The sequence below is a fragment of the Alphaproteobacteria bacterium genome, assembly GCA_040905865.1.
Classification (GTDB): domain Bacteria; phylum Pseudomonadota; class Alphaproteobacteria; order UBA8366.
Genome location: JBBDQU010000028.1, coordinates 1 through 41550, shown reverse-complemented (window position 1 = coordinate 41550; position 41550 = coordinate 1). Strand labels below are relative to the sequence as shown.

Genomic DNA, 41550 nt, shown 5'->3' with positions numbered 1-41550 from the left:
CCGGCGGCAAGGAAAAATATTCCCTCTTGCAACTTAACGCCTAATGGGTGTCACCAAATTTTCCAGGACCGTCGGAAAGCGGCGCACGTGAACAGGAAAAATTCACGATGCCATTGTATCCCGGGGTTGTCCCTGCGTCTGCGGGGATGTGGAACGGGTCGAGCAGGCCATCCGTGCAAATACGGGCAAATACGGTAACGCTGCACTATTTTTCAGGCGAAAAGATGAAAGGCGGGCTGTTGCCGCCATTCGGATTCCTGATCGGAAGGCTCGTGCGGGATGTGGCCCGGCCGTTTCCGCGATGGCCGGGCTTCATTGACTTTTTGCATTAAATAGTATAATATTCCTGTTTTCTCCCTTTCACGGAGGTCAGGGATATGAACAGACCGAACGGGCGGCATGAATTGTTCTGCCGGGAATATGTCCGGCGGCCGGTGGGTAGTGCCGCCGCCATTGCGGCGGGGTACGGCGAGGATAATGCGGCGGGGCAGGCCTGCCGGCTGCTGGCGCGGCCGGATATCCAGGCGCGGATCGCGGCGCTGCGCGAGGAAGTCGCCGCCCGGCAGGTGGCGGATTCCAATGCGGTGCTGGCGCGGCTGCAATCGATCTACGAACTGGCGCTGGAGCAGAACCAGCTGAATACCGCGCTGCGCGCCGTGGCGATGCAGCTGAAGGTATCCGAGGCGATCCCCGCGTGGCGGAAGGCGGCCCGCCCGGCACCCGCCGCTGCAACACCGGATTTCGATGCGATGCTGGCGGCGCTGGAGGCGAGCCTGCCGCCGGAGGTCACGGCGCAAGGCGAAGCTCCGGCCATGCCCGACGCGCCATCCCCGGCCTTGCCCGACGCGCCATCCCCGGCCTTGCCCGACGAACCTTTCCCGTCCCGCCCGCCCGGGCCGGATGCCGCCCGCGCGCGGGAGATTCCGCCGGTTCCGCTCCCCGGCATGCCGATAAATGCCAATAAAAGCCAACCATCGGATACTTTTTTTGCGGCGCGGGCCGCTCAATCCGCGCCGCCCGGCGCTGCGGTATAATGCCGGTTGACAGGGAAGCTGCGGATGGATGATCAATCGCGCCGACAACCAGAGCAACCCATCCGATAACGAGACGGTACGATACCGCCGGTCCTGCCGGCTCCGTATTCATGCGCCGCAAAAGGTCCGCCGACAATGACCACAGCACCGGACGATCCGGGCGCGCCCCGCGCCGATGGGTCCGATATTCCCTACCGGGCCATATTCTGGCTGTCGACCGCGAGTTTCGCGGCGGCGGCGAATTTCCGGGTGGTGGATACGATGCTGCCGGCGATCGGCGACGGGTTCGGCGTGTCGGCGGCGCAGGCCTCGGTCGTCGTGGCGGCCTATGCGGTCACCTTCGGCGTGCTTCAGCTGCTCTACGGGCAGCTTGGCGACCGTTACGGGCGGCTCTGGGTCGTCACCATCGCCGCCGGCCTGGCGGGGTTCGCGGGCATCGCCTGCGCGTTCTCCACCTCGTTGACCATGCTGACGGTGCTGCGCGCGGTTTCCGGCGGGATGGCGGCGGGGATCGTGCCGTCCGCGCTGGCCTTCATCGGCGACACGGTGCATTTCGACCGGCGGCAGGCGATGCTGGCCCGCTTCGCGCTGGGCACCACGCTGGGGCAGGTCTTCGGCCAGTCGGTCGGCGGGGTGCTGACCGCGCATCTGGGCTGGCGCTATACCTTCGGCTGCCTGGCGGGGCTGTTCGCGGTGGCCGCCTTCGCGCTTTACTTCGAAGCCCGCAAGCGCAAGCGGGTGCGCCCGACCGGGCGGCTGCAACTGATCGCGGGCACGGTATCGACCCTGTCGCTGCTGAAGCGGCGCAATATCCGCATGGTGCTGGCGCTGCTGTTCTTCGAGGCGGCCTTCGGCATGGGGACCTTCACCTTCGTCGCCACCCATCTGCGGGAAAGTTTCGGCCTCGGCTACGACCATATCGGCTTGCTGATCACGCTGAACGCGCTGGGGGCGCTGTTCTATTTCACCTGCGCGCCCTACCTGCTGCGCAAGGTCGGGCAGATCGGCATCGTGCTCACGGGCGGCGCGCTGCTCGGCCTGTCCTATGCGGGGGTGGTGTTTTCCGGCTCCTGGTATCCGTTCATCGCCATCATCTTCGCCAACGGGATGGGGCTCTACATGCTGCACAACACGATGCAGACCTATGCGACCCAGATGGCGCCGGACAGGCGCGGCCCCGGCATGTCGCTGTTCGCCGCGACGCTGTTCCTGTCGCAGACGGTGGGTGTGCTGCTGACCGGCTTCCTCTACGCCCATTTCGGCCCGGTGCCGGCCTTCACGCTGGCCGCCGTGATCCTGCCGGTGCTGGGCATCGTGATGCGGATGCGGATAAAGGGGAATGCGCTGCGGGCGGCGGAATAGGGGCCTGTTTCAGGCGCTCAATTGCCGGGCAACGGCGCCGGGGCCTTTGGGCAGGGCGCTTATGCCGCCGGTCAGGCCGGCGGCAATGGCCGCGATGACGCCCAGCGCAAGCGGCAGCAGAAACGAAACGACCCCCGGTGCCCATGCGATGTGCAGGGCCTCGGCGACCAGCCAGTAGCCGCCGACCTGCCCCGCCATGCCGCCCAGCACCGCCGCGCCCGCGCCAATGGCGGCGGCTTCCGCCAGCCGCGCCAGCGCCACTTCCCGGCGCGATGCGCCGATCAGGACGAAGGCGAGCGCTTCCCGCCTGCGGGCATCCACGTCCGCGGCGAAAACCGCCGTGACCGAGAGCGCGCCCGAGACCAGCAGCGTTACCGCGACGGCAAGCGAGGCGAGCACCGCGCCCGCGATGACGTCGGTAACCTGGGCGACGATGCGCCGGATGTCGATGGCGGTGATATTGGGCGCCGTCGTTGCAAGTTCGCGGATCAGGTTGTCGACGGCTGTCCCGTCGCGGCCTTCAAGGCTCATGACCCATGAATGGGGCGCGTCCCGGAAGGGCTGCGGCGAAGCGACCATCAGGAATTCGGGGCGGAAGGTCCGGTGGTATTCCTTGCGGATATTGGCGACTTCCGAGGTGAAGGTCCGGCCCAGCACGCTGTAGGTGATCCGGTCGCCCGGTTTCAGGTCGAAGGCTTCCTGGACGTCCTCCTCGGCGGAAATGAGCGGCGGACCGTCATACGCCGCATCCCACCATTCGCCGGCCAGAAGCTCCGCCCCCGTCGGCTCGGCGGCCCAGGCGAAGCTGCGGTCGCCTTCGATGACCCAGGACTTGCCCGGCCGCTTCAGGGCATCCGCCGCGGGGATATCGTTCACCGACAGGATTATCGCGCGCATGAAGGGCGAGGATTGCAGGTCCGACAGGGCCGGATCGCCTTCGATCCGGGCGGCGATCCGATCCACCTGCGATGGCTGCACGTCCATCAGGATGATATCGGGAATCCGGTCAGGCAGTTCCGACTTCAGCGACTGCTCCAGGGAACTCTGCGCCGCGATGATGGCGGTGACGCCCGCGATGCCGATTCCGATGGCCACGGCCTTGGTCGCGACGGCGCCCGGCATGCTCAGCCCCTGCCGCGCGACCAGGGCGATGAATCCCGGGGCCCGGCCACGGGCCGCGATACGGGCGAGGGCCCAGCCGCAAAGCCCGAGTATTCCGGCGGCGGCGCCGAGGCCGAAACCCGCGGTGGCGGCGAGCGCCGGGAAGGGCAGGGTGAAGATGGCGAAAACGATTGCTGTCCCCATGACGGCGGCGCCGATCAGCAGATGATGCGGGGCGGGGCTGAGCGGCGCATCGCCGCTGCGCATGGCCGCCCCCGGCGACAGTCGCGCCGCGCCCGACAGCGTTGCGATGCTGGCGCCCGCGATGCCGACGGCCAGAATCGCCGTGACCTGCAAGGCGGGCATCACAAGCGCCGCGGGGGACCACAGCAGTTGCAGGCGGGTCGCCACCGTATCCATCATTATCGCCGCAACGATACCGGCCAGCCCCAGGCCGGCGGCGATGGCCAGACAGGCCGCGACCGCGATGATGACGGCATGCAGGACGACGACGACAACCGGGGTCGCGCCGGACAGCCGGTACAGGGCGATGGTCCGGGCGCGGCGCGCGACCCACACGCTCGCGGCGGCCCAGGCGCCGGCCAGTCCGACGGCCAGGGCGACCACGCCGGCGACGCCGAGGAACGTCGTCGTGCGGTCGACGGTGCGGCGGACCTGGTCGCCCGCGTCCTGCGGCGTCTCGATTTCCCAGCCGCCTTGCGGGTTCAGGTCGCGTATCGCCGCCAAGGCCCCCGAAACGCCGGTTCCGTCGTCAAGCCGGATGCGATACCGGTACTCGACCAGGGAGCCGAAGCGCAGCAGGCCGGTATCCTCCAGCCGCGGCAGCCCGATCAGTATCCGGGGACCCACCATGAACCGGCCGGCGGACAGCCGGTCCGGTTCGGTCAGCAGCGTGCCGTCTATGCGGAATTCCGTATCGCCGATGCGGATGATGTCGCCGGTCCCGGCGCTGAAGCGGGCAAGGAACGCGGGCTCGACCAGGGCGCCGGGCAGGCCGTTCCGGTCGGCAAAAAGCGTCTCCGGTAACACCCCGTCGGCAAGGCGCAGCGTACCATACAGGGGATAGGCATCGTCGACCGCTTTCAGTTCGACGGGCGCCCGCACCTCGCCCACGGTCGCGGAGGTCCGCAGTTCCACGGTGCGCGATACCTGCCCGAGATCCTGCACGCTGCGAAGACTGCCCTCGCCGAGCGGCGCGTTGACCGTCGTGATCGCGATGTCGCCGCCCAGAATCGCCGCGCCGCTGCCCGACAGGGCGCGCGACAGCCCGGCGCCCAGCATCCAGACGGAACCCAGTACGAACATCGCCATGACGACGCAGGCCATGAACAGGCGGAGGCCGACAATGCCTGACGCCAGTTCGGCCGCCAGCAATTCCCTGAGTACATGGAAACTGATGCTGCTGCGATTGCTCATGTCGGTCATGTCATCCGGCAATCCGGCCGGCGTCGATTGCGACCGTCCGGTCACAGCGCGCCGCCAGGTCCCGGTCATGGGTGACCAGAACCATTGCGGCGCCGCTGTCCCGCGTCAGCGAGAACATCGCCTCCGCGATGATATCGCCCGTTTTCTGATCCAGGTTGCCCGTGGGTTCGTCCGCCAGCACGAGCTTCGGTTCGGCGACAAAGGCGCGGGCGATTGCCACCCGCTGCTGTTCGCCCCCTGACAGGGCGGCCGGGCGGTGCGTCAGGCGATGGCTCAAGCCCATGCGGTCGAGCATCCTGCCGGCCCGTTCCTCCGCATCCCGGATTCCGGCCAGCACCAGCGGCAGCGAGACATTTTGCAAGGCCGTCATGGCCGGGACGAGGTGATACGACTGGAACACGACGCCGATATCGCGCCGGCGCAGATGCGTGCGGTCCCGCTCGCTTGCGTCGTTCATGTCCAGGCCGAGGATTTCGGTATTGCCGCCCGTCGGCGATTCCAGCCCCGCCATGACGGCGATCAACGAGGATTTGCCCGAACCCGAAGGGCCGGTAACCGCGACGGTTTCGCCGGCGGCGACGGTCAGGTCGATGCCTTTCAGGATCGCGATATCGCCCGCCGGCGTAGGGTAGCTGAGGCGCGTGCCGCGCAGCACGGCTACATTGTCGATTTCCGGGATTGTCCGCTCCGCTCGCCGATTCTGGTCCTGTAATCCCAGGATAGGGATCAATTACGGAAATAGAAACGTGGCGGCTGATTTTCACTTCACATTCCGGTGAGAATGGACCCGGGCCGCCCGTCGATACGCTTGCCTATGCCGGTCGCAACAGGTCGCGGAACACGCGCGCGTCATCCAGCGTCTCCAGGCCCATGACCGTGTCGCGGATCGTATCCGCGCGCCGCGCATCCACCGCGCGGGTGGCGTTGTCGGTGAACTTGGCGGTCACGGTTTCCTCGCCGAGCGGGCGTTCCGGCGCGCCGCGATGGATATCCTCGCGATGCTCCAGCCGGCGGCCATCCCTCGTGGTCACGATCACGGCGGCGGAATAGTATTTCGGGAAGGTGCTCCGCGGGTCGATTTCGTAATCGACCTTCTGCGCCAGCGCCTGTACCACGGGATCGCCCAGCGCGTCGTCGCCGTGGTCGGCGAGGGAAAAGCCGCGCCGCGCCAGCGCCGCCGCGACTGTGTAGTAGACGCTGAACTCGCCCGCATAGCCGTCATCCGGGTGCCGTTTCAGCGCCGCCGGTTCGCAGACCGTATTGACCGCCGCTTCCGGCAGCAGGACGGTCACGCGGGCGATGTCGCCGGGGGTCAGGTCGTGCCGCCGCGCCAGCGCGGCCGCCGCGTCGATCGGCGCGATGTTGAAATAACAGGCCGGCAGCGGCTTGAAGGATACGTCGTCGAGATGCCAGCGCGTGCCCAGCCCCTCGGTCGCGAGCGCGAGGTCGACCGCCTCCGCGCCGTCGCGGACATACTGGGCGTAGAGGCCGAAACGCCCCTCATAGGGCAGCGCGGGGCCGCGAAACCCGCCCTTCGCCAGCAGCGCCGCCGTGGCGCCGCCGACCCCGCCCCAGCCGGGATGCATGCGCTTGGTCCAGGCCATGGCGTCGATGAATTCGCGCGTGCCGCCGGCGGTGCTGAGCGCGAGGCCTTGGGCCAGGGTGAGTTCGGTTTCGGTCAGGCCCAGCAGCTTTCCCGCCACCAGGGACGTGGCGAAGGGGCTGACGATCCCGCCCGCGTCGAAACCGTTGCGGGGAAAGCCGCCCTTCGATGCGCCGCCGATTCGGATCGCGCATTCCAGCCCCGCGATATAGGCGGTCAGCAACTCCGCGCCGCTCAACCCCTTCTCGACGGCGAGGGTCAGCGCCGGCGGGACGCAGAAGGAACTGGGATGGACCCGGCCATGGATCGAGGTGTCGTCGAAATCAAGCCCGTGGATCAGGATGCCGTTGACCAGGATGGCGTCCCGCACCGCCAGGCGATGCGGCAGGCCGATGACCAGCGCGTCGCCCTCGCTGAGCAGTTGCAGCCCGTCGGCGGCGCGGCGCCCGAAGGCCTGCGTCGAACTGGCCAGCGCGATGCCGATGGCGTCGAGCAGTTGCAGCCGCGCGTGATGCCGGCTGTCGCCGGGAATGTCATCCAGCGACAGCCCGGCGACAAATCGCGCGAGCCGGCTGGCGATGCTGCCGACACTGGTCATGACCGTTTCCTCCCCTTACTCGATATCCATTTCGTTCTTTTCGCTGACCCAGATTTCCTGCATCGCGTCGTCGAAGAATTCGGCGGTTGCCGGATGCGCCAGCACGGCGTCCGCATAGGCCTGGCTCACATCGTCCAGTTTGACCCCGTAGGTCCGCAAGCGCGAGGCCACGGGGGCGTAGAAGGCTTCCGCCGCGGTGAAGGCGTCGCCGAACAGGTAGGGGCCGCCGTCGCCCCATCGTTCCTTCGCCCAGCGCCACAGCAGGGCGATCCGCGCGATATCGGCTTTCGCCTCCGCGTCCGGGGTAAAGGTCCTGTATTGCCGGCGCATGTTCATCGGCATGGTCGACCGCAGCGGCCGGTAGCCGGAATGCATTTCCGCGCAGAGGCTGCGCGCCGCCGCCCGCGCCGCCGGGTCTTTCGGCCAGATTCCGGCGTCCGGGTGGCGTTCATGCAGGAATTCCGCGATGGACAGGCTGTCCCAGACGGTCAGGGTTTCGCCGCCCTCGCGGGACAGCAGCGTCGGCACCGTCAGCGCCGGTGGCGTTTCTTCGCGGAACCGGGCGAAGTCAGCCGAGTGCAGTTCGATGACCTTCTGGTCGAAGGGAATGCCGAAAGGCCGCATCAGCAGCCAGCCGCGCAGCGACCAGCTGGAATAGACCTTGTTGCCGAGGATGAGGGTGTAGGCCATGGCGCGCCTGTCCGGTGTGGTTTGCGGGAGTGCCGGTCATACCATTCCCGGCGAAACCGAGTCATACGAAAACATGACGCTTGATCTTCCCGGTTGACGGGCATGTCCCGGCGCGGTAATCGTTTACCTGTTCGTGGTGATTTGTCCGACCGGATTGCGGCCACGTAAAAACAACGGCTAAAAGGTTGACTTGAATCGATTCAAGCTCCGGCCGTGCACGCCCGGGGCTATTTTTGTGCCCCGGTCATTCTTTGACGATAAGGGAGTGGCACGAGATGACCCAGAGAGAAAGCAACAACGAGCGCTGGCGCCCCGCAACCCGGATGGTGCGTGGCGGGCTGCAGCGCAGCCGGTTCGAGGAAACCAGCGAAGCGCTGTTCATGACGTCGGGCTATGTCTACCGCACGGCGGAAGACGCGGAGGCGGCGTTCAAGGGCGATGTGAAGCGCTTCATCTATTCGCGCTACGCCAATCCCACCACCGCCATGCTGGAGGAACGGCTCTGCCTGCTGGAAGGGGCGGAAGCCTGCCGCACGACCGCCAGCGGCATGGCCGCCGTCTTCGCCTCGATGGCGTGCTTCGTGAAGGCCGGCGACTATGTCGTGGCGTCGCGGGCGCTGTTCGGCTCCTGCCTGTATATCATCACCGATATCCTGCCGCGCCTGGGCGTGGAAACGAAGGTCGTGGACGGCTGCAACCTGGATGAATGGAAAGCGGCGCTGGACCGCCCGACAGCCTGCGTCTTCCTGGAGACGCCGACCAACCCGCTACTGGAAATCATCGACCTGCCGGCGGTGGCGAAGCTGGCCCACGCGCAGGGCGCGACCGTCATTGTCGACAACGTGTTTTCCACGCCGATGCTGCAGCGGCCGCTCGAACTGGGCGCCGATATCGTGGTCTATTCCGCCACCAAGCATATCGACGGGCAGGGTCGCGCGATGGGCGGCGCTATCCTGTGCCGGCAGCAGTTCATCGACGATCACCTGAACCAGTTCATGCGCCATACCGGCCCGTCGATCAGCCCGTTCAACGCGTGGATTTTCCTCAAGGGGCTGGAGACGCTGGATATCCGCGTGCGGCAGGCCTGCGAGAACGCGTTGCAGGTCGCGGAATTCCTGTCGGACCAGCCGGGCCTGACGCGGGTGCTGTATCCGGGGCTGAAATCGCATCCGCAATACGAACTGGCGCAGAAGCAGATGAGCGGCGGCGGCACTATGGTCACCTTCGAACTGACGGGCGGCAAGACCGCCGCGTTCAAATGTCTCAACGCGCTGGAAATCATCGATATATCCAACAATCTCGGCGATACGAAAAGCCTCGTCACCCATCCGGCGACGACGACCCATCAGCGGCTGAGCGAGGAGGAACGCGCGGCCCTGGGTCTCAGTGGCGGCGTGGTGCGCCTGTCCGTCGGGCTGGAAGACCCGCTTGATATCTGCGACGATCTCGCCCGGGCATTGGCGGCGGCAAGGAGCTAGGGCATGAAATTCGGCTACAGCATTCCCAACAACCAGGGGGTCGAGGATCCCCGCGATCTCGTCGATCTCGCCGTCGCGGCGGAGAAGATGGGGTTTTCCAGCGTCTGGGTGGCGGAGCACCTGTTCCATTCCAGCTATGTCCTCGAACGGCTGGGCGACCGGCCGTATCACGATGCGCTGACGATTCTGACCGCCGCCGCGATGGCGACCACGAATGTGCGGCTGGGGACCTCGGTGCTGGTGCTGCCGTGGCATGAGCCGGCGCGGCTCGGCAAGATGGTGGCGACGCTGGACCAACTGTCGCGGGGCCGGGTCGTGCTCGGCGTCGGGGTCGCGACGACGGAGGACGAGTTCAAAAATCTCGGCGTCGATTTCAAGTCGCGCGGCCGGCGCACCAACGAGGTGCTGGGCGCCTTGCAGGCGCTGTGGACGCAGGACGTGCCGGAATTCTCCGGCGAGTTCTATAACTACAGCGGTCTGAAGTTTTCGCCCAAGCCGTTCCGGAAGCCCTATCCGCCGCTGCTGATCGGCGGCGGCAGCGTCGCCGCCTTCCGGCGTATCGTGCAGTATGGCGACGGCTGGCACACGTTGCGCCAGTCGCCGAACATGGTTGCCGAAGGCCGCCGGAAAATCGCGGCGATGATGGCGGAGGCCGGGCGCGACGCCGCGACGCTTAAATATTCGATCAGCATCCAGACGCGCTTCGATGCCCCCGTATCGGAAAAACCGGTGGCGGACCGCACCACCCTGCAGGGTTCGGCGGCGGACATGATCGATCTGATCCGCGCCTATGAGGATGCGGGGCTGGACGAAATGGTGCTCGGTTTCCGCGTGCCTGAAAAGGCCGCCGACCTGCGCGCCATGACCCGTTTCGTCGACGAGGTCGCGTCGAAATTCTGAGTGGGTCGCCTCAGGGCCGCTGCAGATAGGGCAGTGAGCGCAGGAAGGTCCGGCGTCCCCGCTTGAACCCCGCGACCGGCTGGGCGATGGCGGCGATCACGTCGGCTGGCGTGTCCACATTCCACAGCGCCAGGTCGGCGGGGTTGCCCGGCGCGATGCCGTAGTCGTCGCGGCGCATGATCCGGGCCGGGCGGTCGGTGATCATGGCGAATATTTCCGCCATATCCTCTTTCGTGCCGCGCTGGACGGTATTGGCGTACATGTTGGCGATACGCACCAGCGAGCAGTCGCCGAAGGGCGTGAACGGGTTCAGCACGTTGTTGGTGGAAATCGAACAGTTCGCGCCGAGACCCACCAGCGTATTGGCGTCGGCGACGCCGCGCAGCACGTTGTGGTCCATGTGGCGGCCGTTGTTGAACAGGTCGGTGGCGGGCAGCACCGCGACCGCGACGCCGGCTTCGCCCAGCCGCCTGCCCAGCCTGTGCAGCGGTTCCGGCGGCAGGGAGGCGTATTTCGAACCGTGGCCTATGGCGACCCTTCCGCCCCAGCCAATCCGGTCCGCATGGTCGCAGACCCTGTAGACGTCGATCTCGCTGGTGTCGTGGCCGCCGTCCAGATGGATATCGACATGCACGTCGTATTCCCGCGCCAGCGCGAAGATGCGGTCGATCTGCCCGGCCCGGTCGGGGTCGTAGCGCGGCGCGCCGCCGACCACGGGCGCGCCCCGGCGCAGCCCTTCGACGATATTGTCCTCCGCGCCCGGCGTGGCGGTCCAGCCCTCCTGCAGGAAGACGCAGAGCTCCAGGTCGATGGCCCAGCGGTAATCCTGCGCCAGTTGCGCGATGGCGTCGAACCCCTTCATGCCGACATTGGGGTCGACCTCGACATGGGTGCGCATATGGGTGACGCCGTTCAGCACGCATTGTTCCAGCGTGCGCCGCGCCCGGTCGTAGATATCCTCCACCGTGAAGGTATGCTTGATCGCCGCCGTGCGCTGCATGTGGTCGCGGATCTGCCGGTCCGATGGCGGCGGCGCGCGGTCGACGATCAGCGCCTTGTCGAGATGGAAATGCGATTCCACCAGGCCGGGCGATACCAGGCGCCCGCCCGCATCCATTTCGTCGCCTTCCGCCGCAAGGTCCGGTTCGACCGCGCGGATCAATCCGCCTTCGATACCGATATCGACATTCGGCCCGTCCCGCCCGGCGAGGCGGGCATTGCGGATGATCAGGTCCATGGACGGTCAGCCTTCTTCCTCGTCCCCGTCGCCCATGCCGGCGAAGGCGATGGCGATTTCGGTCGGTTGCGGTTCGATGGCCTTGAGTTCCGTCTTTTCGTCGTCCGCCCATTCGGCGATGAAGACGAGGCGCGCGGTCTGTTGCCCGTCCGGGTTTTCGTCGGTCGGATGGAAGACCAGCAGGCCCGCTTCGGCCAGGTAGAATGTGTGCTCGCCGAAGTTCTCGGACAGTTGCACGGCCGCGGGATGGTCTTCGGGAATCGGGTCCGCCTTGACCGCCATCTTGGCGATCACGATCTGCATTTCGGTCAGTTTCATCACGTCTCCTGCGGGGAGAGGTTCGGGTGGCGGCCGCGCTGCCCAATCTGACCGGCCGGCCCATCTGCAATGCGATGGCAGCGCTTTCGGTCCAGTGGTAACGGGTTCGGGAAAACCGCGCAACCGGCGCGGCGCTATTTCGCCGCGGCCATCGCGTTCACGCGCGGCGCGACGTCGCTCATGATCAGCCGCATGGCCTGTTTCGATTCTTCCGCCGGCATGCCGCCGATATTGGTCCAGAGCACGAATTCGGTGACGCCCAGCCGCTCGCGCAATTCGTTCAGCTTCTCGGCGCAGGTGGCCGGATCGCCGGCGATGCAGGCGCCGTGTTCATACAGCTTGTCGAAATTCAGGTAGCCGCCCGCCGCCGTCTTGCGGCTTTCCGCCATGGTCAGCTCGTATCCCCTGATCGTCTCCGCCTGGCCGGGCACGGCCTTCTGGTTGCCGGTCACCTTGGCGTAGAACCACTCGACCCTCTCTCGGAAAATGCGGTGCGCCTCCGTCGCCGATTCATGCACGAAGAAGGGCAGCAGCATCATGCGTTCCGTGCCCCTGGGGTCGTGCCCATGCTTTTCGCATTCCCGCTCGTATTCCCCGACCGATTCCGCCAGCCGGTCGATCCATTCCTCCCGGTAGGTGCGATAGGTGAAGGGCGAGGCGAGCTGCAGTCCGAAGCCGCGACGCGCCGCCGTTTTGAAACTTTCCGGCGAAATGCAGGCCTGATAGACCGGCGGGTGCGGCTGCTGCACCGGTCTGGGCAGGACCTGGGTCGGCTGGGGAATCTGCCAGAATGCGCCGTCATGGGTGATGGTGTCATGGGTCCAGGCCTTGAGGATGACGTCGAGCGCTTCCTCGTACATCTCGCGGCTTTGCTCCATCGGGATGCCGAGGCCGACGAATTCATGCGGCTGGTAGGCGCGCCCGGCGCCGAACAGCAGCCGTCCCTTTGACAGTATGTCGACCAGTGCGAAATCGGATGCGGTGCGCAGCGGATGATTGAACGGCAGCACGACAACCGACATGCCGATCTTGATCGTCTTCGTCGCCTTCGCGATGGCGGCGGCCAGAACCTGGGTGGAGGTCACGACGCCGTAGGTGGAAAACAGGTGTTCGGCGATCCAGATCGTATCGAAGCCGATTTCCTCGGCAAGCTGGAATTGCTCGAAATCCGTCTCAAAGGTTTCCGGTACCTTGCTGAGATCGGGTATCTGGCTCAGGCTGAACGTTCCCCATTTCATGACCCTGGATCCTCCGTGTCATCCGTCAATCGACGTGACGATGTTAGCGGCGTTCCGCGCAAGTTACAAAGCGCGCGCGAAGGCTTTGACAGTCGGACCCCGCCGCCCCATTTATTCGCTATGGCATCGGATGAAAACAGCAGCGTCGCCGGCCGGGCGCGGCGTTACGCCCGGGTCGGCGGCGCCGTCGGCGGGCTCGCGGTACGTTTCGCGGGCTCGAAGTATTTCGGCCTCGGTCTTGACAAGGGCAGGCATGCGGGGGACCTGAAGGCGGCGCTGGGCGGGCTGAAAGGGCCGCTGATGAAGGTGGCCCAGATCATGTCGACCATCCCCGACGCGCTGCCGCCGGAATATGTCGAGGAACTGCAGCAGTTGCAAACCAATGCGCCGTCGATGGGCTGGCCCTTCGTGCGCCGCCGGATGGCGAGCGAACTGGGCCCCGACTGGCAGGAGAAGTTCAGGGACTTCGAACGCGAAGCCGCCCATGCCGCCTCGCTGGGCCAGGTGCACCGGGCGACGGGACTGGATGGGCGGCTGCTGGCCTGCAAGCTGCAATACCCGGACATGGCCTCGGCGGTGGAAGCCGACCTGAAACAGCTGCGCCTCGCCTTTTCCATATTCGAACGTTACGACAAGGCGATTTCCACCAAACAGATACACACCGAACTGTCGGCGCGACTGCGCGAGGAACTGGATTACATCCGTGAAGCCGCCCATATGACGCTCTACGGCAACATGCTGGCCACGGAAGATGGCGTGCACGTGCCGGAAGCGATAGCCGATCTGACGACCGCGCGGCTACTGACCATGACCTGGATGGACGGCCGGCCGCTGATGGATTCCCGCAACGCTGAACTGGCGGAACGCAACGCCATCGCGCAGAACATGTTCCGCGCATGGTATGTGCCGTTCTACGGTTATGGCGTTATCCACGGCGACCCGCATCTGGGCAATTACAGCGTCCGGCCGGACCTCGCCATCAACCTGCTGGATTTCGGCTGCATCCGCGTTTTCCCGCCGAGTTTCGTGAAAGGGGTGATCGACCTCTATAACGGGCTGTGCAACGACGACCCGGACCTGGCGCTGCATGCCTATGAAACCTGGGGTTTTACCGGGCTGAACAGGGAAACCATCGAGGTGCTGAACATCTGGGCGAACTTTGTCTATGCGCCGCTGATGGATGACAGGGTGCAGAAGATCCAGGAATCGGAAAGCGGCATGTACGGCGCGCGCATCGCCCACAAGGTGCATGAGGAATTGCGCCGCCTCGGCGGCGTCACCCCGCCGCGCGAATTCGTGCTGATGGACCGCGCCGCCATCGGCCTTGGTTCGGTCTTCATGCATCTGCGCGCGGAGATCAACTGGCACCGCATGTTCCACGACCTGATCGGCGATTTCGACGTGGATACGCTGGAAAAGCGGCAGAGGGACGCGCTGAAAAAGGCCGGAGTGCCGGACGCGGCCTGACCTATCCGGCGATCAGGTAAACGCCCAGGACCGCCAGGTTGTTTGCCGCGTGGCACAGGATGCCGGGCCAGAGCGAACGGCTGTATTCGAACAGCAGCGCCAGCACGATGGCCAGCGCGACCATCTCGACGACAAACACGATTCCGGCCGAATAGACATAGAAATGCGCCGCCGTGAACAGCAGGCTGCTGGACATGGCGGCAATCGCCACGCCGGTCTTTTGGCGCAGCCAGCCATAGAGCAGCCCCCGGAAAACGGTTTCCTCGACGAAGGCGGCGACGGGCCCAGCGAGCGCCATCAGCAGGATAAAGGAAATCCCGCCTTGCAGGTACGGGCGAACCAGGCTTCTGCCGCCGGACATGGCGGTGTCCCATTGGCCGGTCGCCCCGTAAAACAGGCACGAGGCGGCAACCCAGGCGAATCCCAGCATTACGCCCGTCCATCGCAGGCGCAGGCTGCACGGCCGCAGGCCCATATCCGCCGCGCGGCGGCCCCGGACCGCCACGACAGCGAGCCATACGGCGGCGAAGACGCCGGCATAGGCGGCAAATCCGAAGACGAGGTCGATCACGGTCGCGGCGGATCGCCCGGGCCGTACGATAGCGCCGAGCAAAATGACCGCCGCCAGCAGCGCGGCCAGAACGCCGATACCGATGGCCATGGCGACCAGCAGGTCCCGGCCGTCGATCGAAACCAGCGGCATGCCGTTGTTTTCCGGAGAGGGTTCGGACATGCCGGCATTGTCACGCCTGGCGCCCGCCCCGGCAATGCGCAAACGCGGCCTCAAGGAGGCCAATGTTTGAGCAATGGATCGGTAAACTAATTTGCACTAGGCTTAAAAAATAAACATTCATACGTGATTCGACCGTATGACGGTCTATCGGCGCGCGAAAGCTGGCGTCATGCCGAGCAGGGGGGGAACAGAATGCTGATGGGGAAGAATACACGCGCCATCGCGGCGCTGGCCGGTATCGGGGCCATGCTGTGGCCGGGACTGGCCGCGGCGCAGGATACGCTGAGCGACGGCGACACGGCCTGGATACTGACATCGACGGCGCTGGTGCTGTTCATGACGCTGCCGGGGCTGGCGCTGTTCTATGGCGGTCTGGTGCGGGCCAGCAGCGTGCTGTCGGTGCTGATGCACTGTTTCTCGATCTGTTGTCTTGTATCGGTGCTCTGGCTGGTCGCCGGATACAGTCTGGCCTTTGGCGATGGCGGCTACGTCAACCCGCTTATCGGCGGACTTGAAAAGGCGTTTTTTGCCGGGGTCGGCACCGACGCGATGGAAGGAACGATCCCCGAAGCCGTGTTCTTCATGTTCCAGATGGCCTTCGCGATCATTACCCCGGCGCTGATCGTCGGCGCCTATCCGGAACGGGTGAAGTTTTCCGCCGTGCTGTTCTTTAGCGGCGTCTGGCTGTTTGTCGTCTATGTGCCGGTGACGCATTGGGTATGGGGCGGCGGCTGGCTGGCGGAAATGGGCATTCGCGATTTCGCCGGCGGAATCGTCGTCCATGTGACGGCGGGCGTGTCCGCACTGGTTTTCGCCGCAATGCTGGGCAGCCGCCGCGGCTTTCCGGATCAGGTGCGGCCGCCGCACAATCCGGGGATCACCATGATGGGCGCGGCCATGCTGTGGGTCGGCTGGTTCGGCTTCAATGCGGGCAGCGCGCTGGCGGCGGACGGCAATGCCGGCATGGCGATGCTGGTGACGCATATTTCCGCCGCAACCGCCTCGCTGAGCTGGGCCATGGTCGAATGGATCAAGTTCGGCAAGCCCAGCCTGATCGGGATCGTGACCGGCATGGTTGCCGGCCTGGCGACGATCACGCCGGCTTCCGGCTTTGTCGGCCCGGTCGGGGCGCTGATCATCGGCTTCGTGGCGGGCATCGTCTGTCACTGGATGACGACCTGGGTGAAACAGACGATCAGGATCGACGATTCGCTCGATGTCTTCGCGGTGCACGGCATCGGCGGCATCCTGGGTACGCTGATGCTGTCCTTCCTGGCGCTGGAAAGCTTCCAGGGGCTCGGGCTGGCGGAAGGCATGGGGGTCGGCGATCACCTGTGGGTGCAGACGGTCGGCGTCGTTTCCGTGGCGATCTGGTCGGCGCTGGCCAGTTACATCATTATCAAGCTGGCCTCGGCGATCTTCGGGTTGCGGGTTTCCGATGAAGACGAGATCGAGGGGCTGGACATCACGGCCCATGGTGAACGCAGCTACGACCTGTAGGAATTTGAAAAAGGGAGACCGAGACATGAAAATGGTGATGGCGGTGATCAAGCCGCACAAGCTGGACGCGGTCCGGGAAGCGCTGACCGGGATGGGAATCGACGGAATGACCGTCACGGAGGTCCGGGGTTACGGCCGTCAGAAAGGGCATACGGAAATCTACCGCGGCGCCGAATACGCGGTGAATTTCCTGCCGAAGGTGAAGATCGAAGTCGCCATCGGCGAAGACCAGGTCGAGCAGGTGGTCGAGGCGATACAGAACGCCGCGCGCACCGGAAAGATTGGCGATGGCAAGGTCTTCGTTTATGACATGGGGCGTGCCGTGCGCATCCGCACCGGGGAAACCGGCGAGGACGCATTGTAGCGGCTTTTCAGGAGGCGATCATGGATGACATGCTGTCAACCGGTTTGCGCCGGGCCGATCCCGGCACTGTCGGCATCGATGCGAGCCGGCTGGCCGACGCTGTCGCCTTCGCGGAATCGGCGGAAACGCCCTGGCCGCGCAATCTCGGCGCGGGGCTGGCCAGGATCGAGAAATCGCGCGAGCCGGCGCCGTGGAACGAACCGCTCGGACCGATCAAGGACCGGACCGGCCCCAACGGGCTGATCCTGAAGGACGGCGTCATAGTTGCCGGCTGGGGCGATCCCGACAGCGTGGAAATGACCTTCAGCGCGGCGAAAAGCTACCTGTCGATCCTGGCCGGGCTGGCCGTGGCCGACGGGCTGATCCGCAGCATCGACGATCCCGTCCGCGACTACGCCATCGATGCGGCCTTCGACACCGACCAGAACCGGGATATCACCTGGCGGCATCTGCTGAACATGACCAGTGAATTCGAAGGGTCGCTGTGGGACAAACCGGATCTGGTCGACCGGCACCGGCAGGTCGGCGTCGGCGCCGACAATTCGAAAAAAGGCACCCATCGCGACCTGCGGAAGCCCGGCAGTTTCTGGGAATACAACGACGTCCGCGTCAACCGGCTGAGCCTGTGCCTGATGCAGGTCTTCCGCCGCCCGCTGCCCGCGGTGCTCAAGGAACGCATCATGGATCCGATCGGCGTGTCGGACAGCTGGACCTGGCATCACTACCGCAATTCCTTCTTTGAAATCGACGGCGTGCCGATGGCGTCGGTGCCCGGCGGCGCGCATTGGGGCGGCGGATTGTGGATCAGCAGCCTGGATCACGCGCGCATGGGGCAGCTTATCGTCCGGCGCGGCGCGTGGGAGGGAAAGCAGCTTCTGCCCGAAAGCTGGTTCGAGGCCCTGAGCACGCCATGCCCGATCAAACCGACCTACGGCCTGCTGTGGTGGCTGAACACCGGCGGCGCGCATTTCAGCAATGCGCCGGACACCAGCTTCTTCGCGCTTGGCGCCGGGCAGCATATCATCTGGATCGACCCGGCCCTGCAGCTTGTCGGGGTCTTCCGCTGGATCGACGCCCGGAAGACGAATGACCTGATCGGTCGCGTCATGGGCAGCCTGACCTGATCCGGAGGACTCCGTGATATCGATCCGCAATATCGACCATGTCGTCATCCGCACCGCGGATATGGACCGCGCGCTGGGGTTTTATTGCGATGTGCTGGGCTGCCGCGAGGAACGGCGGCTGGACTCGATCGGGCTGGTGCAGCTTCGCGCCGGGGCGTCGATGATCGACCTGATGGACGCGAAACAGTCGCCGCCGCCGGACGGGCCCGGCAACATGGATCATTTCGCGGTGCGAGTGGATCCCTTCGATGCGGATGCCATCCGGACGTATCTGGAAGCCCATGGCGTGGAAGCCGGCAGCGTCGAAAGCCGCGTTGGCGCGGAAGGCAACGGTCCGTCGATCTATATCAGGGACCCGGACGGCAATACGGTGGAGCTGAAAGGCCCGCCTTACCCGTAAATACGGTGTTTCAGACCGGCCGTTCGCCGATCACCGTCACCCGGTGCATTTCGCGCCGGTGCCCGGCATAGTCGTTCAGCGCGAAATGCTGGGTGCAGCGGTTGTCCCAGAAAGCGACCGATCCCGGCTGCCAGCGGAACCGGCAGGTGAATTCCGGGCGCACCGCGTGATCATACAGGTACCGCAGCAGGGGTTCGCTTTCCGCTTCGGTCCAGCCCTTGAAATTGTGGGTGAAGTTGGCGTTCACGAACAGTCCCTTGCGCCCCGTTTCGGGGTGCGTGCGAATCACCGGGTGTTCGACCTGCTTGTAGGCGTCGATCCCGGTACGTATCTGCATCGAACCGCTGTTCTTCTTCAGCCTTTCGGTCGCGCGGCTGTTTGTGGCGCCATAACTGCGGCTGGCGTCATGCATGGCTGTCATGCCGTCCAGCATCAGCTTCATCCCGTCGGACAGGGCATCGTACGCCATGTACATGTTTGCGAACATGGTATCGCCGCCCGATGCCGGGACATCCAGCGCGTAGAGGATCGAACCCAGCGCCGGTCTTTCGTAGAAGGTGACATCCGTATGCCAGGTGCCGCCGAAATTGCTGCTGTTGTCGGTGGCTTCCTTGATGACGGGCATGACTTCCGGAAAATCCTCCAGGCCCGCTGCAAACGGATGAATGTCCAGATCGCCGAAGCGCCGGCCGAAATCACGGTGCTGCTCCGGCGTCAGGGACTGGTTGCGGAAAAAGATGACCAGGTACTCATGGAAGGCCTGCCGGATTTCATCGAATGTTGCCTCGTCGGGCAGGGCCGACAGGTCGACTCCGCCGATTTCCGCGCCCAGGGCGCCCGCGACAGGGGTTACCTCGATTTTTCGATAGGCGGTCATGACAAGAGAATCTCCAGTGTTTCTATATTTGGTTGCGCGACGATATAAATCCGAACATATGATTGTATTTCAGGCGTTTCTGCGTCCTAAAGCATGACACTTTTGTCCGGAAAATCAAATATCCGTCAGCTTCCCCTTGGCAAAGGCGGTGCTTTCTGTATTTTGGCCCGCTTGGAAACCGACCGCAGGCGGGAAAGCCGACGATGAAAATCGCCATTCTGAAAGAAAAGCGTCCCCACGAAACGAGGGTCGCGGGCGTTCCCGAAACCGTCAAGAAACTCATATCCCTCGGGGCCGAGGTTGTCGTCGAGACAGGCGCCGGTAAAGGCGCCTCCGTCTCCGACGCCGCGTACCGGGACGCGGGCGCCACAATCGCCAATACGGCGAAGGCGGCGCTAGAGGGCGCGGATATCGCCCTCAAGATACAGCGTCCCATGACCGGGGCGGAAGACATTGACGAACTGGCGGATTTCTCGCCGGGGCAGGCGCTGATCTGCCAGATGCAGGCGCTGAGCGATCAGACCTGGGTCGAAACACTTGCGGGATCGGGCGTCACGGGCTTCGCGCTGGAACTCGTGCCGCGTATCTCGCGGGCGCAGTCGATGGATATCCTGTCCTCGCAGGCCAATCTGGCCGGATACAAGGCGGTGCTGGACGCTGCGTCGGAATTCGGCCGCGCCTTTCCGATGATGATGACCGCGGCGGGCACCATTCCGCCGGCCCGCGTGCTGATCATGGGCGTCGGCGTCGCGGGCCTGCAGGCCATCGCCACCGCCCGACGGCTGGGCGCCATCGTATCGGCGACCGATGTGCGGCCGGCGACCAAGGAACAGGTCGAATCGCTGGGCGCGACTTTCGTCGCCGTCGAGGATGCGGAATTCGCCCAGGCGCAAACCGCTGGCGGCTACGCCAAGGAAATGAGCGCTGAATACAAGGCGAAGCAGGGGGCGCTGATCGCCACGGCCATCGCGAAGCAGGATATCGTGATCTGCACGGCGCTGATCCCGGGCCGGCCGGCGCCGGTGCTGGTGACCGAGGAAATGGTCGATACCATGAAGCCGGGATCGGTGATCGTCGATCTGGCGGTGGAGGCTGGCGGCAACTGCCCGCTGTCGCAACTCGGCAAGATCGTGGTCAGAAACGGAGTCAAGATTGTCGGCCACGCCAATGTGCCGGGCCGGCTGTCCGGCGATGCCAGCCGGCTGTTCGCGCGCAATATCGTCAGTTTCCTGACGCCGATGATCGATACGGAAACCGGGGCGCTCAAGATTGACACCGACGATGAAATAATTGCCGGAACGCTCGTGACGCGCGACGGCGCGGTGGTCCATTCCTCACTGGCGCCGAAGCCGGCGGCACCGGCTGCAACGGACGGGGAACCGGCGAAGACGGAGGAGGCGGTCGATGGAAACGGATAAGCTGGTCGAGCAGGCGACGGGCGTCGCCGAAGGCGCGAAGGCGCTTGCCGGCAAGGCGGAAGCGCTGATGGTGCAGGCCAATCAGCTCGCCGGGCAGGTTGCTTCGTCCGGTGGCGGCGGTGACAATTTCGTATTCTTCTTCACGATCTTCGTGCTTGCCGTATTCGTCGGCTATTACGTCGTCTGGAGCGTCACGCCGGCGCTGCATTCGCCGCTGATGAGCGTGACCAACGCCATTTCCTCGGTCATCATTGTCGGCGCGCTGATTGCGGCCGGCCCCGTCGATATGAGCTTTGCCAAGGTATTCGGTTTCATTGCCGTGGTCCTTGCCTCCATCAACATCTTCGGCGGGTTCATCGTGTCGCAGCGCATGCTGTCGATGTTCCGCAAGAAATAGCGGGCGCCGCACATCATGAGCGAGAATCTTTCCGCATTCGCCTATCTCCTTGCCAGTATCTGTTTCATCATGTCGTTGCGGGGCCTGTCCTCGCCGGTGACCGCCCGCAGGGGCAACCTTTTCGGCATGATTGGTATGGTCATCGCCATCGTCACCACCCTGGCGGCGCCAGGCGTGTTGAGCTACTGGATCATCCTGCTCGGCATGCTGATCGGCGCCGGTATCGGGACGTTCATCGCGATGAAAATCAAGATGACGGCGCTGCCGGAACTCGTCGCGGCCTTCCACAGCCTGGTCGGGCTCGCCGCCGTCTTTGTCGCGGCGGCCGCCTTTTACGAACCGGCCGCCTACGGGATCGGGACAGCGGGTCACATCACGCTCGGCAGCCTGGTCGAGATGAGCATCGGGACGGTTATCGGCGCCATAACCTTTACCGGGTCGATCGTCGCTTTCGGCAAGCTGCAGGGCTTTCTGGGCGGTTCGCCGGTCACCTTTACCGGGCAGCATGCGCTCAATGCGCTGCTGGCGCTGGTCCTGCTGGGGCTGGTGTACTGGTTCTGCAGCAGCGAAAGCGTCACCCTGTTCTGGGTCATCGTGCTGCTGTCCTGCGTGATGGGCGTGTTGATCATCATCCCGATTGGCGGCGCGGACATGCCGGTCGTGATTTCGATGCTGAACAGTTATTCCGGCTGGGCGGCCTGCGGTATCGGCTTCACCCTGTCCAACCCGGCGCTGATCATTACCGGCGCGCTGGTCGGCTCTTCCGGCGCGATCCTCAGCTATGTCATGTGCAAGGGGATGAACCGGTCTTTCTTCAACGTCATCCTGGGCGGATTCGGCGCGGAAAGCGGCGGCTCGGCGGCGGGCGCGGATGGCGACAAGACGGTGCGCCGCGGCAGCGCCGACGACGCGGCCTTCATCATGAAGAATGCCGGCAGCGTCATCATCGTGCCGGGTTACGGCATGGCGGTGGCGCAGGCGCAGCACGCCCTGCGGGAGATGTGCGACCTGCTGAAGGCCGAAGGCATCAAGGTGACCTACGCGATCCATCCCGTGGCGGGCCGGATGCCGGGGCATATGAACGTGTTGCTGGCCGAAGCCAACGTGCCCTATGACGACGTCCTGGAACTGGAGCAGGTCAACCGGGATTTCTCGTCCACCGATGTGGCCTTCGTCATCGGCGCCAATGACGTGACCAACCCGGTCGCCAAGACGGACCCGGAAAGCCCGATTTACGGCATGCCGATCCTGGATGTCGAAAATGCGGGCACGGTACTGTTCGTGAAGCGGTCGCTCAGCCCTGGCTATGCGGGCGTGGACAATGTCCTGTTCTACCGGGACAACACGATGATGCTGTTCGACGACGCCAAAAAAATGTGCGAAGACATCGTGAACGCCTTGCAGGCGATGTAGCGGTACCGGTTCTGGCGCTATGGACCCCGCGAAACCGCGTATTTTAGCCTTGACCGGAATTTTATATTGATCCGGAATCTTCTCTCGACCCGGTACAGGGCACTCTTATCCGGCGGGAGGAAACATTCGTGAAGATCACAGATGTGACGCTGACCATGTTCGAATGGGGCGGTGGCCATGCCCAGTACGGCACAACCAATCCGCTGGTGAACAGTAGCCAGATCGGGCTGGTGACGATCAGCACCGACGAAGGCGTGACGGGACAGAGCTTCCTCGGCGCGTCGTATCGCAGCGCCGAGATCGAAGCCTGGTCGATGATTAACATCCTCAAGCCCATCATCATGGGCCGCGATCCCTTTGACCGGGGCGCGATCCACGAGGATATGTTGAAGCGCGTCGTCGCCACCTCGTTCCGCGCCATCGGTTCGATCGACGTGGCGCTATGGGATCTGGCGGGAAAGGTGGCAGGGCTGCCGGTCCACAAGCTGATTGGGACGCACCAGCACAGCGTGCCGGTCTATGCCAGCTCGCCGACCCTGAAGACGGACGAGGAATACGTCGACCTCGGCCTGCAGGTGAAGGATGAAGGCTATGTCGGTTACAAGACCCACCCGCCGGCACACTACACGGTAGACCAGAACATCGCGCTGCACCGCAAAATCCGCGATGCAGTCGGTCCCGATTACCGGCTGATGGTCGATGCGGCGGCCCATCTCGACTATGGCCATTCCCTCAAACTCGGCATCGCGCTGAAGGAAATGGGTTACTACTGGTTCGAGGACCCGTTGCCGCACACCGACATCTGGACCTACGTCAAGCTGTGCGAGAAGCTGGAGATTCCGGTGATGGCGACCGAGTACCAGCCGGGCGGATTCCACTTCTACGCACCGTGGATCACCATGCACGCCACCGACTACCTGCGTGGCGACGTGGCGGTGAAGGGCGGCATCACGCCGTGCCTGATGACGGCCATGCTCGCGCACGGGTTCCACATGAACTACGAGATCCATCATGGCGGGAACTCGGTCAACAACATCGCCAACCTGCATTTGATTCAGGCGCTACCCAACAGTGAGATGTTCGAGGTGCTGCTACCGGGAAAGGCCCATAAGTTCGGTGTTCTCAACGATCTGGACATCGACAAGAAGGGGCATGTGACGGCGCCTGACGGACCGGGGCTCGGCATCGAGTACGACATGGACGCCATCAAGCGCCTGACAGTCGGAGTGCTGAGTTAGAGCAGATCGCCTTTTATCTGACGCAATAATTGCGTCAGATAAAAGCGTGAATCTGCTCTATATATTTGCTTTAGCCTCAGGTCCACGGGAAACGTCGCCTTCGCGTCAGGGAGCGGCGATATTCCAGTTCTCCACCATGCGGCAGCCGCTCAGGCGCAGCAGGTTATACAGCGGGCAGCGTTTCAGATATGCGGCCTTCATGCGCTCGATTTCCGCCGGCGCTGCATCGGTTCGGATTTCGATATCGCTGACGGCTTCGAACGGGGTGGGTTCGCCTTCGTCCAGCCCGGCAATCACGCGCGGATTCCAGGCGATGGTCACGCGGGCCTGGACCGACTGCAGTTCGATGCCCTGCGCCCTGGCGATCCGTTGCAGAACGACGGGAATATCGGCGGCGAAGGCCGCGACAAGGAAGCCGGTCGGCGTCGGGCCGGTATTCTGTCCCCCGGTCCCGCCGGCAAATCCGGGTGGCTCGTCCGCCACGAGGACATGGCCGCTTTTAAGGGTAATGAGCGACTTTGCACCGCCCCGGAATTCGGATACTGCCCAGTTCTCACGGCGGGATGGAATGTCGCTGTTATCCGTCATGTCATGCACCCCATTGAAAACGAGTTCCGCCGCCCGGATCGCGGGCATGCCAAAAACGTCCCTGAAGCCTGCCCCCGGGGACGCCCAAACCTAGCAGTAACGCCGTGTGGTTAGTAGCCTTCGCGTTCCAGACGCTTGCGCATCAGCTTGCGGTAACGGCGCCGGGCTTCCGCTTTTTCGCGGGCGCGCCGTTCCGACGGCTTTTCAAAAGCCTGGCGGAGTTTCATTTCGCGGAAAACACCTTCGCGCTGCAGCTTTTTCTTCAGCACGCGCAACGCTTGATCGACATTATTTTCGCGGACAACTACCTGTACGATAACTCGTCTCCTCAATTCTAAAGTTTGTGTATGGAGGGCGGCTTATAGCACAGGGGGGTGTGCTTGAAAAGGGCGGAAAACGGCTGGAAACAGCTGTACGGGCCGGTGTTTGCGGTCAAACACCGCTTTGACATTGGGCTTCGGGTGCGCATATTAGCCGCATGGCCATACTGAAAATCGCCCGGATGGGGCATCCCGTGCTGCGCCGCGTGGCCGCGCCGGTCGCGGATCCGACAGCCCCCGACATCGCGAGGCTGATCGCCGACATGGTGGAAACCATGGCGGATGCGCAGGGGGCGGGGCTGGCGGCGCCGCAGGTGCATGTGCCATTGCGGGTCGTGGTCTTCCATGCGCCGTCACACCGGGATGCAAACGCCGCGGACACCGTGCCGATGACGGTTCTCATCAATCCGGAAATCGAACCGCTTGGCGAAGCGACCGGCACCGACTGGGAAGGCTGCCTGTCGGTTCCCGGCCTGACCGGCCTGGTGCCGCGCTGGGAAAACATCCGCTATTCGGCCTACACGCAAGCGGGCGAACGGATCGAGCGCACCGCAAGCGGATTCCATGCGCGGGTGGTGCAGCATGAATGCGATCACCTGGACGGCATATTGTATCCGCAGCGCATGACCGATCTCGGAACTCTCATGTTCCGCGAGGAACTGCGGCACTATATGGAAAATCCGGACGATATCGCAGATGAATAGGAGGCCGCCGCCATGACCAAAAGCGATGCCGGTGCCATGCGCACCGCCATCATGCTCGCCGCCATGTCCCATGTGCCGTTCGACGGCTGGGGCGAGGCGTCATTGCTGCGCGGCGCGGCGGATGCGGGATATGACGCGGCGACGGCGCGGCGACTGTTTCCGCAGGGCGCGCCGGACCTGATCGCCTGTCACAGCCATTATGCCGACCGGCTGATGCTGGAGGAACTGGCGGAACGCGGCCTGGAATCGATGAAAATACGCGACAGGATCGCGACAGCGGTGCGGGTCCGCCTGGAACAGAACATGGCGCATCGCGAAGCGATCCGCCGCGCGCTGGCGCTGCTCGCGCTGCCGCAGAACGGCGGCCTTGCGACACGGCTCCTGTACCGCACCGTCGATGCGATGTGGCACGCGGCGGGCGATACGTCGACCGATCACAATTTCTATACCAAGCGCGGCCTGCTGGCCGGGGTCTATGGCGCGACGCTGCTGTGCTGGCTGAACGACAATTCCGAGGGTTTCGCCACGACCTGGGCATTCCTTGACCGCCGCATCGCGGAAGTGATGCGGATTCCGAAGGCGCTGGCCGGAATCGGCAGGCTCGCCGGGCGCCTGCCGGACCCGTTCCGGATACTGCGCAATGTGACGCGGCCCGCGCCTCGCACATGATCGACTTTACGACCCATCCGGACCGGTACCGGCACTGGACCCTGCAGATCGACGGCGCGGTCGCCACCCTGATTCTGGACGTGGATGAAGACGGCGGCCTGCAACCGGGCTACGCGCTGAAACTGAATTCCTATGATCTGGGTGTCGATATCGAACTCTACGACGCCATTCAGCGAGTGCGCTTCGAGCATCCCGAAGTCGGCGCCGTCCTGGTGACGTCGGCGCAGGAACGGGTGTTCTGCGCCGGGGCCAATATCGCCATGCTGGGCGGCGCGACCCATGCGGAGAAGGTGAATTTCTGCAAATTCACCAACGAGACGCGGCTGGGGATGGAGGATGCCAGCAAGTTTTCCGGCCAGCGCTATGTTGCCGCCATCGCCGGAACGGCGGCGGGGGGCGGCTATGAACTGGCGCTCGCGACCGACCATATTATCCTCGTCGATGACGGCGCCAGCGCCATATCGCTGCCGGAAGTGCCGATGCTGGCGGTTCTGCCCGGCACCGGGGGGCTGACGCGCGTTGTCGACAAGCGCCATGTCCGGCGCGACCGGGCCGATTTCTTCTGCACTGTGACCGAGGGCATGCGGGGCCGGCGGGCGCTGGACTGGGGGCTGGTGGATGAACTGGCGTCGCGCTCGGCAATGCGGGAAACCGCGCGGGCGCGGGCGGCGGCATTCGCCGCCGCGTCGGAGCGTCCGGCGGCGGGTGCGGGGATCGAACTGACGCCGCTGGCCCGGGAGATCAGGGGCGACGACATCCGCTACGGCACGCTGACCATCGCGCTGGACCGCGACGACGGCGTTGCCGCTTTCACGGTGCGCGGGCCGATAACAGCCAGCGCGGCGTCGACCGGTTCAACAGGGGCATCCGCGACCACGGCATCGATTTCGAACTGACGCTGCCCCACGCGGCGTTCAACCGGAGCATCGGCGCTTTTGCGGGCATCCACGCGACACCGGCGGGGCAGGTGATCGACGAAGCCGAATGGGCGCGGCGGCGGGGTGAATGGCTGCCGACGCCGGCCGATCATGAATACGTCAATTCGCTGATGGTTCCGGTCACCGAGCCGGGCCGCATGGCCGGATGGATTGCCCCGCCGCGCCGGGGCATCCACGGTCAGCCGCTCGACTACGACTATGTGCGGTTTCACTGACAGGCAGGCCACAGCACCTTCACAGGTTCCATTTGAACCTGTGAAGGTGCAATATCGTCAGTAAGATGGATCAGATCCACATGGCTGCTGGATAGCCGGAGGCGATTCCAGCAAACCATGATCTGGTCCGGGAGGATCGACCGATGAAATTTTTTGCCGTCGCCACGCGTAAAGCCGAATTCACTATGGATCAGTTCGCGCCCGTCCTGGATGCGGAAGCGCAGCGCGCCCGGGTGCTGTATGGGGAGCAGAAAGTCCGCGAAATTTACAGCCGGGCCGACGGCAAGGGCGCGATCCTGGTTCTCGAGGCCGTCGATGAGGCCGAGGCGCAATCCTATATCGACTCGCTGCCGCTGGTGCAGGAGGGCATGCTGGAAGTGGAAATGTACGGCGCCATACCCTATCGGGGCTTTGTCGGTTAGGGCCGTTGCAGGATGGGGACAATCAGATAACGCCGCTGTCCTGGATGAACGCGCTCTGCTGACCGGTCGGTCAATTACCGGTAAAGGCGGTGCGGATGAAGTCCCGGTACAGCATGATCTGGCGGGGTAGCAGGCTCTTGTCGCCGACCGCCTTCGACAGGATGATTCCGCCATCGGCGATAACGGACAGCATGTCCGCCATGTCCTCGATATCCGCATCGATCCGCAGCGGATATCGCGCCGCGATCAGGTGGAGCCGGTCGCTGAACCGTTTGCGCCAGTTAAGGACTGCGGCTGTGTTGATGGCGCGGACTTCGGGATCGAACAGCCGCTCCTGATAGGTGTAGGATGCGATGAGGCAGCCGGGATGTCCCGCCGGCAGATCCTCCATCACTTCCGCCAGCATCCTGAGACCTACCAGGAAGCCGTGCAGCGGGTCTTCGTTCAGTTCGTCGGCGCGGCCGAAAAGCTCGTCGAACAACAGGTCTTCCCGTTGGATATAACGCTCCAGAAGCGTTCTGGCCAAGGCCCCCTTGTCCTTGAAGTGATAGAAGAACCCGCCCTTGGTGATACCCACGGCGGCGATCAGTTCATCGATGGACGTCCCGGCGAATCCCTTTTCCAGGACAGCCGCTTCGGCGGCGTCGAGCAGCATCTCGCGCGTGCTCTTCCCCGGTCCCTGCCGGGTATCGGTTTCCGTCATCAGACTCACCTGCTTTCGAGAACGGCGTTACTGTACCACAGGTACAGCTGCATTCCACGGTTTCCGGGCCAAGGCTTCGTCCCATCCGCAAGCAGGGTTCTACTGCTTTGATATATCGAAGAAAACGAAAAAGAGTAGAACCCGGACCACGAGTCCACTGTCTCGCGGGGTTCCATTGATCCTATTTTCCCCTCCCCTGGCAGGATCGCCTGCCACGCGAAACAGGAGAAAACAGATGAGCAAGTACCGAAACGGTTTACCGCAGTTGAAAGGCGATATGTTCCTGACAGACGGCGGGCTGGAGACATTCCTGTTCTTCCAGCAGGGAATCGACATGCCGGAATTCGCCGTGTTTCCGTTGCTGGAAACCGACGCTGGTCGGGAAGAGGTGACGCGCTACATGGAACGCCATATCAGGATCGCTCTCGATAACAGGCTCGGCTTCATCATGGAGACGCCAACCTGGCGGGCCAACCCCGACTGGGCAGCCAGGCTTGGCTACGACCGTGAGCGTCTCGCAGAGGCGAACCAGGATGCGGTCCGCTTCATGATGGCGCTGCGCGACCGGTATGAAACCGCCGACACGAAGATGGTGATCAGCGGGAATATCGGTCCGCGTGGCGACGGCTACAGACCTGAGAGCACGATGACCCCGGACGAAGCGGCGGCATATCATCGCGACCAGATCGATGCCTTCGTCGAAGCCGGCGCGGACCTGGTCACGACGATGACCATGACCCATGTCGGCGAGGCCGCGGGCATCGCCCTCGCCGCGCGGGCCGCGAATATTGCGTCCGTCATATCCTTCACGACCGAAACCGACGGGCGGATTCCGACCGGCCAGACATTGGGCGAAGCCGTCGAAGCCGTCGATGCCCTGACCGACAGCGCGCCGGTGTATTATATGGTCAACTGCGCGCATCCGACCCATTTCGACGATGCCCTGCGGACCGACGCGGCGTGGCTCAAGCGGCTGCGCGGCATTCGCGCCAACGCCTCGACCCGGAGCCACGAGGAACTCGACAATTCGACCGAACTGGACGAGGGAAATCCCGTCCAACTCGGCGCCCAGTACCGGGCGATACGGGAACGCCTGCCGCACATTACGGTTCTCGGCGGCTGCTGTGGCACCGATCACCGCCATGTGGAGCAGATCTGCAACGCCTGCAGGATCGCGGCATGACCGCCGGCACGGTCACGCCGCATAAATGTGATCTATCTTATTGAAGGTGCCATAGTCCCCTGCGAGGCAGGGCTGCCTATTCTGTCGGCGGCAGGTATTCCCGGTACCAGTCCGTCGCCGCCGCCATGACCTCGCTGAACGCCGGCTCCGCATAGACCTCGTAATGGCCGTATCCTTCCAGCATGACGAGCTTCTTCGGGGCGCCGGCGCGGGCGAACATGGCTTCGGATTCCTCCGGCGGGACCAGCCGGTCATCGTCGCTGGTGATGAACAGCACCGGGCGCGGCGCGATCCTGTCCACCACCCATTCGGCGTTGAAGCCCAGCGTGTCGTCGATGAATTCCAGCGGCAGCGTGTCGATGGCGTTCGGGTTGTTCTTGCGCGCCGCCGCCGCCAGTTCAGCCGATTGCCGGTCGGGAAGCAGGATTTCGCTGCGCCCGGCCTGCTCCGACTGACCGGTGGCGGCCCGGGCCGCCCGATCCCGGGCCGAACGGTCCAGCAGGTCGGCCCATTCATCCGGCCGCCGCACGCTGCGCATCCAGCGCGCGCCATTGCCGACGCCGACGACGCTGACGACGCATCTGGCGCGGTCGTCGATTGCGGCCGTCCATACCACGGTCGCGCCGCCATAGCTGGTGCCGTAGAGGCCTAGGCGGTCCTCGTCGACCATGGGCTGCGCGCCGAGAAAGGTCATTGCCGCCTGCACATCCGCGACCCGGCTGTGCGGGGCAAGGCGGCTGCGCGGGCCCTCGCTCTTGCCCCAGCCCTTGTAATCGAAGGTCAGGACGGCGTAGCCCGCCTCGGTCAGGACCCGCGCGTTGTCCGGCAGGTACAGATCCTTCACCCCCGTATAGCCGTGGCACAGCACGATTCCCGCCCGCATGGTGGCATTATCGGCGCCTTCGGGCAGGAACAGGTCGCCATCCAGCTTGAATCCCTCGCTATAGAATGAAATCGCGGTGCGTGACATGGCGCCCTCCCGATACCGGTTTTCCATTGGGCAACGCTAACACCGGCGGCGCCGTGACCGCCACCCCTGCCCTGTGACACCGGTCACGGCGCCAATCCGGATAATCCGTTATAAGGTAGTCATGAACCCGATCCTGTCCACAGCGCTCAGCGGATTGCAGGCGGCGACCGCTAGGGTCAGCGTCTCCGCCAATAATGTCGCCAATGCCCTGACAAGCCGCCCGGCGTCAGCGCCGGAAGGGGTATTTCGGGCGCAACGGGTCGTGGCGCAACCGGTCCCGGGTGGCGGGGTTGCGACTTCGGTTCAGGACAGGGCGCCGGCGACGGTTTCCGGCCCGGATCCGTCGGTTCCCGGCGGGGTTTCGGTCTTTCCGAATGTCGATTTTGTCGAGGAAGCGGTTGAACAGTCCCTGGCCGTTGCCAGTTACCGGGCCAATGCGGCCGTGATTCGCGTTCAGCAGGAAATTGACGACGCCCTTCTCGACATAGAAACATGAGTAAGGTGAACGTTTTATGACACTGCGGCGCAACGTCGCAAGATTAACTGTTGATATTTTGCTGCGATGCAGCATATTCTGATGACCTACTAGGCCATATTTGGAGAAGTGATATGTCTGACAATACGTCCGGCCGCGGGTGCCTTTGGCCCATGTGGCCGCATTCTTCGGTTCCGAACCATGAATACTGCGGCAAGCAGAAGAAGGACGGCCAGTCCTATTGCGCCGAACATTATGCCCGCTCTGTTCGCACCAGCGAAGAGCAGAAGCAGGTCTTCGTACCGCGCCGGCTTGCAGCGTAATCTGATGCCGGGTCGCGCATTGTAGCGCTACCGCCCGCGCATTAGACTGCCATTACCCTCGAACAGGGGCCGGGTGCGGTGCATCCGGCCCCTGTTCGGGTTACGGAAAAGGCGGCGGGATGCGCGATCATACCTTGATCATCGATCGGTCGGATTCGCCGGCGCGTATTTCATACGCGCCGGTTTTCAATGTTGGCCCAGAACGGCGACCGGCGAGATCCAGCGATACAAGCTGCGCGCGGGAACAGGCTGAATCCGAAATTTCCCGCAGTGCGCGAGTGAAAGGCACCCGGTATACAGGCATGCCTCACGACGTGATGTGCCATGCGCAAAAAATAATTCGTGCCTGATCCGTCATGCGGAAGTCCGATGATGCGGAACGTCTACATAACTAATTCATTTTACGGCTTTTAACGGATGCGGGAATTGACGTTCCTATTCGTGGCGAACTGACTTCCGGCGGGTTCACATTCATGACCCGGCATGCTCTATTTCCATTGTTGGTCGCGTGAGGGGGCCGATGCTCGAGCGTTGCATTGACGCTACAGGGGAAAGTCCGTTTAATATAAACTTACGGGAGGCTATTCCCTGGCAGCAGGGTGACGATTTCACGCAGCATTTGAACACGAACGCCGCCGCAGCGAATAGCCCGGGCGGTTACAGCATCCAGTCAAACGATCCGGCTGTCATTCCAGGTCAACCGGCAATGCCCTTGGGGGGAGAGAATTTGTGCGCGTAAATGATGCGATTACCGGACTGATATTACTGATTATAGCAGTCGTGGTATTTTCCTATTCGATGACGTTCCCGCAACTGACGGGGATGCAGTTCAGTGCGGGATTCTGGCCGCAAACGTTATGTGTGTGCCTCGCACTCTGTGGAATATCGCTTATCTACACGGGAATCAAGGAACGGTCCGGCGGGCAGGCATGGGTCCTGCTCGACGAGTGGTGGCGCCAGCCCGGCACCGTCGTTACGGTGTTCCTCGTTCCGGGGGCGATCCTTTTCTATATCCTGTTTTCGGATTTTCTCGGCTTCATAATCACGGGGCTGATCATCCTGACGGTGCTTGCACTGCGCTTCGGCCTCAAACCGTTACATGCCGCGTTGCTCGCCGTCGTGACCACCCTTGGCATGCATTTTGTCTTTGTCGACTTTCTGCTGGTGCAACTGCCCTGGGGTCTCCTGGAAACCGTCGTCTTCGGTCCCTGAACCAGCCCGTTCGCTAGCATAGAGAGAAATGATCCGTGGAAAATTTTGTCATAGCCCTGGGGCTTGTCTTCGATCCGTATGTTCTTCTGGTGGTTTTCGGCGCGGCGATCTTCGGATTGTTCGTCGGCGCAATTCCCGGCCTTACGGCGACAATGGCGACGGCGCTGCTCATTCCCATCACCTTCTTCATGGAAGCGGTGCCGGCCATCGGGGCGGTCATATCCTGTAGCGCCATGGCGATCTTCGCCGGCGATATTCCCGCCGCACTGCTGCGAATTCCCGGAACGCCGTCATCCGCCGCCTATACCGACGAAGCCTATGCCATGACACGGGCGGGAAAACCCGAACGGGCGCTCGGGATTGCCGTCATCTGTTCGGCGCTGGGCGGATTGGTCGGCAGTCTCGTGCTGGCGGTATCCGCGCCGGTACTGGCCGAATTTGCATTGAACTTCACCAGTCTCGAATATTTCTGGCTCGCCTGCCTCGGCCTCAGCTGCGCCGCGCTGGTGACAACGGGGTCGCCGGTCAAGGGGGTCGTTTCGCTGCTGATCGGTCTGATGATTGCGACAACCGGCGAAGACATCATGAGCGGCTATCCCCGCTTTTCCTTCGGCAATCCGGAACTGGCCGCCGGCATCGACCTGATTCCGGCGATGATCGGCATGTTCGCCGTGTCGGAACTGATCCGCAATGCATCGACCATGAAGGTTTACAAGCGGGCCGAACTTTCCAATCTCGGGTCCATTTTTGCGGGGCTGATGCCAATTCTCTGGCGCTACAAGATCAACATGATGCGCGGCTGGACAACCGGCGTGCTCGTCGGCGCCCTGCCGGGGGCGGGCGCCGGAATGGCGGCCTGGATCTCGATGGCGTTCGCAAAGAAATTTTCCAAGGAGCCGGAGAAATTCGGCACCGGGCATCCCGAAGGCCTGTGCGAGGCAACGTCGTCCAACAATGCCGGTCTTGGCGGGGCTTGGGTACCGGCGCTGGTGTTCGGTATTCCCGGCGATGCGATCACGGCCATCGTCATCGGCGTGCTGTTCATGAAGGGCATGACGCCGGGGCCGACCATCTTCATGCATGCGGGCGACCTGCTCTATGCGCTGTTCATCATCTTCTTCCTGGCCAATCTGCTGATGGTTCCCATGGGCTGGGCGGCGATCCGGATCTCGCGGCATATCATTACCCTGCCGCGTGAAGTGCTGGTGCCGGTTATCCTGCTGTTCTGTATCGTCGGGTCCTTCGCGATCAACTCCTCGCTGCTGGGCGTGACGGTGATGCTGGCGCTTGGCGTTCTGGGTTATTTCATGGAGGAAAACGGCATTCCCATTGCGCCGGCCATCCTCGGCATCGTGCTGGGACGGATGGTGGAGGAGAATTTTTTCAACTCGCTGGCCAAGGGGCGCGGCGATCCGATGATCTTCTTCGACCGGCCGATTTCCGCCACGCTGGGCGTTCTGACCATCGCGATCTGGGTCGGCCCGCCACTGTTCCGGCTGTTCCAGAACCTTCGCGGCCAGACCCGTAACGCCTGACCGCAGGCGCGGCTGCGGCCCGTTTCTGGTGTCGCTATCCGCCTATCCGGGTGTTGATTACCCCGGCGCAATGGTCATACTTGGCTATCCGGGCGCATCGTTGTGCGATCCGGGACAGGGTCGGATACGGGGCGTGGGTAGCGGGCATGGATCTGGCGTTTTCAGGCGAATATCGCGAATTCCAGAACAACGTTCGGGCCTTTGTCGCGGCGAACCTGCCGCAGGATATTCGTGAAAAGGTGACGCGCGGCCTTCGGCTGGCGCGTGACGACCACCAGCGCTGGCAGAATATCCTGTCGGCGAAAGGCTGGATCGCGCCGGGCTGGCCGACGGAATATGGCGGCACCGGCTGGTCGGCGGTGCAGCGCTATATCTTCGATGAGGAATGCAGCCGGGCAGGAGCGCCTGGCGTCATTCCCTTCGGCACCAAATTCGTCGGCCCCGTCATCTATACCTTCGGGTCGGACGCGCAGAAAAGCTATTACCTGCCGCGCATCCTGAACAATGACGACTGGTGGTGCCAGGGCTATTCGGAGCCGGGCGCGGGCTCGGACCTGGCGTCGCTGCAGACCTGGGCGGTGCGCGACGGCGATCATTATATCGTCAACGGGACCAAAACCTGGACCACGCTGGCGCAATGGGCAACGAAGATGTTCTGCCTGGTGCGCACCGGCACCGAGGGCAAGAAACAGGAAGGCATCTCCTTCCTGCTGATCGACATGGCGCAGCCGGGGATAGAGATCAAACCGATCGTCACCTTCGATGGCGGCCGCGAAATCAACATGGTCCACCTGACCGACGTGAAGGTGCCGGTCGCCGACCGGGTCGGCGACGAGAACAGGGGCTGGACCTACGCCAAGTTCCTGTTGCAGCACGAACGCACCGGCACTGCCGGCGTCGGCCATTCCAAGGCGCAGATCCGGCGGCTGAAGGACATCGCGGCGCGGGAAAAAGCCGGCGGCCGCCTGCTGATCGACGATCCGGATTTCCGGGCAAGGATCGCGGAAGTCGAAATCGAACTGCAGGCGCTGGAATATACCGACCTGCGCTACCTGATGCAGGTCGCCGCCGGCAACCCGCCCGGCGCCGAATCCAGCCTGCTGAAGCTGCGCGGCACGGAAATCCAGCAGCGGATTTCGGAACTCCTGATGCAGGCAATGGGCTATTACGCGCAGCCCTGGCTGCCCGATGCGCTGGAATACGGCTGGAACGAGGACCCGGTCGGTCCGGCGGATGCGGCGCCCCTTGCGGCGGCCTATTTCAACAAGCGCAAGACGACGATCTATGGCGGCACAAACGAGATACAGCGCAATATCATCGCCAAGCTGGTATTGGGCCTTTAGGGCACATCAGGATTGCGGACAGGACATGGCGGGACAGCATGGATTTTGACCTCAGCGAAGAACAGCAACTGCTCAAGGACAGCGTCGAACGCTTCGTGCGCGAGGAATACCCGCTGGAAAAGCGCCAGAAACTGACGGTGTCCGAGGACGGGTTCAGCCGGCGGAACTGGGCGACGATGGCGGAGCTGGGCTGGCTCGGCGCGACCCTGCCGGAGGAATATGGCGGCATCGGCGGCGGTCCCGTCGAGGCCATGGTGCTGATGGAAGGCATCGGCCGGGGTCTGATCGTTGAGCCATATTTCTCGACCGTAATACTTGGCGGCAACCTTGTGCTCCGCGCCGGCGATGCCGCGCGCCGCCATGACATTCTGCCGAAACTGGCGGCCGGTGAAACCATGCTGGCTTTCGCCTATGTGGAACGGCAGGCGCGCTATGACCTGTTTGACGTGGAAACCACCGCGGTGCGGGACGGGGAAGGCTACGTGCTGACTGGCGCCAAGGGCGTCGTCTGCCACGCGGCCAGCGCCGACTGGATCGTCGTATCGGCGCGAACCGCCGGCGCCTCGCGCGACCGCGACGGCATCACGCTGTTTCTCGTGCCGAACAATACACCGGGCCTGACGCGCCGGGATTATCCGACCGTCGACGGGCTGCGTGCCTCGGAACTGGCGTTCGACAGGGTGCGGGTCGGCGCGGACGCGATTCTGGGCGAGGTCGACAATGGTCTTGTGCTGATTGAAGGGGTTGCGGAACAGGCGATAGCCGCGCTGGCGGCGGAAGCGGTCGGCTGCATGGACGTCCTGCTGGCGTCGACCAACGAATACCTGAAGACGCGCCAGCAGTTCGGCCAGCCGATCGGCAAGTTCCAGGTCATCCAGCACCGCATGGCCGACATGTTCATCGCCTGCGAGGAATCGCGCTCGATGAGTTACGTCGCGACGATGCGGCTGTCCGACCCGGATCCGGAACTGCGCGCGAAGACGGCGTCGGCCGCCAAGGTGCAGATCGGCAAGAGCGCCCGGTTCGTCGGCCAGCAATCGGTGCAACTGCATGGCGGCATGGGCATGACTGACGAGTTGAACATCGGTCATTATTTCAAGCGCCTGACCATGATCGACACGATGTTCGGCGACCAGAACCATCACCTGAAGCAATACGCCGCATTCCGCTAATCGTGCGGCCATGCCTCTTGGGGGGAATATGAGCGAGAGCGAATCGGAAGAGCCTGTATACGAAGCGCCTGAATTCGACGATTCCGTTACAGGCGGCGCCGACAGGATGGAATGGATTTCCGTCCGCGCGCTGGATGGCACGGGCCGGGCGAAACTTGTGGATGCGGGCGCCTATCTGCGCGGCGAGCTGAAAGCGCCCTGTTTCTGGGTGCAACTCGACCGGAATTATCCGGCGGTCCATCGCTGGCTCCGCGATGTATCCGGTCTCTCGGATGTCGCGACCCAGGGGCTGCTGGCGGAGGAATCGCGGCCCCGTTGTCTTTCCTATGAGGGGGGCGTGCTGTTGAACCTGCGCGGGGTAAATCTCAACCCGGGCGCCGATCCGTCGGACATGGTGTCGATCCGGATCTGGGCGGAAGCGGACCGCGTGATCACCGTTCGCCGCCGCAACCTGAAGGCGGTTCGGGATGTCGAGGAAAATCTCGAAGTCGGCGTCGGGCCGCGTACGACTTCCGAGTTTCTCGTCGCCATCACCGACCGGCTGACCGAACGCATGAGCCAGGTCATCAACGACCTGAACGACCAGGTCGACCAGCTGGAGGTGGACCTGCTGTCCGAGGAACCGGACGACCTGCGCGCCAGCCTGCGCAATTTGCGGCGCGAATCAATCGGGTTGCGCCGGTATATCGCACCGCAGCGCGACGCCATGGCGGCGCTGACGGGAGAACCGGTCGACTGGCTGACTCCGGTCGACCGGCAATTGCTGCGCGGCGTCGCCGACCGCCTGATCCGCTATCTGGAAGATCTCGATATCGCGCGGGAGAAGGCGACCTTCGTCCAGGACGAAATGAGCAGCAACCTGAACGAAAAGATGAACAGGAACATGTTTGTCGTTTCCGTCGTCGCCGGTATTTTCCTGCCGCTGACGGTGATCACGGGCCTGCTGGGCATCAATGTCGCGGGGATCCCCGGCGCGGAGTCGCCCTGGGCCTTTGCGACCGTGACGCTGATACTGGTCGCCGTGGTGGCCGGCGAACTGCTGCTGCTGCGCCGCCTGCACTGGTTTTGATCAGGCGTCCAGGCGGTAGAACTTTGTCGCCGTGTCGTGGAACATCGCCGCCTTCTCGCCGGCCGATGCGCCCTTCACCATTTTCTTGTTGGCGTTCCACAGCACGTTGTAGCTGCAACTGATCATGTCGACCGGGAAGTTGGATTCGAACATGCAGCGATCCGGTCCGAATTTCTCGATTGTGTGGCCGAAATAGCGCCTGTAGGCCTTCACCAGTTCGTCGCTGGTCGGCGGCAGCGGCCGGAATTCCCAGCCAAAACCGATATAATGCATGTTCAGCCCGCCAAGCTTGGCGTAGACATTCGGGCACTTCGACAACGCGGTCATGTTCTTGCGCCACTGCTTGAAGACTTCATCCTTCCTGTCGGCATAATGGCCGGTCATGACCGGGCCGCCGAAATGGTTGAGGACGATTTTGGTGTCCGGAAACGCCTTCGCCAGGTCCGTGACGTCGGGGATCTGGTGGAAGTAGCACCAGGCATCGAAGGTGAGGTTCCGCGGCGCCAGTTCGGCGAAGCCTTCCCGGAATTTCGGGTCGAGATACATGCCCGGCTGCGGATTGGCGCGGCCGTTGTAGACGTCGGGATGCGGGTCCCAGGTTGCAATCTGGCGAATGCCCCGGAAACGGCCCTTCGGTCCCCCGCCGGCCACGATATGCGCGTCCAGCGTCTCCGCGGCCTTTTTCGCGCCGAGGGTCAGGTCGACGGTGCCGACGATTCCTGCGGCGATTTTTGTGTCGCCATACAGGCCGGAAGCGCTCATCGCCGAAATGCCGTTGACGAATTCGGTCTCGCCGACGACCCGCAGATGCGCCGGGCCGCCTTTCCGGTGCATCGCGTGGGCTTCGATGAACACGGTGGACACGATGTTGTGGCCGCTGTTCAGGTCTTCCAGAATTTCGTTCATCAGGTAACGGTCGGCGACCCGTTCATGCTTGAATTCCCACAGATGGTGATGCGGATCGCAGATCGGCATGCCGGGGTCGATGGTCTTTTCCTGCACCTGGTTCAGCCAGGGGGTATTGCGTGCCATGGTGGTTCTCCCTAAAGGTTCGTATGCCGCGTCAGAGTTTGTAGATGCGCGTTGCCGTATCGTGGAACAGCGCCGCCTTCTCCTTCGCGGACGCGCCCTTCGCCATCTTCTTGTTGGCGTTCCAGAGCACGGTGTAGCTGCAACTCACCATATCCACCGGGAAGTTCGATTCGAACATGCAGCGGTCAGGGCCGAACCTGTCGATGACGTGTTCGAAATAGCGCCGGTACGCCGCGACCAGTTCATCGCTGGTTGGCGGCAGCAGCCGGTGCTGCCAGCCGAATCCGTTCATTTCCATGTTCAGCCCGCCCAGCTTCGCGACCACGTTCGGGCATTTCGAAAGGTCCGTGATGTCCTTGCGCCATGTCTTGAATATTTCGTCCTGTTTGCCCGCATAGGGGCCGATGCCGAGCGGCCCGCCGAAATGGTTCAGGATGATCGTCGTATCCGGGAACGCCTTCGCCAGGTCGGTCAGGTCGGGGATCGTGTGATGATAGCACCAGCCCTCGAAGCTGAGGTTGCGCGGCGCCAGTTCGGCGAAGCCTTCCCGGAAGGTCTTGTCCAGATACAATCCCTTGCCGGGATTCAGCCGCCCCCTCGGAATGATGGGGTCGGCATCCCAGCTGGCGCTGTGGCGGATGCCCTTGAACCGGCCCTTCGGACCGCCGCCGGCGACGATCTGCGCGTCCAGCACGGCGCCGGCCTTGCTGCCGCGGGTCAGGTCGGCGGTGCCGACGATGCCGGCGGCGACCAGCGTGTTGCCATAGAGTCCCGATGCCGCCATCGCGGCGACGCCGTTGACGAATTCGGTCTCGCCAACGCATCGCATGTGCTTCGGGCCGGTCTTGCGGTACATCGCGCCGCACTCGATGAAGACGGTGGATACGATATTGTGTCCGCCGCCCTGTACGTCCTCCAGGATGTCGTCCAGCAGGTAGCGATGCGCCACCCGCTCATGGCGGAACTCCCACAGGTGGTGGTGCGGGTCGCAGATCGGTAGTCTGGGCTCCAGGGGCTTTTCCTGCACCTGGTTCAGCCAGTTGGTATTGTACGCCATTTCGAAACCTCCCTGTTATGCGTCGCGAAAACGCGCGGCGAAGCCCTACAGACTGTAAATCCGCGTCGCGGTGTCGTGGAACAGCTTCGCCTTTTCACCGGCGGAGAAATCCTTCGAGATTTTCTTGAACGAATTCCACAGGATATTGTAGCTGCAGCTCAGCTTATCGACCGGGAAGTTGGATTCCCACATGCACCGGTCGGGGCCGAATTTCTCGATCACGAAGTCGAAATAGGGCTTCGTCGCGGCGACCAGTTCGTCGCTGGTCGGCGGCTTCGGACGGTGCTGCCAGCCGAAGCCCAGATAGTTCATGCCCAGCCCGCCCAGTTTTGCGACGACGTTTTCGCAGGTCGCCAGTTCGGCGAAATCCTTCTTCCAGACCTCGAAGATTTCATCGCGGCGACCGGCGTAACCGCCGAGTCCCAGCGGCGCGGCGAGGTGATTCATGATAATGACCTGGTCCGGATTGGCGCGGGCCAGGTCGATCATTTCCGGCAGTTGCGGATGATAGCACCAGCCTTCGAATGTCAGGCGGCGCCGCGCCAGTTCCTTGAAGCCCTCGCGATACGCGGGCTGCATGAGCAGGCCGGGGGCGGTAATGTCGCGGCCGTTCGGCACGGCCGGATCGGCGTCGTATGTGGCCATGTGGCGGATGCCCCTGAAGCGACCGTTGCCGGCGGCAATCTCCGCATCCAGCACGTCGCCGACGGCCGTGCCCAGCGTCAGGTCGGCATAACCGATGATGCCCGCGGCGACGCGCGTCTTCCCGTACAGGCCCGACGCCGCCATCGCGGCGATTCCGTTGGCGAATTCGACCTCGCCGACCGGTTTCATGGCCTCCGGCCCGTCCTCGCGGAACATGGTGCCGCATTCGATGAAGACAGTGGAAACGATATTGTGCCCGCTGCCGACATCCTTGACGATCTCGTCGATCATGTAGCGGGGCTCGACCCTCTCGTGCTGGAAATCCCACAGGTGGTGATGGGGGTCGCAGATCGGCAGATCCGGCTCGATAGGCTCCTCGGTGACCTGGGCAAGCCAGTCGTCATTCGTCCCCATGTCGTCATTTCCTCTCAATTCATACGGGTATCGGCCCGGACGGCTGTCCCGGCGGCGGCATGAAAGGGGACGGTAAATTCAATGACAGGCAGATTCAAGCATCGTGCGACAGTTGCCGGCCGCCCGCAACGCCGGGATGCGCTCAATCGTAGCTGATGGCGCCTTTAGGGATCGTCACATCGGTCGTGCCCATGACCCGCAGGACGGCGCGCAGCCGCCTGACGAGGTCGTCGCTGATCGACAGGTAGCGCATCCCGATGCCGGCCTGATCATTATGAATGACCTCGGCCCAGGTCTCGAATTCGAAGACATCTTCGCTGGTCAGCGGCAAAACAAAGCGGAGCATGACGCGTTCGCCGACCGCGGGCGAGCCCTCATAACCCTCGATTCCCAGGCCTGTCTCGCTCCAGTCCCGGACGTGGTGCGGCACGCCGTCGATATGGATCTCCGCCTGCGAACCGACGACGCGCTTTGCCGCGCGGCGTGGAAAAATCGTGCGGAACAGGCTGCTGAACATCATGAACGCATCTCAATCTATTAAGGGCGACAGTGCAATCCCGGCAGAGACTACACTGACAATCATCTAGGCGGCCTCCCCGACGGATGCGACAGTTTCGTTTGCAAG

Annotated in this window: 42 protein-coding genes, 1 pseudogene and 1 riboswitch; of the genes and pseudogenes, 26 read left to right on the top strand and 17 right to left on the bottom strand. The window is 63.6% G+C overall.

Translation table 11 applies throughout. From position 1 onward, the window contains the following. Positions 1 to 377 precede the first annotated feature (377 nt). Together WD767_06015 and WD767_06010 are read left to right on the top strand one after the other, a co-directional pair. Positions 378 to 1034, top strand: a complete 657-nt coding sequence (locus tag WD767_06015) for a terminase small subunit (GenBank protein MEX2615632.1) — start codon at positions 378 to 380, stop codon at positions 1032 to 1034. Between the two features lie 135 nt (positions 1035 to 1169). Next, positions 1170 to 2396 carry an MFS transporter gene (locus WD767_06010; GenBank protein MEX2615631.1) on the top strand — a complete coding sequence of 409 codons (1227 nt, stop codon included), beginning with the start codon at positions 1170 to 1172 and terminating at the stop codon, positions 2394 to 2396. 9 nt (positions 2397 to 2405) lie between these two features. Here the strand turns inward: WD767_06010 and WD767_06005 are convergent, their stop codons facing one another. The 4 genes from WD767_06005 to WD767_05990 form a co-directional block, all read right to left on the bottom strand. Next, complete coding sequence (locus WD767_06005; GenBank protein MEX2615630.1) at positions 2406 to 4934, bottom strand: FtsX-like permease family protein; 2529 nt, start codon at positions 4932 to 4934, stop codon at positions 2406 to 2408. 10 nt (positions 4935 to 4944) lie between these two features. Beyond that, the gene (locus WD767_06000) at positions 4945 to 5598 is read right to left on the bottom strand and encodes an ABC transporter ATP-binding protein (GenBank protein ID MEX2615629.1); all 654 of its coding nucleotides are present in this window, start codon (positions 5596 to 5598) and stop codon (positions 4945 to 4947) included. 157 nt (positions 5599 to 5755) lie between these two features. Then, positions 5756 to 7144 (bottom strand): MmgE/PrpD family protein, encoded by a 1389-nt coding sequence (locus tag WD767_05995; protein ID MEX2615628.1) that lies wholly within the window; start codon positions 7142 to 7144, stop codon positions 5756 to 5758. A 15-nt stretch (positions 7145 to 7159) separates the two neighbouring features. Further along, on the bottom strand, positions 7160 to 7834 hold the full coding sequence (locus WD767_05990) for a glutathione S-transferase (GenBank protein ID MEX2615627.1): 675 nt from the start codon (positions 7832 to 7834) through the stop codon (positions 7160 to 7162). Between the two features lie 123 nt (positions 7835 to 7957). After that, a riboswitch (SAM riboswitch) is annotated at positions 7958 to 8035 on the top strand. Positions 8036 to 8109: 74 nt separating this feature from the next. Here WD767_05990 and metZ point away from each other — a divergent pair. Together metZ and WD767_05980 are read left to right on the top strand one after the other, a co-directional pair. After that, positions 8110 to 9312: an O-succinylhomoserine sulfhydrylase gene (gene metZ / locus WD767_05985; GenBank protein MEX2615626.1), complete on the top strand. Its 1203-nt coding sequence runs from the start codon at positions 8110 to 8112 to the stop codon at positions 9310 to 9312. A gap of 3 nt (positions 9313 to 9315) precedes the next feature. Then, on the top strand, positions 9316 to 10212 hold the full coding sequence (locus WD767_05980; protein MEX2615625.1) for an LLM class flavin-dependent oxidoreductase: 897 nt from the start codon (positions 9316 to 9318) through the stop codon (positions 10210 to 10212). 10 nt (positions 10213 to 10222) lie between these two features. On the opposite strand, the gene WD767_05975 is transcribed toward WD767_05980, so the two are convergent. The 3 genes from WD767_05975 to WD767_05965 all read right to left on the bottom strand — a co-directional run bounded on the left by WD767_05975 (position 10223) and on the right by WD767_05965 (position 13005). Beyond that, positions 10223 to 11449, bottom strand: coding sequence for an amidohydrolase family protein (locus WD767_05975; protein MEX2615624.1), 1227 nt, complete (start codon positions 11447 to 11449; stop codon positions 10223 to 10225). Between the two features lie 6 nt (positions 11450 to 11455). Beyond that, positions 11456 to 11767 (bottom strand): hypothetical protein, encoded by a 312-nt coding sequence (locus WD767_05970; GenBank protein MEX2615623.1) that lies wholly within the window; start codon positions 11765 to 11767, stop codon positions 11456 to 11458. Positions 11768 to 11901: 134 nt separating this feature from the next. Then, positions 11902 to 13005 (bottom strand): LLM class flavin-dependent oxidoreductase, encoded by a 1104-nt coding sequence (locus tag WD767_05965; GenBank protein MEX2615622.1) that lies wholly within the window; start codon positions 13003 to 13005, stop codon positions 11902 to 11904. A 120-nt stretch (positions 13006 to 13125) separates the two neighbouring features. On the opposite strand from WD767_05965, the gene WD767_05960 reads away from it, so the two are divergent. Beyond that, a complete protein-coding gene (locus WD767_05960; protein ID MEX2615621.1) occupies positions 13126 to 14472 on the top strand; it encodes an AarF/ABC1/UbiB kinase family protein in 1347 nt (448 codons plus the stop codon). Between the two features lies 1 nt (position 14473). Here the strand turns inward: WD767_05960 and WD767_05955 are convergent, their stop codons facing one another. Further along, positions 14474 to 15175: a CPBP family intramembrane glutamic endopeptidase gene (locus tag WD767_05955; GenBank protein ID MEX2615620.1), complete on the bottom strand. Its 702-nt coding sequence runs from the start codon at positions 15173 to 15175 to the stop codon at positions 14474 to 14476. A gap of 228 nt (positions 15176 to 15403) precedes the next feature. Between WD767_05955 and WD767_05950 the strand changes: the two genes are divergently transcribed. Genes WD767_05950 through WD767_05935 form a run of 4 tightly spaced genes read left to right on the top strand, consistent with a single transcriptional unit; the run spans position 15404 to position 18593 of the window. Further along, positions 15404 to 16705, top strand: a complete 1302-nt coding sequence (locus WD767_05950; GenBank protein MEX2615619.1) for an ammonium transporter — start codon at positions 15404 to 15406, stop codon at positions 16703 to 16705. A 25-nt stretch (positions 16706 to 16730) separates the two neighbouring features. Then, complete coding sequence (locus WD767_05945; protein ID MEX2615618.1) at positions 16731 to 17069, top strand: P-II family nitrogen regulator; 339 nt, start codon at positions 16731 to 16733, stop codon at positions 17067 to 17069. 20 nt (positions 17070 to 17089) lie between these two features. Next, positions 17090 to 18193 carry a serine hydrolase gene (locus WD767_05940; GenBank protein MEX2615617.1) on the top strand — a complete coding sequence of 368 codons (1104 nt, stop codon included), beginning with the start codon at positions 17090 to 17092 and terminating at the stop codon, positions 18191 to 18193. Between the two features lie 13 nt (positions 18194 to 18206). Further along, positions 18207 to 18593, top strand: coding sequence for a VOC family protein (locus tag WD767_05935; protein ID MEX2615616.1), 387 nt, complete (start codon positions 18207 to 18209; stop codon positions 18591 to 18593). A 10-nt stretch (positions 18594 to 18603) separates the two neighbouring features. Here WD767_05935 and WD767_05930 read toward each other — a convergent pair whose 3' ends face one another. Then, positions 18604 to 19470, bottom strand: a complete 867-nt coding sequence (locus WD767_05930; protein MEX2615615.1) for a TauD/TfdA family dioxygenase — start codon at positions 19468 to 19470, stop codon at positions 18604 to 18606. A gap of 203 nt (positions 19471 to 19673) precedes the next feature. Between WD767_05930 and WD767_05925 the strand changes: the two genes are divergently transcribed. The 4 genes from WD767_05925 to WD767_05910 all read left to right on the top strand — a co-directional run bounded on the left by WD767_05925 (position 19674) and on the right by WD767_05910 (position 23936). After that, positions 19674 to 20888, top strand: coding sequence for a Re/Si-specific NAD(P)(+) transhydrogenase subunit alpha (locus WD767_05925; GenBank protein MEX2615614.1), 1215 nt, complete (start codon positions 19674 to 19676; stop codon positions 20886 to 20888). Further along, on the top strand, positions 20875 to 21285 hold the full coding sequence (locus tag WD767_05920; GenBank protein MEX2615613.1) for an NAD(P) transhydrogenase subunit alpha: 411 nt from the start codon (positions 20875 to 20877) through the stop codon (positions 21283 to 21285). The genes WD767_05925 and WD767_05920 overlap by 14 nt, the downstream gene beginning before the upstream one ends. 15 nt (positions 21286 to 21300) lie before the next feature. Further along, complete coding sequence (locus WD767_05915; GenBank protein ID MEX2615612.1) at positions 21301 to 22698, top strand: NAD(P)(+) transhydrogenase (Re/Si-specific) subunit beta; 1398 nt, start codon at positions 21301 to 21303, stop codon at positions 22696 to 22698. 128 nt (positions 22699 to 22826) lie between these two features. Continuing rightward, positions 22827 to 23936 carry an enolase C-terminal domain-like protein gene (locus tag WD767_05910; GenBank protein ID MEX2615611.1) on the top strand — a complete coding sequence of 370 codons (1110 nt, stop codon included), beginning with the start codon at positions 22827 to 22829 and terminating at the stop codon, positions 23934 to 23936. A gap of 105 nt (positions 23937 to 24041) precedes the next feature. Here the strand turns inward: WD767_05910 and WD767_05905 are convergent, their stop codons facing one another. Then, positions 24042 to 24572 carry an OsmC family protein gene (locus tag WD767_05905; protein MEX2615610.1) on the bottom strand — a complete coding sequence of 177 codons (531 nt, stop codon included), beginning with the start codon at positions 24570 to 24572 and terminating at the stop codon, positions 24042 to 24044. A 62-nt stretch (positions 24573 to 24634) separates the two neighbouring features. Continuing rightward, a complete protein-coding gene (gene rpsU / locus WD767_05900) occupies positions 24635 to 24841 on the bottom strand; it encodes a 30S ribosomal protein S21 (GenBank protein ID MEX2615609.1) in 207 nt (68 codons plus the stop codon). A 161-nt stretch (positions 24842 to 25002) separates the two neighbouring features. Between rpsU and def the strand changes: the two genes are divergently transcribed. The 5 genes and pseudogenes from def to WD767_05875 all read left to right on the top strand — a co-directional run bounded on the left by def (position 25003) and on the right by WD767_05875 (position 27792). After that, positions 25003 to 25548 (top strand): peptide deformylase, encoded by a 546-nt coding sequence (gene def / locus WD767_05895; GenBank protein MEX2615608.1) that lies wholly within the window; start codon positions 25003 to 25005, stop codon positions 25546 to 25548. Positions 25549 to 25560: 12 nt separating this feature from the next. Continuing rightward, on the top strand, positions 25561 to 26217 hold the full coding sequence (locus WD767_05890) for a COQ9 family protein (protein MEX2615607.1): 657 nt from the start codon (positions 25561 to 25563) through the stop codon (positions 26215 to 26217). Continuing rightward, positions 26214 to 27044, top strand: a pseudogene (locus WD767_05885) (enoyl-CoA hydratase-related protein). Before WD767_05890 ends, WD767_05885 begins: the two are co-directional and overlap by 4 nt. 140 nt (positions 27045 to 27184) lie before the next feature. Then, a complete protein-coding gene (locus WD767_05880; protein MEX2615606.1) occupies positions 27185 to 27370 on the top strand; it encodes a hypothetical protein in 186 nt (61 codons plus the stop codon). Positions 27371 to 27513: 143 nt separating this feature from the next. Next, on the top strand, positions 27514 to 27792 hold the full coding sequence (locus WD767_05875) for a hypothetical protein (GenBank protein ID MEX2615605.1): 279 nt from the start codon (positions 27514 to 27516) through the stop codon (positions 27790 to 27792). A gap of 70 nt (positions 27793 to 27862) precedes the next feature. On the opposite strand, the gene WD767_05870 is transcribed toward WD767_05875, so the two are convergent. After that, positions 27863 to 28495, bottom strand: a complete 633-nt coding sequence (locus WD767_05870) for a TetR/AcrR family transcriptional regulator (protein MEX2615604.1) — start codon at positions 28493 to 28495, stop codon at positions 27863 to 27865. Between the two features lie 235 nt (positions 28496 to 28730). On the opposite strand from WD767_05870, the gene WD767_05865 reads away from it, so the two are divergent. Beyond that, complete coding sequence (locus tag WD767_05865; protein ID MEX2615603.1) at positions 28731 to 29678, top strand: homocysteine S-methyltransferase family protein; 948 nt, start codon at positions 28731 to 28733, stop codon at positions 29676 to 29678. A 76-nt stretch (positions 29679 to 29754) separates the two neighbouring features. Here the strand turns inward: WD767_05865 and WD767_05860 are convergent, their stop codons facing one another. Further along, positions 29755 to 30648: an alpha/beta fold hydrolase gene (locus WD767_05860; GenBank protein MEX2615602.1), complete on the bottom strand. Its 894-nt coding sequence runs from the start codon at positions 30646 to 30648 to the stop codon at positions 29755 to 29757. Positions 30649 to 30769: 121 nt separating this feature from the next. Here WD767_05860 and WD767_05855 point away from each other — a divergent pair, with 121 nt between their 5' ends. The 7 genes from WD767_05855 (at position 30770) to WD767_05825 (ending at position 37777) form a co-directional block, all read left to right on the top strand. Continuing rightward, positions 30770 to 31144 carry a flagellar basal body protein gene (locus tag WD767_05855; protein MEX2615601.1) on the top strand — a complete coding sequence of 125 codons (375 nt, stop codon included), beginning with the start codon at positions 30770 to 30772 and terminating at the stop codon, positions 31142 to 31144. 113 nt (positions 31145 to 31257) lie between these two features. Beyond that, entirely contained in the window at positions 31258 to 31446 is a 189-nt protein-coding gene (locus tag WD767_05850; protein ID MEX2615600.1) for a GcrA family cell cycle regulator, read from the top strand. Positions 31447 to 32175: 729 nt separating this feature from the next. Continuing rightward, positions 32176 to 32658: a tripartite tricarboxylate transporter TctB family protein gene (locus WD767_05845; GenBank protein MEX2615599.1), complete on the top strand. Its 483-nt coding sequence runs from the start codon at positions 32176 to 32178 to the stop codon at positions 32656 to 32658. Between the two features lie 35 nt (positions 32659 to 32693). Further along, positions 32694 to 34193: a tripartite tricarboxylate transporter permease gene (locus tag WD767_05840; protein ID MEX2615598.1), complete on the top strand. Its 1500-nt coding sequence runs from the start codon at positions 32694 to 32696 to the stop codon at positions 34191 to 34193. Positions 34194 to 34339: 146 nt separating this feature from the next. Then, a complete protein-coding gene (locus WD767_05835; protein MEX2615597.1) occupies positions 34340 to 35536 on the top strand; it encodes an acyl-CoA dehydrogenase family protein in 1197 nt (398 codons plus the stop codon). Between the two features lie 38 nt (positions 35537 to 35574). Next, positions 35575 to 36708, top strand: coding sequence for an acyl-CoA dehydrogenase family protein (locus tag WD767_05830; GenBank protein MEX2615596.1), 1134 nt, complete (start codon positions 35575 to 35577; stop codon positions 36706 to 36708). A 28-nt stretch (positions 36709 to 36736) separates the two neighbouring features. Beyond that, the gene (locus WD767_05825) at positions 36737 to 37777 is read left to right on the top strand and encodes a zinc transporter ZntB (protein ID MEX2615595.1); all 1041 of its coding nucleotides are present in this window, start codon (positions 36737 to 36739) and stop codon (positions 37775 to 37777) included. Here WD767_05825 and WD767_05820 read toward each other — a convergent pair whose 3' ends face one another. The 4 genes from WD767_05820 to WD767_05805 all read right to left on the bottom strand — a co-directional run bounded on the left by WD767_05820 (position 37778) and on the right by WD767_05805 (position 41445). Further along, positions 37778 to 38809, bottom strand: coding sequence for an amidohydrolase family protein (locus tag WD767_05820; GenBank protein MEX2615594.1), 1032 nt, complete (start codon positions 38807 to 38809; stop codon positions 37778 to 37780). A 31-nt stretch (positions 38810 to 38840) separates the two neighbouring features. Further along, positions 38841 to 39866, bottom strand: a complete 1026-nt coding sequence (locus tag WD767_05815; protein MEX2615593.1) for an amidohydrolase family protein — start codon at positions 39864 to 39866, stop codon at positions 38841 to 38843. 45 nt (positions 39867 to 39911) lie between these two features. Beyond that, positions 39912 to 40925 (bottom strand): amidohydrolase family protein, encoded by a 1014-nt coding sequence (locus tag WD767_05810; protein ID MEX2615592.1) that lies wholly within the window; start codon positions 40923 to 40925, stop codon positions 39912 to 39914. 142 nt (positions 40926 to 41067) lie between these two features. After that, the gene (locus WD767_05805; GenBank protein MEX2615591.1) at positions 41068 to 41445 is read right to left on the bottom strand and encodes a PilZ domain-containing protein; all 378 of its coding nucleotides are present in this window, start codon (positions 41443 to 41445) and stop codon (positions 41068 to 41070) included. Between the last annotated feature and the right edge of the window lie 105 nt (positions 41446 to 41550).

Bases quoted from the DNA above. Each gene is read 5' to 3' on its own strand.
- WD767_05940 (MEX2615617.1), top strand. From the start codon at position 17,090: ATGGATGACATGCTGTCAACCGGTTTGCGCCGGGCCGATCCCGGCACT.
- WD767_05820 (MEX2615594.1), bottom strand. From the start codon at position 38,809: ATGGCACGCAATACCCCCTGGCTGAACCAGGTGCAGGAAAAGACCATC.
- WD767_05930 (MEX2615615.1), bottom strand. From the start codon at position 19,470: ATGACCGCCTATCGAAAAATCGAGGTAACCCCTGTCGCGGGCGCCCTG.
- WD767_05960 (MEX2615621.1), top strand. From the start codon at position 13,126: ATGGCATCGGATGAAAACAGCAGCGTCGCCGGCCGGGCGCGGCGTTAC.
- WD767_05805 (MEX2615591.1), bottom strand. From the start codon at position 41,445: ATGATGTTCAGCAGCCTGTTCCGCACGATTTTTCCACGCCGCGCGGCA.
- WD767_05875 (MEX2615605.1), top strand. From the start codon at position 27,514: ATGAAATTTTTTGCCGTCGCCACGCGTAAAGCCGAATTCACTATGGAT.
- WD767_05815 (MEX2615593.1), bottom strand. From the start codon at position 39,866: ATGGCGTACAATACCAACTGGCTGAACCAGGTGCAGGAAAAGCCCCTG.
- WD767_06005 (MEX2615630.1), bottom strand. From the start codon at position 4,934: ATGAGCAATCGCAGCAGCATCAGTTTCCATGTACTCAGGGAATTGCTG.
- def (MEX2615608.1), top strand. From the start codon at position 25,003: ATGGCCATACTGAAAATCGCCCGGATGGGGCATCCCGTGCTGCGCCGC.
- WD767_05995 (MEX2615628.1), bottom strand. From the start codon at position 7,144: ATGACCAGTGTCGGCAGCATCGCCAGCCGGCTCGCGCGATTTGTCGCC.
- WD767_05920 (MEX2615613.1), top strand. From the start codon at position 20,875: ATGGAAACGGATAAGCTGGTCGAGCAGGCGACGGGCGTCGCCGAAGGC.
- WD767_05860 (MEX2615602.1), bottom strand. From the start codon at position 30,648: ATGTCACGCACCGCGATTTCATTCTATAGCGAGGGATTCAAGCTGGAT.
- WD767_05945 (MEX2615618.1), top strand. From the start codon at position 16,731: ATGAAAATGGTGATGGCGGTGATCAAGCCGCACAAGCTGGACGCGGTC.
- WD767_05970 (MEX2615623.1), bottom strand. From the start codon at position 11,767: ATGAAACTGACCGAAATGCAGATCGTGATCGCCAAGATGGCGGTCAAG.
- WD767_05870 (MEX2615604.1), bottom strand. From the start codon at position 28,495: ATGACGGAAACCGATACCCGGCAGGGACCGGGGAAGAGCACGCGCGAG.
- WD767_05830 (MEX2615596.1), top strand. From the start codon at position 35,575: ATGGATTTTGACCTCAGCGAAGAACAGCAACTGCTCAAGGACAGCGTC.
- WD767_05950 (MEX2615619.1), top strand. From the start codon at position 15,404: ATGGGGAAGAATACACGCGCCATCGCGGCGCTGGCCGGTATCGGGGCC.
- WD767_05850 (MEX2615600.1), top strand. From the start codon at position 31,258: ATGTCTGACAATACGTCCGGCCGCGGGTGCCTTTGGCCCATGTGGCCG.
- metZ (MEX2615626.1), top strand. From the start codon at position 8,110: ATGACCCAGAGAGAAAGCAACAACGAGCGCTGGCGCCCCGCAACCCGG.
- WD767_05975 (MEX2615624.1), bottom strand. From the start codon at position 11,449: ATGGACCTGATCATCCGCAATGCCCGCCTCGCCGGGCGGGACGGGCCG.
- WD767_05825 (MEX2615595.1), top strand. From the start codon at position 36,737: ATGAGCGAGAGCGAATCGGAAGAGCCTGTATACGAAGCGCCTGAATTC.
- WD767_05965 (MEX2615622.1), bottom strand. From the start codon at position 13,005: ATGAAATGGGGAACGTTCAGCCTGAGCCAGATACCCGATCTCAGCAAG.
- WD767_05890 (MEX2615607.1), top strand. From the start codon at position 25,561: ATGACCAAAAGCGATGCCGGTGCCATGCGCACCGCCATCATGCTCGCC.
- WD767_06015 (MEX2615632.1), top strand. From the start codon at position 378: ATGAACAGACCGAACGGGCGGCATGAATTGTTCTGCCGGGAATATGTC.
- WD767_05855 (MEX2615601.1), top strand. From the start codon at position 30,770: ATGAACCCGATCCTGTCCACAGCGCTCAGCGGATTGCAGGCGGCGACC.
- WD767_05980 (MEX2615625.1), top strand. From the start codon at position 9,316: ATGAAATTCGGCTACAGCATTCCCAACAACCAGGGGGTCGAGGATCCC.
- WD767_05810 (MEX2615592.1), bottom strand. From the start codon at position 40,925: ATGGGGACGAATGACGACTGGCTTGCCCAGGTCACCGAGGAGCCTATC.
- WD767_05925 (MEX2615614.1), top strand. From the start codon at position 19,674: ATGAAAATCGCCATTCTGAAAGAAAAGCGTCCCCACGAAACGAGGGTC.
- WD767_05835 (MEX2615597.1), top strand. From the start codon at position 34,340: ATGGATCTGGCGTTTTCAGGCGAATATCGCGAATTCCAGAACAACGTT.
- WD767_06010 (MEX2615631.1), top strand. From the start codon at position 1,170: ATGACCACAGCACCGGACGATCCGGGCGCGCCCCGCGCCGATGGGTCC.
- WD767_05905 (MEX2615610.1), bottom strand. From the start codon at position 24,572: ATGCCCGCGATCCGGGCGGCGGAACTCGTTTTCAATGGGGTGCATGAC.
- WD767_05990 (MEX2615627.1), bottom strand. From the start codon at position 7,834: ATGGCCTACACCCTCATCCTCGGCAACAAGGTCTATTCCAGCTGGTCG.
- WD767_05865 (MEX2615603.1), top strand. From the start codon at position 28,731: ATGAGCAAGTACCGAAACGGTTTACCGCAGTTGAAAGGCGATATGTTC.
- WD767_05955 (MEX2615620.1), bottom strand. From the start codon at position 15,175: ATGCCGCTGGTTTCGATCGACGGCCGGGACCTGCTGGTCGCCATGGCC.
- WD767_05915 (MEX2615612.1), top strand. From the start codon at position 21,301: ATGAGCGAGAATCTTTCCGCATTCGCCTATCTCCTTGCCAGTATCTGT.